At 52.7% G+C, this 57,671-nt stretch carries 46 protein-coding genes (1 of these 46 cut by a window edge); 14 read left to right on the plus strand and 32 right to left on the minus strand.

Annotated elements, in window-relative coordinates:
* The 5 genes from OSC10802_RS52815 to OSC10802_RS44245 form a co-directional block, all read right to left on the minus strand.
* Positions 1–217 (minus strand): hypothetical protein (locus OSC10802_RS52815; RefSeq protein ID WP_198525100.1); only part of this gene is annotated, 217 nt, incomplete at its 3' end.
* Positions 195–866 carry an Ig-like domain-containing protein gene (locus OSC10802_RS0111215; RefSeq protein ID WP_017716862.1) on the minus strand — a complete coding sequence of 224 codons (672 nt, stop codon included), beginning with the start codon at positions 864–866 and terminating at the stop codon, positions 195–197. The genes OSC10802_RS0111215 and OSC10802_RS52815, both read right to left, overlap by 23 nt.
* A gap of 390 nt (positions 867–1,256) precedes the next feature.
* The gene (locus OSC10802_RS0111220) at positions 1,257–2,456 is read right to left on the minus strand and encodes an aminotransferase class V-fold PLP-dependent enzyme (protein ID WP_017716863.1); all 1,200 of its coding nucleotides are present in this window, start codon (positions 2,454–2,456) and stop codon (positions 1,257–1,259) included.
* Positions 2,457–3,130: 674 nt separating this feature from the next.
* Entirely contained in the window at positions 3,131–3,682 is a 552-nt protein-coding gene (locus OSC10802_RS0111225; protein WP_017716864.1) for an NYN domain-containing protein, read from the minus strand.
* Between the two features lie 325 nt (positions 3,683–4,007).
* The gene (locus OSC10802_RS44245) at positions 4,008–5,492 is read right to left on the minus strand and encodes a WD40 repeat domain-containing protein (RefSeq protein ID WP_017716865.1); all 1,485 of its coding nucleotides are present in this window, start codon (positions 5,490–5,492) and stop codon (positions 4,008–4,010) included.
* Here OSC10802_RS44245 and OSC10802_RS0111235 point away from each other — a divergent pair.
* The gene (locus OSC10802_RS0111235; RefSeq protein WP_017716866.1) at positions 5,491–5,709 is read left to right on the plus strand and encodes a hypothetical protein; all 219 of its coding nucleotides are present in this window, start codon (positions 5,491–5,493) and stop codon (positions 5,707–5,709) included. The genes OSC10802_RS44245 and OSC10802_RS0111235 overlap by 2 nt on opposite strands.
* Positions 5,710–5,851: 142 nt before the next feature.
* On the opposite strand, the gene OSC10802_RS0111240 is transcribed toward OSC10802_RS0111235, so the two are convergent.
* From OSC10802_RS0111240 to OSC10802_RS0111260, 5 genes are all read right to left on the minus strand, one after another.
* Positions 5,852–6,193, minus strand: a complete 342-nt coding sequence (locus tag OSC10802_RS0111240; protein WP_017716867.1) for a hypothetical protein — start codon at positions 6,191–6,193, stop codon at positions 5,852–5,854.
* Between the two features lie 511 nt (positions 6,194–6,704).
* On the minus strand, positions 6,705–8,171 hold the full coding sequence (locus tag OSC10802_RS0111245) for a phenylacetate--CoA ligase family protein (protein WP_017716868.1): 1,467 nt from the start codon (positions 8,169–8,171) through the stop codon (positions 6,705–6,707).
* Between the two features lie 177 nt (positions 8,172–8,348).
* Positions 8,349–9,134, minus strand: coding sequence for a DUF4058 family protein (locus OSC10802_RS0111250; protein WP_017716869.1), 786 nt, complete (start codon positions 9,132–9,134; stop codon positions 8,349–8,351).
* Positions 9,135–9,353: 219 nt separating this feature from the next.
* Positions 9,354–10,304, minus strand: a complete 951-nt coding sequence (locus OSC10802_RS39685) for a bestrophin family protein (protein WP_044170072.1) — start codon at positions 10,302–10,304, stop codon at positions 9,354–9,356.
* A gap of 21 nt (positions 10,305–10,325) precedes the next feature.
* Positions 10,326–11,834 carry a UbiD family decarboxylase gene (locus OSC10802_RS0111260; RefSeq protein WP_017716871.1) on the minus strand — a complete coding sequence of 503 codons (1,509 nt, stop codon included), beginning with the start codon at positions 11,832–11,834 and terminating at the stop codon, positions 10,326–10,328.
* On the opposite strand from OSC10802_RS0111260, the gene OSC10802_RS49500 reads away from it, so the two are divergent.
* From OSC10802_RS49500 to OSC10802_RS0111280, 3 genes are all read left to right on the plus strand, one after another.
* Positions 11,834–12,001, plus strand: coding sequence for a hypothetical protein (locus OSC10802_RS49500; protein ID WP_017716872.1), 168 nt, complete (start codon positions 11,834–11,836; stop codon positions 11,999–12,001). The genes OSC10802_RS0111260 and OSC10802_RS49500 overlap by 1 nt on opposite strands.
* A gap of 8 nt (positions 12,002–12,009) precedes the next feature.
* The gene (locus tag OSC10802_RS39690; protein WP_017716873.1) at positions 12,010–13,239 is read left to right on the plus strand and encodes an IS1/IS1595 family N-terminal zinc-binding domain-containing protein; all 1,230 of its coding nucleotides are present in this window, start codon (positions 12,010–12,012) and stop codon (positions 13,237–13,239) included.
* A gap of 446 nt (positions 13,240–13,685) precedes the next feature.
* The gene (locus OSC10802_RS0111280; RefSeq protein WP_017716875.1) at positions 13,686–15,146 is read left to right on the plus strand and encodes a PIN domain-containing protein; all 1,461 of its coding nucleotides are present in this window, start codon (positions 13,686–13,688) and stop codon (positions 15,144–15,146) included.
* 61 nt (positions 15,147–15,207) lie between these two features.
* Here the strand turns inward: OSC10802_RS0111280 and pstB are convergent, their stop codons facing one another.
* The 4 genes from pstB to OSC10802_RS0111300 all read right to left on the minus strand — a co-directional run bounded on the left by pstB (position 15,208) and on the right by OSC10802_RS0111300 (position 19,110).
* A complete protein-coding gene (gene pstB, locus OSC10802_RS0111285; protein WP_017716876.1) occupies positions 15,208–16,017 on the minus strand; it encodes a phosphate ABC transporter ATP-binding protein PstB in 810 nt (269 codons plus the stop codon).
* The gene (pstA, locus tag OSC10802_RS0111290; RefSeq protein ID WP_017716877.1) at positions 16,011–16,934 is read right to left on the minus strand and encodes a phosphate ABC transporter permease PstA; all 924 of its coding nucleotides are present in this window, start codon (positions 16,932–16,934) and stop codon (positions 16,011–16,013) included. Before pstA ends, pstB begins: the two co-directional genes overlap by 7 nt.
* A gap of 1 nt (position 16,935) precedes the next feature.
* Entirely contained in the window at positions 16,936–17,865 is a 930-nt protein-coding gene (gene pstC / locus OSC10802_RS0111295) for a phosphate ABC transporter permease subunit PstC (RefSeq protein ID WP_017716878.1), read from the minus strand.
* A 240-nt stretch (positions 17,866–18,105) separates the two neighbouring features.
* Positions 18,106–19,110, minus strand: coding sequence for a PstS family phosphate ABC transporter substrate-binding protein (locus OSC10802_RS0111300; protein ID WP_017716879.1), 1,005 nt, complete (start codon positions 19,108–19,110; stop codon positions 18,106–18,108).
* 555 nt (positions 19,111–19,665) lie between these two features.
* Between OSC10802_RS0111300 and OSC10802_RS0111310 the strand changes: the two genes are divergently transcribed.
* A complete protein-coding gene (locus OSC10802_RS0111310) occupies positions 19,666–20,376 on the plus strand; it encodes an SDR family oxidoreductase (RefSeq protein WP_017716881.1) in 711 nt (236 codons plus the stop codon).
* Positions 20,377–20,600: 224 nt separating this feature from the next.
* On the opposite strand, the gene OSC10802_RS0111315 is transcribed toward OSC10802_RS0111310, so the two are convergent.
* Positions 20,601–20,828: a hypothetical protein gene (locus OSC10802_RS0111315; RefSeq protein ID WP_017716882.1), complete on the minus strand. Its 228-nt coding sequence runs from the start codon at positions 20,826–20,828 to the stop codon at positions 20,601–20,603.
* A 169-nt stretch (positions 20,829–20,997) separates the two neighbouring features.
* Between OSC10802_RS0111315 and hppD the strand changes: the two genes are divergently transcribed.
* On the plus strand, positions 20,998–22,101 hold the full coding sequence (gene hppD, locus OSC10802_RS0111320; protein WP_017716883.1) for a 4-hydroxyphenylpyruvate dioxygenase: 1,104 nt from the start codon (positions 20,998–21,000) through the stop codon (positions 22,099–22,101).
* A 200-nt stretch (positions 22,102–22,301) separates the two neighbouring features.
* Here the strand turns inward: hppD and OSC10802_RS0111325 are convergent, their stop codons facing one another.
* Both OSC10802_RS0111325 and pgeF read right to left on the minus strand, forming a co-directional pair.
* Positions 22,302–22,919, minus strand: coding sequence for a CPP1-like family protein (locus OSC10802_RS0111325; RefSeq protein WP_017716884.1), 618 nt, complete (start codon positions 22,917–22,919; stop codon positions 22,302–22,304).
* Positions 22,920–23,246: 327 nt separating this feature from the next.
* Positions 23,247–24,092, minus strand: a complete 846-nt coding sequence (pgeF, locus tag OSC10802_RS0111330) for a peptidoglycan editing factor PgeF (protein ID WP_026098378.1) — start codon at positions 24,090–24,092, stop codon at positions 23,247–23,249.
* A gap of 411 nt (positions 24,093–24,503) precedes the next feature.
* On the opposite strand from pgeF, the gene OSC10802_RS0111340 reads away from it, so the two are divergent.
* Together OSC10802_RS0111340 and OSC10802_RS54290 are read left to right on the plus strand one after the other, a co-directional pair.
* Entirely contained in the window at positions 24,504–25,331 is an 828-nt protein-coding gene (locus OSC10802_RS0111340; RefSeq protein ID WP_017716886.1) for a biotin--[acetyl-CoA-carboxylase] ligase, read from the plus strand.
* Between the two features lie 332 nt (positions 25,332–25,663).
* Positions 25,664–27,061 carry a M23 family metallopeptidase gene (locus tag OSC10802_RS54290; protein WP_017716887.1) on the plus strand — a complete coding sequence of 466 codons (1,398 nt, stop codon included), beginning with the start codon at positions 25,664–25,666 and terminating at the stop codon, positions 27,059–27,061.
* 535 nt (positions 27,062–27,596) lie between these two features.
* On the opposite strand, the gene OSC10802_RS0111350 is transcribed toward OSC10802_RS54290, so the two are convergent.
* The gene (locus OSC10802_RS0111350) at positions 27,597–28,280 is read right to left on the minus strand and encodes a riboflavin synthase (RefSeq protein WP_017716888.1); all 684 of its coding nucleotides are present in this window, start codon (positions 28,278–28,280) and stop codon (positions 27,597–27,599) included.
* A gap of 370 nt (positions 28,281–28,650) precedes the next feature.
* Here OSC10802_RS0111350 and OSC10802_RS0111355 point away from each other — a divergent pair, with 370 nt between their 5' ends.
* Together OSC10802_RS0111355 and OSC10802_RS0111360 are read left to right on the plus strand one after the other, a co-directional pair.
* Positions 28,651–29,154 carry a bifunctional nuclease family protein gene (locus tag OSC10802_RS0111355; RefSeq protein ID WP_017716889.1) on the plus strand — a complete coding sequence of 168 codons (504 nt, stop codon included), beginning with the start codon at positions 28,651–28,653 and terminating at the stop codon, positions 29,152–29,154.
* A 78-nt stretch (positions 29,155–29,232) separates the two neighbouring features.
* Positions 29,233–30,363, plus strand: coding sequence for an aldo/keto reductase (locus tag OSC10802_RS0111360; RefSeq protein ID WP_017716890.1), 1,131 nt, complete (start codon positions 29,233–29,235; stop codon positions 30,361–30,363).
* 412 nt (positions 30,364–30,775) lie between these two features.
* Here OSC10802_RS0111360 and OSC10802_RS39705 read toward each other — a convergent pair whose 3' ends face one another.
* Positions 30,776–31,630, minus strand: a complete 855-nt coding sequence (locus tag OSC10802_RS39705) for a tetrahydrofolate dehydrogenase/cyclohydrolase catalytic domain-containing protein (protein ID WP_017716891.1) — start codon at positions 31,628–31,630, stop codon at positions 30,776–30,778.
* A 5-nt stretch (positions 31,631–31,635) separates the two neighbouring features.
* Positions 31,636–32,121, minus strand: a complete 486-nt coding sequence (locus tag OSC10802_RS0111370) for a hypothetical protein (RefSeq protein WP_017716892.1) — start codon at positions 32,119–32,121, stop codon at positions 31,636–31,638.
* A 365-nt stretch (positions 32,122–32,486) separates the two neighbouring features.
* Between OSC10802_RS0111370 and OSC10802_RS49505 the strand changes: the two genes are divergently transcribed.
* Positions 32,487–32,861, plus strand: a complete 375-nt coding sequence (locus OSC10802_RS49505; RefSeq protein WP_155967575.1) for a hypothetical protein — start codon at positions 32,487–32,489, stop codon at positions 32,859–32,861.
* 537 nt (positions 32,862–33,398) lie between these two features.
* Here OSC10802_RS49505 and OSC10802_RS39710 read toward each other — a convergent pair.
* The 7 genes from OSC10802_RS39710 to OSC10802_RS44260 all read right to left on the minus strand — a co-directional run bounded on the left by OSC10802_RS39710 (position 33,399) and on the right by OSC10802_RS44260 (position 48,901).
* On the minus strand, positions 33,399–34,562 hold the full coding sequence (locus tag OSC10802_RS39710; RefSeq protein WP_017716894.1) for a hypothetical protein: 1,164 nt from the start codon (positions 34,560–34,562) through the stop codon (positions 33,399–33,401).
* 208 nt (positions 34,563–34,770) lie between these two features.
* Positions 34,771–36,090 (minus strand): MFS transporter, encoded by a 1,320-nt coding sequence (locus tag OSC10802_RS0111385; protein WP_369797071.1) that lies wholly within the window; start codon positions 36,088–36,090, stop codon positions 34,771–34,773.
* A 5-nt stretch (positions 36,091–36,095) separates the two neighbouring features.
* Positions 36,096–42,692 (minus strand): non-ribosomal peptide synthetase, encoded by a 6,597-nt coding sequence (locus tag OSC10802_RS39715; protein WP_017716896.1) that lies wholly within the window; start codon positions 42,690–42,692, stop codon positions 36,096–36,098.
* Between the two features lie 248 nt (positions 42,693–42,940).
* Positions 42,941–43,129, minus strand: a complete 189-nt coding sequence (locus OSC10802_RS49510) for a hypothetical protein (protein ID WP_017716897.1) — start codon at positions 43,127–43,129, stop codon at positions 42,941–42,943.
* A gap of 312 nt (positions 43,130–43,441) precedes the next feature.
* Positions 43,442–45,862: a Vps62-related protein gene (locus tag OSC10802_RS44255; RefSeq protein ID WP_017716898.1), complete on the minus strand. Its 2,421-nt coding sequence runs from the start codon at positions 45,860–45,862 to the stop codon at positions 43,442–43,444.
* A 612-nt stretch (positions 45,863–46,474) separates the two neighbouring features.
* Complete coding sequence (locus OSC10802_RS49515) at positions 46,475–46,750, minus strand: hypothetical protein (RefSeq protein WP_155967577.1); 276 nt, start codon at positions 46,748–46,750, stop codon at positions 46,475–46,477.
* Between the two features lie 186 nt (positions 46,751–46,936).
* Positions 46,937–48,901: an RNA polymerase sigma factor gene (locus tag OSC10802_RS44260; protein ID WP_017716900.1), complete on the minus strand. Its 1,965-nt coding sequence runs from the start codon at positions 48,899–48,901 to the stop codon at positions 46,937–46,939.
* Between the two features lie 1,123 nt (positions 48,902–50,024).
* Between OSC10802_RS44260 and OSC10802_RS49520 the strand changes: the two genes are divergently transcribed.
* Entirely contained in the window at positions 50,025–50,372 is a 348-nt protein-coding gene (locus OSC10802_RS49520) for a hypothetical protein (RefSeq protein WP_155967579.1), read from the plus strand.
* A gap of 29 nt (positions 50,373–50,401) precedes the next feature.
* Here OSC10802_RS49520 and OSC10802_RS44265 read toward each other — a convergent pair whose 3' ends face one another.
* Positions 50,402–51,655, minus strand: coding sequence for an RNA polymerase sigma factor (locus OSC10802_RS44265; protein WP_017716901.1), 1,254 nt, complete (start codon positions 51,653–51,655; stop codon positions 50,402–50,404).
* 1,036 nt (positions 51,656–52,691) lie between these two features.
* On the opposite strand from OSC10802_RS44265, the gene OSC10802_RS0111420 reads away from it, so the two are divergent.
* On the plus strand, positions 52,692–53,285 hold the full coding sequence (locus OSC10802_RS0111420) for a hypothetical protein (protein ID WP_017716902.1): 594 nt from the start codon (positions 52,692–52,694) through the stop codon (positions 53,283–53,285).
* A gap of 340 nt (positions 53,286–53,625) precedes the next feature.
* Here the strand turns inward: OSC10802_RS0111420 and OSC10802_RS0111425 are convergent, their stop codons facing one another.
* The 3 genes from OSC10802_RS0111425 to OSC10802_RS49525 all read right to left on the minus strand — a co-directional run bounded on the left by OSC10802_RS0111425 (position 53,626) and on the right by OSC10802_RS49525 (position 56,142).
* Positions 53,626–54,801 carry an extracellular solute-binding protein gene (locus tag OSC10802_RS0111425; protein WP_026098381.1) on the minus strand — a complete coding sequence of 392 codons (1,176 nt, stop codon included), beginning with the start codon at positions 54,799–54,801 and terminating at the stop codon, positions 53,626–53,628.
* A gap of 3 nt (positions 54,802–54,804) precedes the next feature.
* A complete protein-coding gene (locus OSC10802_RS0111430; protein ID WP_026098382.1) occupies positions 54,805–55,341 on the minus strand; it encodes a phycobiliprotein lyase in 537 nt (178 codons plus the stop codon).
* Between the two features lie 624 nt (positions 55,342–55,965).
* Positions 55,966–56,142, minus strand: coding sequence for a hypothetical protein (locus tag OSC10802_RS49525; protein WP_155967581.1), 177 nt, complete (start codon positions 56,140–56,142; stop codon positions 55,966–55,968).
* 98 nt (positions 56,143–56,240) lie between these two features.
* Here OSC10802_RS49525 and OSC10802_RS0111445 point away from each other — a divergent pair, with 98 nt between their 5' ends.
* Complete coding sequence (locus tag OSC10802_RS0111445) at positions 56,241–56,585, plus strand: hypothetical protein (RefSeq protein ID WP_232731664.1); 345 nt, start codon at positions 56,241–56,243, stop codon at positions 56,583–56,585.
* A 446-nt stretch (positions 56,586–57,031) separates the two neighbouring features.
* On the opposite strand, the gene cobT is transcribed toward OSC10802_RS0111445, so the two are convergent.
* Positions 57,032–57,671, minus strand: partial view of a nicotinate mononucleotide-dependent phosphoribosyltransferase CobT gene (cobT, locus tag OSC10802_RS0111455; protein ID WP_017716907.1) — the 3' portion only. 518 nt of this gene lie beyond the right edge of the window; 640 of the gene's 1,158 nt are visible here — the last part of the coding sequence; its start codon lies beyond the right edge, outside the window — the gene reads right to left on this strand; it ends in the stop codon at positions 57,032–57,034.

The raw sequence follows: 57,671 nt of genomic DNA on the forward strand, positions 1-57,671 counted from the left end.
AACTGTCTCGCTCATGCAGTATAATAGAGTTGGCGGTTTCTGCCGCCCAGCCGGTGCTGCCTTGTTTGCGGATTAAAAAGTTTTCTGTGACTGAGAAATCCACAGACTGTGAAGCCTGGTTGCCGGCTGTGTCAGTTGCAATCACCCCAATATTGTGGTCGCCTAGTCCTAACCCATTAGAAGCAATCGCGGCGTCAAACTGTCCCGCTGCACTCACCGGCACTGGGGGATGAACTACCGCCATCTAAGGAGTATTGAACATTGGGAACTCCCCCACCGGTATCGCCGGCTGAACCAATCAGCCGCGCTGTGGAACTGTGCGCCCAACCGGCAATCGGCGCTGTTAAGGAGAGAGAGGGTGCACTCGTGTCAATTGTAACAGTTAGTGGTGCGGAAGAAGCCAGCACACTGCCGGCAATATTTAAGGCCCTCGCCTGCAGAACATGTGGGCCATATGTCAGGGGAATTGAGGTAATTTGTGTGCTATTTCTTCTTGTTGTTTCCCCTACTAATTGCCCGTTTGCGTACAGCTGCACTTTCGCCACCCCCACAGGCGAACCCGTCAATAAGTCTGCCGCAAAGGTAGGCGTGCTGTCATTGGTTATATTGTCGGTGTTGCTGGCACCGCTGTCGCTGGATGGCAGTAAATCCAGACCTATAGATAGTAGAGGGGGAAGCCGGTATTGGGGGAGTGAGGGCTCTCTGAACTGGGGGGACAAGAAAGCCCCCTCATCGGCTTCAGGGAAGTTCAATAAATTGCTTGAATCGCTTTCAGTTCCCGATGGAATCCATTGAGAGCCAATCTCTAGATCCCCGGTGCCGCCTGACGGGAAGGCCAACAAATTTTCCCCGGTGTTTGGTTCCATGTGAAATGTCCCCCTGACTCCTCACTCAATGATGCCTGGTTTGTGCGGCTTTTCCCGCAGCGCCTACCCGACACTTGCTAGTTCGACTTGCCTTTTTGTGGCTCAACTTTTTTTACTATAACACCTTAACTTAGCTTTTGTTGGGAATTTCTGTTAATTTTTCTTACGGTTTTTAGGGCCGGGGAATTTCTCTCACTTCAGTTTTTGTTAAAGCTTGTGAAAAAATTGTGAGATGTATAGGGTTTGTCTGGGAGCTACAACCAGACAGTGGTAGAATCAAGGGTTCTCTCGTTCCCAGCCTCAGGCTGGGAACGAGGGATAGAGATGGATAGCAAAAATTAAATGCGCCACAGCTTAGCAAAAGCTCTCGCTCGAGTCCACCGGCAACAGTCAGGAATCCAGCAACTCCAAGAGCGCCTTGGCTAGATATTCATACTCCACCGGCGTATTGTAAATCTGTGCGGAAATGCGAATGAGTCGGTTGGGGGCAGCCGGCCAGGCAGTAAGCCACACTTCAATCCCAAACTGGTCCAGCAAAATATCGTGAAGCGCCTCAGTGGAACCGTCTGGCAGAGGTAGAGATGCCATCGAGCCAATCATCTCATCCGGACAGGGCACCGGCACGCCCAGCTTGTCGCAAAGCATCTGTCTCGCCGCTAGGGCCATCGAGCGGTTTCTCTCCATTAATTCTGGCCAGCCGCCGGCTAGCAGGGAGCCCATGAATTTGACAGCCACCGGCACGCACAGGCAAGCGGTGGGGTCTGGTGTCCCCATCCAGTCGAATTCCAGCTGGAAGCGCGACCGGTCAGTGCGGGGGGAGTTGGCCCCGTGGCTGACGGTCAGGGGACGGATGGCGGATTGCTTGTCGCGCCGCACATAGAGGAAGGCTGCCCCTTTGGGGGCGCAGAGCCATTTGTGGCAGTTGCCGGTGTAGTAAGTTGCGCCAATCTCGTGCAGGTTCAGGGGCAGCATTCCCGGCGTGTGGGCTCCGTCCACGAGGGTATCGACGCCCAGTCCTGCTAGCTGCTGGACAATCTGCCGGATGGGGAAAATCAGCGCCGTCTGGCTGACCACATGATCGAGCAAAACCAGCCGCGTTTTCGGGGAAACTCGCTCCATCACTGCCTGGACAATCTGAGCCGGCGATTCCAGGGGAAAGGGCACCGGCGCTGTGACGATGCGGGCACCGGCACACTCGGCCACAAAATTCAGGGCGTTGCGGCAGGCGTTGTACTCCTGGTTGGTGGTCAGGATCTCGTCCCCGGGCTGAAAGTGCCCGTAAGCGAGCAGGGAGCGCAAGACGGCATTGACGCCGGTTGTGGCGTTGGGGACAAAGGCCAGCTCGGCTGGGTCAGCGCCGGCAAAGCGGGCCAGCTCAGTGCGAGCTTCATCGAGCAGGGGCTCGAACTCCCGCCCAAAAAAGCGCACCGGCTCTCGTTCCAGCTGTTCCCGCAGGCGCTGCTGGGCTTCGAGCACCGGCTTTGGGCAGGCTCCAAATGAGCCGTGATTCAGATAAGTTACATTGCTGTCCAGCAACCAAAACTCAGCCCAGCTAGCTGGAGCGCTTTGCGAAAAGGCGTTTTGATACATTTACAGCACTAGCCAAATTGGTTAGGAAATGAGACATTAAGGCACGGCGAACGCCGTACCTACGGCGTAGGACAGGCGTCTCGCCTGTCCCAATCTCAGGAATCTAGACGATGGTTTTGATTTGGTCTTCAATCCAAAATCCAAAATCCACGCATCCAAAATCTTGCGATTTCAGATTAACCCTTCAATCCAAAATCCAAAATCCACGCATCCAAAATTTGTTAACTCCCCGGGCAAGATTCGAACTTGCGACCAATCGGTTACACCCTGTCCCAACGTTTCCGCTAGGGGTGGACTATCTCATCATCCCTTGTGGGATGTCGGGCGCTACTGGATTTATTGGATAGGCTCCTCATCCATAGTCTCTGCACCTTTCTGGCTACCTGTGGGTTAACCACTGCCTTTCGCCAGACTTGGCTCAGGGTTCCCGCCACCCGAAGTGCTGCGGCTTCCTTGAGTTCACCCGATTTTCCACTACCCGTTACCGAGTAGCGCTGCTTGGGGAAGTTGCAAGCTTTATGGCCTGCATTGGTCCCTGACAGCCGACCGCTCTACCACTGAGCTACCGAGGATTGTGATTCTTATAATAACTACCTGCGGAGGAGTTTGGCAAGCACTTTGGGAAAAATTTTTCAAAATTTTTTTTCGGCTCCTGAGAGGGCCATTTTGGGGCTTCACCAGGGCCGGTTCATCCGCATTTGGGCCAAGCGCTGCTGGGCTTTGGGATCGAGAGAGCTTGCTAAAAAGCGGCTGGGCGGTCGTTTGGAGGAGTTCTGTTTGCGCCTGACGCTGTGCCTGGTGGATTCTACCTCCGAGGCCAGCTGGTGTCCTGAGATCCATTCGGCTCCGTACCCGACGACGGTGAGTTGCTGGGCCCGGTCTGATGTGGCCACAATCAGCCGCTGTTGAGCGTGGGCCCGTTCGTAGCGAAAGGTGGCGCAGGTTTTTTCGATGTAGGTATCTGCGGTTTGGCCGAAGTCGGTGTAGTGGACGCTGAGGTGGCGGGTGATTTCTTCCTTGGTGCTGCGGGTGTCCTGATAGTGGGCGTCGAACACCAGGCGCGTGTCGTAGTCCTTAAAGGCGCTGTAGTTGACCAAAGCTTCGATCAGTTCCCGTCTGGAGGCTTCCAGGCCATCTCGGTCGCGGGTTTTTGTCAGGTATGGCCAGATTCCTATGATGTTGTAGCCGTCCACGAGGAGGACCGCCGGTGATGAGGGGCGTAACATATCGGTTTGAGCTGTAATATTTCTACATGAATTATTTATTTTTATACCCTACTCTTGACTTTTTTGCAGAAAATTTCTCAATCCACTGCCACAACGCCGCTGGCTGCTAGGAAATTTATATGAAATACGGCTGCTTAATTAATGAATGTAACGCCCGCCGCTCAGGGCTTATAACGATTTAGCAGACCCGTCACTGCGCAGCAAACCGACGTGCGGTGAAGAAACTAATTAAACGTAAATTTTAGATGGCTTCCAGCTGTTGCCCTCGGTGGGCCGGCGATGGCGGCAGCATTCACCGGCACGGATTGCGGGCTGGCGGCTGGCACTAGCTGGGCTCGACCCATCCGGGCGCAGGGTGACGGAGCAAACTCAGGTCAAGGGTTTGCCCGCTGGGGTTGGGAGTGAGGTTAATCAGCGGGTCTGTATGTCCGGTCAGGGTGCGGCGAAGCGCTCCTGTCTGCAAGTCCCACAGCTTGATCGTCCTCTCGGTACTGCCGCTGGCCAGGGTTTGGCCATCGTCTCCGATGGCCAGGGAGCGGACGGTGCCGGCATGTCCGGCGAAGATATTTCTGCGAAGGCCGGTGTCGAGGTGCCAAATCTCGATGGTGCCGTCCTGAGAGCCACTGGCGAGGATTTGCCCATCAGGGCTGATGGCGATGGCCACCACGGGGTCTGGATGCACCGGCAGGGTTCGCAGCAATTTGCCGGTGTTGGCATACCATATTTTCAGTGTTTTGTCAATACTGCCGCTGGCGAGAATCTGGCTGTCGGGGCTAATGGCGAGGGGGCGAACCATGCCGGCATGGGCGGCGATGCGGCGCTCTTTCTCGCCACCGCCGGGGTGCCAGATTTTAATTGTGCCGTCATAGCCGCCGCTGATCAGGATCTGCCCGTCGCAGCTAATGGCAATGGCGCTGACGCCGCTGGAATGACCGGCAAGGGTGCGGAGCAGCTCGCCGGTGCCGGAGTGGGACAGGTGGAGCTTTTTTTCTGTGCTGCCACTGGCGAGGGAGTGCCCGCCAGAGCCGGTGGCGGCGGGATACAGCGACCAGCAATGCCCCTTCAGCTGCTCGATCAGTTCGCTGCTGCCCAATTTCCAAAGTTTAATGCTGCCGTCATAACTGCTGCTGGCCAGGGTTTGGCCATCGGCGCTGAGCGCGGCGGGATAGAGATAGGTTGACCCGCAAGTGACGGTGCGCAACCACTCGCGGGAGATTTGCTGAGATTTCAGGGATTCCAAATAGCTGCGCAAACCGCCGGCATAGAGAAGGTCTGCGATTCCGAATGAGGCTATTGCGCTGCTCGAGGCTTCTACCTGAGAAGCCGGCAGGAAGCCCGCCAGTATGGCGCTGCACGCTTCTTGCGCTTCACTGATGTCTTCTGGGAGCAAAATGCAGACAACAGCGGCATTTTCCTTGAGTTGTGAGGGGTGAGCGCTCCACCGAACTGAATCAATGCTGCCGCGCGCGGTTTGGACTGCGATGCCGGCGGTTGCGTTTTCGCTGAGGGGAAAATCGACGCCGGTGTTGCTGTCAGGGCGGGTCACCAAAACGTCTAGGCAGCTGGCGAGCGCTTCTTCACCCAGCTGTTCGAGCAAGTGGTTGCGAATTATATCGCGGACTGGATCGGTTTGCTTCGCTTCGGTGAGATGCTGGCACTGGGAGCGAATTTGCTGCAACCGCTGACCTGAAATCACCATCAATTCACTGTGGCAACCGACGGTTTGACAGCGCAGCAGATTTGCCGCACCCGATTTGAGCCGTTTGATGAAGTCAGCTTGTTGAGATTTCAGTGGGGTTGTCCAGTCCATGCGCCGGTTGTGTGACTCTCCCCAAGATTTTACCTATATCGTACAAGCTCGGGCAGCCGGTTTTTTGGGGAGAGAGAAGGCACAGGCGTTCTGGCCTGCGCTGCGAGCTGCTGGCTCAAAGGGGGTGCCGGAAGCATTGGGCGCGCGCCGGCACGGATGCGGTCGGGACTTTGGCCGCAGGCGAGACTGCTGCCAGCTGCCGGTGGGGAAGGGGTAGATGTTTGCGGCTAAAAATTAGGGTTTAAGTCGTCCCTGATCTCTGCGTTTTGAGCTATCTGCAATGTTACTATTCTATCACACACTTGGGCTGGAATTCACTGCACTCGCACTTCCAGGCAGGGAGCCGGCACCGGCTGCAATTACTGAGAGGGGGAGCTGCGATCGCGCCCTTCCAGCTGTTTGATTTTCAGCCGCAAATCCAAGTCGTCACTGCCAACAATTGTTTCTAGGTTGGCGAGGCGCTGCTCAATCTGTTGCAGCTGACTGGCTTGCAGCTGAGTTTGGGATTTTTTGTCGCGCCAAACGACTGCGGTGCTGGCTGCTGCGCCTGTGACGACGGCGACCGGCAGTACCGGACCGCTGTTGGTAACAGCTGACAGCGGAATGCAGATTCCCAGCATGCCGGTGGCGAGTCCCCAGATTTTTGTAGTGGCGGCGACTCGGACATCTTTTTCTGGGTCTTTTTCTTCTGGGTGAGTCATATGTTTTGCTTTTCTTTATACCCGTTATTTCTATATTGCCACACTCACTTGGGTGATGGCTTCCGGCTAGCGGGTTACGGAATTTTACTTAAGTAGTCTTACTTAAGTAAGGGGGCGGGGGCGATGGCGCTTTAGCCCAAAAGTTTGTAGGGGCGGGTTGACTAACATGTGAACTTCGCAGAAACATTTTGGGTGAACCCGCCCTTACTTTAGCCCAAAGGTTCGTAGTTGGGCTTTAGCCCTACCGGGGGTATAGCAGTATGCACTTAGGTTAGTACATGGGCATCATCGCATCATCGCATCACGCAAAAGCTGGTAGGGGCGGGTTTACTAACATCTGGTAAAACCCAGAGACATTTTGGGTGAACCCGCCCCTACTTACCCCATGCGCATGAGCCCAATGCGCATGAGCCCCATAAGCCATGTCATTAATGTCTTAACTAATATGACTACTGCTATAAGTGGAAGCCGGCGGTTCCTGTGGAGGGTTGCGGTGCGCCCCGGCTTTCATCTATGACCTGACAATCCCTCTCTGTTTGATGGTTGTTTCCGTTGCCTGAGACAGACCTGGACAGGGCACGAAATTCATCCGGAAAATCCGCTTTTCTGGGTTGCTGTCAAAAGCGCTATAAACCGCTTTCCATTTATTCATAAATTCTGGATTTACCCTCCCTATAGACCGCACTAGAGAGTAATAAATGCGCTCAATTGTCGCTGTTTCGGGGGAGACACCTTCCCGGATTTCCAGGTCAAATTCAAGATACTGTCTTTCTTCTTCGTAAATAATCCGGGCGCGGTACAGTCCAGTGAGAATGTCCTGCAGTTCTTCGCATTTGACCGCCGCGTCCAGCATATATTCCATGAGATTAGCGCCACCAAAGATTAGGGAGCTGTCTCCCCGACCGGTAACAGCGAGCAGATCCGGAAGCCGGTCGCTGGCTGCTGAAAGAATGTTCACCAGATCTGCATCCTCAGAATTCAGCATATCCGAGGTAAGAATGGCGTGTTTCAATTGTTTCCAACTGTATAGAGCTACCCGATCGTAGAGCATGTAGCGCACTAAGGGAATTCCTTGCCAGCGGGTAACGCAAAGGTGCCGGTCAACAGTTTCCAGGTAAACGTCACTAACAAATAAATGAAAAAAGTGAGGGGTGGGAGATTCTATGCCCAGGAAATTAGCGAGAGCGCTGTTTCGATACAGTAATTTTCGCACGGTTACAGAAGCCAGGGATTCCGCTCCAAGTGTCCCCGTATCGGCGCTGGCGTAAAGGGAAAACATAAATCGTGCGCTCTCCCCTACCCCCGCACGGTTGTGGAGAGAAGCTCGCACGCTCTCTGGAAAAGGCTCACCCGTAACAATATACCTGATTTTACTGAAGGGAATAGCTTGCTTTAACTGATTTGCCTTGAGGTTTAGGTAAGAGATTGTTGAGGGAACGATAAACAGGATAAATTGCTCCACAAAGGGATTCATTTTGCACACAATTTCGAGAATTTCATCGGGATGGCTACCCGGAGAAATGACCCAAAATGGATAGGGCGTATCGAGCGCCAGATTCTTTAAATTCCAGGAAAAAAAATCTCCGCCGATCCAACTTCCCAGAGAGAGCCCCACAATCGCAAGTGTCTTTTTCTGGTGAACGGCGAACATGCCTTCGAGAAACGCCCTAAATGCTCTGGTTGAAGAGCCGCTGGCGGACTTTAGCTGGGGCCAATAAAAGCTCTTTCCAGATGACCCGGAGGAGCGAAAGATGGTAAATATTTCTTCAGAATTGTCCGCCTGCAGCTCTTCAAATGGGTAAGCTAGGAGGTAGGATTCTTTGTCCGACTGGGGGAGCCGGTCAAATGGCTCTCCCCCTTTCAATCCATGCTTTTCCAGAAAACGCTTGTAAGCCGGTACATTCCGCTGGGCGCGTTTGGCCACCTGTTCGGCTATCTCTTTCGCTCCCAGAGCGGTTTTCAAAAATGCTCTATTCATTCAGACACTCCTTTTGCAACTTGAGGGTTCCCACCGGCTGGACTGAGAAAACTCCGCCCCGCCTTACCAATTATACCTTTTTTAGGATATGCCGGCTGCAAGTCTTGTAAAATTATCTAGCACTCACCCTGCAGTTCTCCGCTCACGTTTGGCGCTACCAATCTCTTATAACTCAATTCACCGGCATCCTTGCTCCCGCAACAGGGCATCCGCCCAACCGGCATCCGCCTCTGAAAGCGCCGGCACCGGCTCGCTCCTGTAATCGATTCTCAAATCATAACTCCCCCTATCATACACCAAATCCAGAAGCGCCTTCAAATCCACCACCGGCTCCCTATCCCCCGCACGCAAAGGCAGCGGAAAACACGGAATTGCATCCCGGAGATTAAAAGCATACAAATCTGCTAGAGGCCGGCGATCGCCCCGACTCACTAATATGCGATAATCACTTTGGGTGTCATTATTCAAAACCGGCATTGGTTCCCCGGCACGCAGCAAATCTATTTCTACCAAATTCGTTAAACTTCCTAACACCCGCTGGCGCTTAAGCTCGTATTTTCGGCGTCCTTCCCCAGAGCGCTTATTCTTTGGAGAGAGGACTTCGAGCGCAGTTACTACCTCATTCGTCGCCACATCCCGTATCTGTAAATAGTCTTCCCTGACAGTCTCAGGTATGGGAATTGCGACCGTCACCGGCTGTGCTGGAGGTGCGGCGACAGCGACATTCGACACTGTTGGGTTCCGGGACGTTAGCGGACGCTGCACCGTTACATCAGGAATACCCACAAATATAGAATCTTCCCCACTGCTTTGATAAATTCGATCTTCGATATCTACTATATATTTAGGACGGAGTTGGGGAGCCAGCAAGTCCGCGAGCGCCACTATCAGCCGCTTGTGCACTTTTGGCCATACGGCTGGATGTTCTAAATAGGGATTCATTCCCGGAAATGGAGAGGGCATTGATGGAACTCCTTTACTCAGCACAGTTTTAGTATAGCACTGTTTCTGCCGGGGTCGGAAAGCACCCCACCCCCTAACCCCTGCCCCTTATCCCCAGAGGGGGCCTTAGGGGGTGGGGGGGAACCGCATCTAGCAGCAAAAGAATCCTCCCATAAAACTCTTAATACAACAAACGAAGTAGAGGGGAGGAATCGCCCCTCTCCCCTCTGCATTGGCACCTTACTGGCGGCGGTTCAATCCCTCACGCAAGTCAGCCGTGACATGCTCCAGTCGTGGATTTTTCCAATCCCTCACACTGGGAGCCAGCGAAATTAAATCTTCAACATTGCGGTGCATTGTATTGCAAATTGCATCCAAAGGCAAGTCATTAGGAGCCTTGCCAAAAGGATTTTCAAGTTGATTGCCAATCTCCTCAATCCCAAACAAAGTGAAACTGACTAAAACCACCATAGGCACCGTCAGCCAGTGCAATTGATCCACGATTTGCAAGGGCAAAAACAGGCAATAAACCAGCAGCAACTGTTTCAGGTGAAGGGCATAAGCCAGAGGCATTGGTGTTTTCTGAATGCGCTCGCAGCCTCCCAAACAGTCCACCATACTATTCAGCAACTGCTTCATAGCATTAAGCTGATAGCTGTTCAGGCAATTCCGTTCGTACTGTTCCTGCAAATAATCCCCAATCCAAAAGGCAACCTCTAGGGGTATATTATTTATGCGCTTTAGCTTTTTATAGCGTTCTGGCGACATCAATGCTTTTAACTCACTGCTAGTCCGCTCATACCTCAGGTGCATTTTAGTCGCCACCGCAAAAGCCACTAATAGCCGCACAGCAGCCACTTTTGCGTCTTTATCATTTGGCTCAATTTCTTCTATGGCCACCCACATTTCACGCGACAAGTTGCGCACATTATTGACAACAGTGCCCCAACATTTACGCCCCTCCCAAAACCTTTCGTAAGCTGTACTGGTTCGGAAACTCAATAACAGCCCCAAGAGGATATTGGGAATCATATTAATCAGTGGCCAGGATTCAAATAAGTTTAGCTCATGGATTATATCGACGAACAAGCTAAATACTCCGCACCAGATAACCTGGGGAAGAATGGTTCTTACGACTGAACCTTGATGCCATAAATTCACTGGAAAGCTGAAACCTTTTAAACTGTCCATTTAACACCTCACTGCTCGCATCTACCGCATGTCATACCCAAACAAATTCGGATTCACCTCCCCCAACTGCAAATCCGCCAGCCCATATTCCGCCCACCGGCGCTCCACCATAGCCGCCACATCCGCATCCGACTCCAAAGCCGCCCCCCACTCATGCTCGGTTTCCGGCGGAATCTTCGTCGTCGCATCAATCCCCATGCGCCCGCCCAGCCCAATCTTCTCACTGGCAAAATCCAAGCTGTCAAACGGCGTATTCGGCAGGATAAACACATCCCGCGACGGGTCAACCTTAGAGCTAATTGCCCACACCACTTGACGCGGGTCGCGAATGTTGATATCCTTATCCACAACAATCACAAACTTCGTGTAAGTAAACTGGGGCAAAGCGCTCCAAAATGCCAAAGCAGCCCGTCGCGCCTGTCCCGGATACGCCTTATCAATCGAGATAATCGCCGCCTTGTAACTGAGCGCCTCCATTGGCAGGAAGAAATCGGCAATTTCTGACACCTGCTGCCGCAAAATTGGCGTGTAAATGCGATTCAGGGCAATGGCCATCATCGCCTCTTCTTTGGGCGGACGCCCGCTAAATGTGGTGAGATAAATCGGATCTTGCCGGTGGGTCATGCAGTGGAAGCGAATTAGCGGCGAATCCTCGACGCCGCCGTAATAGCCCATGTGGTCGCCAAAAGGCCCGTCCGGCATCATTTCCCCCGGCGCGATCGTGCCTTCCAGCACAAATTCCGAGTCCGCCGGCACTTCCAAATCCACCGTCTTGCACTTCGCCAGACTCACCCCAGAACCGCCATACAGCCCAGCAAACAGCCATTCTGACAGATCCACCGGAATCGGCGTAGCAGCTGCCATAATAATCAGCGGGTCAACGCCGAGGGCGATCGCAACCTGCAATTTCTTCCCGCGCTCCGCAGCCTTGCGCAAGTGCCGCGCACCCCCCCGCACTGACAGCCAGTGTACCGTCATTGTGTTCCGCGATTGCAGCTGCAGCCGGTAAACACCCACATTTGGCGTTCCCGTCTCGCAATCCTTGGTAATCACCAAACCCAGGGTGACAATCTTGCCGGCATCCCCCGGATACGGGCGAATCATCGGGATTTTGTTCAAATCCAGCTCATCCCCTTCAATTACCACTTCCTGGCACGCCGGGAAAAAGTCGCGCCCCGGTTTCGCTTTGAGCACGTCAAACAGCACTTTGCCAAACTCTACCGCCTGGGAAACCTTCTTGGGCGGTTTGGGTTGCTGCAGCATCGCCAGCTTTTTGCCCAACTCCTCCAACTCTGCCGGCTTTGACCTATTCATCGCCCAGCACACCCGCTCCTCTGTGCCCATCAGGTTGATCGCCACGGGATATGCCGAACCTTTGACGTTCTCAAACAGCAGCGCCGGGCCCCCCGCTCCCAGCATGCGGTTGGAAATCTCGGCAATCTCCAAATCTGGATCAACCAGGGCTTTAATCCGCCGCAACTGTCCCCGTTCTTCCAGCAGTTTGATGAACCCCCGCAAGTCTCTGGCCATTGGATCAAGAATTATTAAGGATTATTTTATATTATTACATCAAAGGGCGAGCGGTTGACAAGGCGGGCGCACCCCCCCAAGAAGCCAAATTCCTCGCCAGTCATGCAGTGGCCTTTCCCACAGCCACAAACCCCGCTTTGGCCCAAGTTCCAGTTCAGTTGAGATAATTGCCAGCATGAAATGTCCCCAATGTCAGTCCCCTGAACTCCGCAAAAATGGCCGCCCGAAAGGCCAGCAGCGCTATCAGTGCAAAGCTTGTGGCAAGCAATTCCTCGCTCCCACCGCAGAGCCAACCTTAAGCGAAGCGCTTCCCACTGCCCTTGGCGATGCGGTACAGTTTGAGAGTAACGGACACGCTGAAGCCGCACCGGCGCTCAGCGCTCCAGAAGCGTCCGCGCCCTCTGCGCCGGGAATCGCTATTTTGCTGCTAGATGCAGAAAACCTGAAACTCGACATCAAACCTGAACAATTCCTAGCCAGTCTGTGCGCCTGTCCTTTGCAGGTGAAAATTGCCTTCGCCAACTGGAGAAACCCGAGCTTTAGCAAGCTGGATGCGGAACTTCACGAGCGCGGATATCAGATGGTTCATGTGCCGGAGGGCAAGAATAGTGCGGACGCCAAAATGATAGCTGTTGGCTCTTCTATTTTCTTCCACTACCCCAATGTGAAAGAGGTGTTTGTCTGCTCTTCCGATGGGCTGTTAAACCACCTCTGCACTCAGTTGCAAAACATGGGACTGACCGTCTATCGCGCCCGCACTAAAAATAAAACCCTGACGGTAGAAAATCTCTACAGCGGCGAGCTGAAACACTATTCCCTGAGAGTGGAAGCGGAAATTCCTTCTTTTGAAGGATTTGTTAAGCAAGTTGAGGAACTCATTCAGGCGGAACATAACTCGCTCACCCAGCGCACAGCGCAATTTTCTGCTATTTCCGCGCTTTTGCAAGAGCGGCGCAACCTGACACTGAGCGCCAGCCGGTCGAATGACTCGCCGGCACCCGTTCCAGAAGCAACATCACTCGCGCCTGCGCCCGAAGAAGAACCGGCACCACCGGCTCATAAGAGCGCCGATGTGGAATTGAATGTTTCTGCACCGGCACCACCGCTCCCCACAAGGAGTATTCAGTCCAAGGAAGAATTGGAGCGGGCGCTTCTCGAAATTATTGAGTTCCTGCAACTCAACAATCCGCTGGATAAAGTTTCTGTTGGCACTCTCAGCTCCGAGGTGCACAAACTCTGTGGTGAAACGGCTAATTCCATCGTCAAAAGATTAAAGCTAGGCGGGAATTTGACTAAATTTTTAAAGTCCTGTACTGCGATCTCACTCGTTCAGAATAGCACCCATTATACAGTGTCTGTCCCCACATCGCCTTCATCTGAAATTAGCACGCGAGAGGAACTGTAACAGGCGCTGGAATTGTCAGAACCTTATCCGCTGAATCTGCTGGCAGCTCTATTTCCCTTTCAAATCTAGCCTGGGAATTTCAAAAGGAATACGGCCAGCCCCTTATCAAAACAATGAAGCAATTGCACCTAGGAAGTCAATTCCCCCCATTTTTGCAGTCCTGCAGCGCTTTCAAGGTGCAGAAAAAAAGCAAGGGCTATCAAGTGGCGCTCGCCTGAGCGGGGGCGGCAGAGTGCGCCGCTCCCTCACCCCCGAATTGTTCAGAAAGGTTAAGAAATGTTGAAAAATGCCGTGCCGGTCTGCCAGTGCGCCCCTTTTGTGGTATAATGCATCTTGCCGGCGAGCCGAGCGCAACAGGGGCCGATCGCAGACCGGCAAACCCTTTGCCGGCTGCGATTGGGATTTGTGAATCATCATCTTTTATCATTAGCTACAGAGACCCTCTCATGCTGCACCCTATGCCAGATCGCCTGATTCCGACGTCCGCGAACGGTTCGGCCACGTTCGGCTCAATGAGCCGCTCTGTCTGCCAAACCATTCTTTCCACCCGCCAGCAACATCCAGAATGGCTGAAAGAAAAGGTCAGGAATTATTCCTGGCAAAGTGGCACGTTTCAATCTAAGTTAGCAGATAAGATAGCAGAAGAACTCAGCCACTGTCAAGATAGAGATGCTTTAATTCGGAAAGTCCTAAAAATCCTGCAATCTTTTCTGAAGCCGAGTTTCTTCGTGTCGGAAGAGTTCGAGCGCTTAACAGATAAACTGCGTCAAGTGACTCCCGAAGAAATCGAAACCTCGTGGCACAGCCGGCTCAATTATAAGATGCTGGCTCAGCCCGCCGGCAGCCTGACGCCCGAAGTCGCGCCCAATGGCTACTCCGCCAGCGCCGGCGAGCCAGTGGCCATTTTGCTGCTAGACGCCGAGAACTTGCAGCTCGATGCCAAAACCGAAAAATTCCTGGCGGGGATCTGCACCTATCCCATCCAAATCAAAATTGCTTTTGCGAATTGGCGCAGCATGGGCAAACAAGACGCAGAATTCCACCGGCGTCACTACGAACTGATCCACGTCCCCCCGGGAAAAGACAGCGCTGACGTAAAAATGGCGACTGTTGGCTCCTCCATCTTCGTGCACTACCCGACGGCGAAAGAAGTCTTAGTCTGCTCCTCCGACACTGTTCTCCTCCATCTTTGCACCACCTTGCAAACTCACGGATTAACGGTGTACCTAGTTCGCAAGCAGAGAGAAACCATAACCGTCTTAAACAGCAAAACCGGCAAAACACAGACCCACTCTCTCGTACCCGTACCGGAAACTCCCTCCATTGAGGAACTTATCATCCAGTTAAAGAACCTGATCAAAGCCGAGCAAAAACGCAGCCAAAATTCCTGGTTCAAGCTTTCTGAAATCTCCCAGATTTTTCAGGAAAAGTACCAGCTGAACCTCTCTCAAGTTGTGTCCGCTCACTGGCCCACTAAGAGAGCCAAAGATATCTTTACCGACAATCCAGCTGATTTTGTCGTGCATCAACCCGCCGGTAAATCCGACATCCTGTATGTGACGCTTTTTGAGATTCCCACTCCCCATAAAGGAAATCTAAATGATTCGCCCCAGCTGGCAAAGGCCAGCACTGAGGGCCAGCCCTCACCGGCCATTAGCTCCAAAGCCGAACTGGAGAAGGCGCTGGCCAAACTTGTGGTGTCCTTAACGGCCAAAACTCCTGAAAGGTACGTCTCCGTCTCCAAGCTTGGCAGTGAATTTAACAAAAAATTCGGCAAAACGCTTAAAGCCGTTCTCGCTGACTTGCAGTTAAACACTAAAGTCACCACTTTTTTGCAGTCCTCTAAAGCCTTCAACCTGAAACAAGTTGGGAACATGTTTTTAGTGGGGGTTGCCCAGGAAAGGTAGCGCTTCAGACCGGCTGAGCGCTTTCGCCTTCCTCTCGCTCTTCTAGACTGGCGCTGCCGGTCTATCCAATCAGTCCGCTCAAATAGTCTTGCGTTTGCTTCTTCACCGGCCCAGCAAAAAGAACCGTGGTACTGTTAAACTCCAGCATCTCGCCCAAATACATAAAAGCCGTGAAGTCAGAAAACCGCGCCGCCTGCTGCATGTTGTGAGTTACAATTAGAACCGTCACCTGTTTTTTCAGGTCGCTCATCAACTCTTCAATGCTCGCCGTCGCGATGGGGTCTAGGGCAGATGTCGGCTCATCAAACAGCATCAGCTCGGGCTCCGTTGCCAGAGCGCGGGCAATGCACAATCGCTGCTGCTGACCTCCCGAAAGATTAAACGCCAAATCATTCAAGCGATCCTTTACTTCCTCCCACAGCGCCGCCCCTTGCAGAGCTTTCTCCACCTTTTCATCAATCGCACTCCGCCTCGACATCCCCCGCACCCGCAACCCGTAAGCCACATTTTCATAAATTGACTTCGGAAAAGGATTCGGTTTCTGAAACACCATACCAATCCGCATGCGGACCTCTATAGCGTCAACCCGACGCCCCAAAATATCGAGCCGGTCGCGACCCGAATCCAACAAAATTGACCCTTCATAACGATTTCCAGGGTAGAGGTCGTGCATGCGATTGAAACACCGCAACAGAGTAGTTTTGCCGCACCCCGAAGGGCCAATCAGCGCCGTCACATGGTTTTCCGGCACTTTTAGGTTGATGTTCTTGAGCGCGTGAACCGAGCCGTAATAAAAGTTGAGATTCTTAACCTCAGTTTTGGGCTGGATTCCATTTGGATCGGACACTTGGTTTTGTGTGGCTTCTACCATTTTATCCCCCTGCGGAAACGATAGCGCAGATAAATTGCAATGCCATTCATAGCGAGAGTCATAACAGTCAGCACAATGCCGGCAGCCGCCGCATTCAGCTGAAATGCCGGTTCCGGACGGGACACCCAGTTGAACATCTGAATCGGCATCACCGTAAAAGGAGCCTGCAACCATGAAAACGAAATATAAGGAAACTCACTCTTAAAAGGAGAGTCCGGCAAAAAAGCGATGAAAGTCAGAGCGCCAATCGTGATGATGGGAGCCGTCTCCCCAATCGCCCGCGCCAAACCAATAATCACGCCCGTAATAATGCTGCCGGTGGAGTAAGGCAAAACGTGATCCCAAATCACCTGCCACTTGCTCGCCCCCACCGCGTAAGCAGCTTCGCGAATACTGCTCGGAATCGCCCGCACCGCCTCGCGAGTCGTAACAATCACTACCGGCAAAATCAGCAGCGCTAGGGTTAAACCGGCAGTCAGCACGCTCTCCCCCAAGTTTAACTTATACACAAACAAACCCAGCGCCAGCAGCCCGTACACAATTGAAGGGACTCCCGCTAAATTCGTAACATTCACCTCTATCAAATCGGCTATCCAGTTTTTCCGGGCGTACTCTTCCAGATAAACCCCTGAAGCCACTCCCAGAGGAATCGCCGCTAGCGCTGTTACCAGCATCACCAGCACTGTTCCCACCCAGGCGGAGAGAATTCCCGCCTCTGCCGGTCTGCGGGAGGGAAACGAAAAAAAGAACTCCCAAGAAAGGCGCTGCGAACCGTCAATCCCTAACTTCACGAGCAGCGCCAGCAGCACAACCAGCCCCACCAGCATCGACAGCAACCCGACAATCGCAAAAATTCTATCAGCCAGCTTGTTGCGAGCGATAATCTCTCTAATTTTCCGCATTTCTTTCCCTGACATATCAGTAAATTTCCCGATAGCGCTTGCTCAGAAAATGCCCGACAATATTTAAACCCAAAGTCATCAGCACCAGCGTCAGACCCGCCGCAAAAATCGTTTGGTATTCCAGGCTGCCGTGCGGCAAGTCGCCCAAACTCACCTGCACAATATACGCTGCAATTGTAGCCGCCGGCTCCAGCGGGTTCCAAGTCAGATTTGGCTGCAGTCCCGCCGCAATCGCCACCACCATTGTTTCGCCCACCGCGCGGGAAATCCCCAAAATGTATGCGGCTGTGATTCCCGAAATCGCAGACGGAAACACCACTCGGACAGCAGTCTGCAAGCGCGTCGCCCCCATCGCGTAAGAACCCTCCCGCAGAGACACGGGAACCGCCCGCATCGCGTCCTCACTGATAGAGCTGATGAAGGGAATAATCATGATTCCTATCACTATCCCCGCACTCAGCATATTAAACCCGGGCAAGTCGGGGATAACTTTCTGCAACAGCGGCGTCACGAATAACAGCGCGAAATAGCCATAAACTACAGTAGGAACGCCTGCCAGCAATTCTAAGCAGGGTTTGACGACCTCTCGCAGCTGGGGCGTTGCAAATTCACTCAGGTAAATGGCAGAAATTGTGCCCAGCGGTAACGCTACCGCGAGAGCAACTGCTGTCGTCACCAAGGTTCCTGACACTAAGGGCAAAATTCCGTAGTGAGCCTCGGCAAACAGGGGCGTCCACTGCGTGTCTGTCAGGAAGTCTAGCAGGGAGACTTTCTCGAAAAAAGCCAGGGATTCGTAAATCAATATGGCCACGATTGCCACCGTCGTCGCTACTGACGAACAAGCCGCCAGAAATAGCAGGAACTCAATCGCCCGCTCCCGCAAATCGCGCCCTAGCTTGGCGAAGAAGCGCTCCCGTTTTGATAGTTGCAGTAGTTTTTCTGTCATAAATCCGTTTGAGTTCCCCTCCTTAGGGGGGCTTCTGATTGCCAGGGCGGCTTTTTCCTAATACCCAGTTGGGATAGATAGTATTTCCCTCTGGGTCTGGAAAGGCTTTCCTGCCGCCTTTTTCAATCCCAAATCACAAATCCCAAATCCCAAATTGGTAGAAGAGGCAGCAGCCCGCTCGATTAGCGCTCCCAGGTGGTAAGGGCACCCACAAGGGGTGCCCAGAACGAGGAAAGGGTATTACTGACTGGCCTCGCGCTGCAGCAGTTCTTGAATCTCTAACCCTATCGCTTCTTTCCCGCCAAAGACAGTACCCAATTTGCCATTCTTGAAATGCCCGCTCGCAATTGTGTAAGCTTGACCTGGCAGCGGAACGTACTTTACTTCGCTCGCCAATTTACTGGCATTGCTCAGGTAATAGTTCACAAACTCCTTCACCTCGGGCCGGCTGGCCGCCTTGCTGCTCACATAGATAAACAGAGGGCGGGACAGGGGTTGGTAAGTGCCGTTTTCAACGGTCTGTTTTGACGGCAGCACCCCATTAATCGCCACTGCTTTCAGTTTGTCCTTGTTGGCTTGGTAATAGGCATAGCCAAAATAGCCCAGAGCGTTTTTATCCCGGCTCACACCCTGTACAAGTACGTTGTCATCCTCACTGGCGGTGAAATCACCCCGGCTGGATTTGGATTTGCCGGTAACTGCTTCGGTAAAGTAGTCAAACGTCCCCGAATCCGCACCCGGACCAAACAGTTTTAGAGCCGCATCTGGCCATCCCTGGCGCACTTGATTCCACTTGGTAACTTTGCCCTGCGCCCCCGGCTCCCACATTTTCTTCAGATCGGCAACCGTCATGCTGCTCGCCCAGTTATTTTGCGGGTTGACCACTACTGTTATAGCATCATAAGCCACTGGCAGTTCATAATACTGAATCCCCGCCGCTTTGCAGGCTGCCATCTCTTCAGCTTTGATCGGTCGGGAGGCGTCAGAAATGTCTGTCTCGCCACGGCAGAACTTTTTGAAGCCGCCCCCAGTTCCGGAAATGCCAACCGTCACCCTCACCGCTCCGCCTTTCGCTTTCTGGAACTCTTCCGCTACTGCCTCAGTAATCGGAAAAACGGTGCTGGAACCGTCAATCTTAATTGTGCTCGCACCTTGGGACTTCACCGCCGGCACTGACAGCCCAACTGTCGCCGCTACCGCTGCCAGCGCACTGATTAATGTCAAGCGCTTTACCTTAAATTTCATCCTCATTACCACCATAGGATTGGCTCAAAGACGCTAAATATCGTCTGAACCTGACTGAGTACAGAATACCTGTTTCCGGCTAACTTACCTCTAAAAAAAATCTTAATTTATTGGGGCTATTTCTTATGAATATGCTATCTTTAGTTTAAGGATAGGTTAAATAGATTCGTCTCAACTTTTTGGTTATGAATGTATTATACTTACTTTAAGTCTAGGTTAAATAGAACCCTGACTCAACCTCGCGCGGCGCTGCAGAATTAAGCCACGAGAAACCGGCTAACTTCGGCGAAACCCGGTTTTTGGCCCCATTCAGGCTGAACAACCACTTGATACATCAGCTCTTCCGCTATTGGCCCTCTCTCGCTGTCCTCTCCAACAGGTGAAATAGCTCTTAAGCCATTCGTTCCCTCTCCCCCTGCCATCTCTAATCGGTGAAATATTTCCGCACCCACGTTGCCGGTCAGCCCTCAGAACCGCTGAAACCTAGCCAGCATATTGTGTCCGGCTTCCCATCGCGAGTATGATAGATAAAGATGTAAAGAAATGTAAAGAGGCATGCAGGACAAAGTGGTTGTGGTGGTTGGTGCCACCGGCGGCATTGGCCAAGCGCTGGCGCGCAAGCTCGCCGCTGCGGGGGCGAATCTGGTACTCGCCGCCAGAGACAGCAGGCGGCTAGACGCCCTAGCCGCTGAATTTCTCGCACCGGCACAGGTCTTGCCGGTGCCTTGCGACATCACCGACCCCCAGCAGGTGGATATACTGATGAAAAAAGCCACCGGCCAATTTGGCCAGATTGACGCCTTGGTCAACGCTGCCGGTGCCGGCATCCTCAAGCAGTACAGCAAACTCACGCCAGCTGACTTGGACGCCATGCTGGATGTCAACCTCAAGGGCAGCTTCTACACCACTCAAGCTGCAGCGGAGGTGATGAAAGAGCGCAAAACCGGCCACATCTGCAATGTGGTGGGGATTCTCGGCAAGCACTCAATGGCAATGGCGGCGGCGTACTGCGCCTCGAAGTTTGGCGTCGTCGGTTTCAGCAAGTGCGTGGCGGACGAGGTGCGCCGGTACGGCATCAAAGTCACCCTGTTCTATTTTGGCGGCGTCGATTCCCCCTTCTGGGATACCGTCAGCTTAAAGGTAGACCGGTCGAAGATGCTCAGCTGCGAAACAGCTGCCGGTGCCATTCTGTATGCCCTCTGTGCTGAACCGCAAGCCGTGCCAATGGAAATCAACATTCAGCCCGAAAGTCACCTATTTTTCTAAGCGTTGCACAATAGAAGGATGATTTCAATTTTTTCCACTCCTGGACAACCGGTTCTTACTCCCCCTCCCCGCAAGCGGGGAAGGTGGGGCCCCCTCTGGGGATAAGGGGCTGGGGTTGGGGGGTGGGGTTCCTCCGAAGCTTGGGTGCGACGCCTTTTTTCTAAGCTTCATCCCTCAGAAACCAAAAACCCGGTTTTTTTGGAAAAACCGGGTTTCTCCCCTAGCTAGGACCTGCGGCTCGCACTCACGGCACTCACAACCAGAAAAGCCACACCCAAACCAATGGCAATCTCCTCACTCCAAGGCAAAAAAGACCACTTCACCCAATGGGAAAAACTTTCAGCAATCCGGGCGAATGCGTACAGCGCTTGAGCGAGTAGCTGAAACAGAACATAAGCAATCGCGGCGAGGCCAGCCGCTTTGATAAAGGCATTGTTAAATAAATTACCCATGACATTACTCCCAAAAACTTTCTGTGAGAAACCGGGTTTCTTTAAGAAACCCGGTTTCGGGCCTTTCCGAAACCTGGTTTCTGGCAGTCGATCACGCTCTTTATGCCAAAAACTTGCTAAAATTATCTCTCAAGTTTGTCTGACAGTCAAGCAAATTTAACTTATCTTCATGGAGATTGACCTGGTTCACTTCTGCGTTGAAGACGCAACGGCTTGCCGCGACTGGTTTGCAAGTCAGATGGGCTTTCAAGCAATTGCCGGTGCGGCCAGCAATCACACCCGCACGGAAATCGTCAAAAGTGGGCCGGTCTGTTTTGTCCTGTCTTCGCCCCTGACACCGGCTAGCCCCGCTCACCGGTTTCTGGCGCGGCACCCTGCCGGTGTGGCAGACGTGGCTTTTCGCGTCGCAGATATTGAGTCTGTGATGGCAAAAGCTGCCGGTGCCGGTGCCAAAATATTGCAGCCGGTGCGGCAGCAGCAAACTCCTGGCGGACGCCTGAAATGGGGCAAAATTGCCGGCTGGGGAGACTTGAGCCACACCATAATCGAGCGCACCGGCATCACCCCCCTGCTGCCACCGGCCACCGATTTTCCCTTTCCCAACCTTCCTTTTTTAAAAGAGGGCAGCGAGGGATCTGTTGAAGGAGTTCCAGTGACGAATGACTCCCCCTTCACCGGCACCGATCATGCAGTGCTGAATGTGGCAGCCGGTGAGTTAGAGCAAGCGGTGACTTGGTATGAAAAGACCTTGGGGTTCCAGCGACTGCAGCGGTTTGACATTCAAACCAAGAGATCGGGACTGAGCTCTCTGGTAATGGCTCACCCCTCGGGTGGGGCGCAGATGCCGGTGAATGAACCGGCATCGGCGAATTCTCAAATTCAGGAATTTCTCGATGTGAATCGCGGACCTGGAGTGCAGCACATTGCCTTGCGCACCGGCAATATTGTGCGGCTGCTCGATCTCCTGCGCCGGTGGGGTGTTTCCTTTATCGAGGTCCCTCCCACCTACTACACCCAGCTGCAGCAGCGGCACCGAGGCCAGCTGCCGGCAGCCCTGTGCCAGGAAATAGAGCGCGCGCAAGTTTTAGTAGACTGGCAGGAGCAAGCTCCTGACGCCTTGCTGCTGCAGACGTTCACGCAGCCAATTTTTGGCCAGCCGACTTTCTTTTTTGAGCTGATTGAGCGCCGGTCAGGTGCCCGAGGTTTTGGTGAGGGCAACTTTCGGGCTCTGTTTGAAGCGATAGAGAGCGAGCAGCTGAAACGGGGGAGATGAGAGAGAATTAACCGCCCCCGTGAAGGGACGCCAAGAATAGATGCTGCCGGCTCCTCAGGGGCGCTCGCTAGCCAGCGCCGCCCCAGCTGCCGGTTAAGGATGGATATTATAGCACTAAAAACCAAGATTAGGGGAATTTGTAATCAAAATTTACATTTTCCCCCTCACCCTGCCAGGTGGGCCCAACCGAGGGCTGAGAGCTAGCGCAAGAAGCTGCTAACCAGCCAGAGGACGAGAAAAGTCACCAAGGTGATGAATTTCTCCGGCGTCAAACCGCTCTGGCCAATTTGGGAGAGCAGCGCCCCCAGAATTAATCCTGCGATCAAGCCTGTTAGCGTCAGCACCACAGCGCGACCGAAACGGTTTTCCTTGCGATTGAGGAAATAAAGGGTGGCTCCCACGCCGAGGGCCAGAGCCATCTGCAGCAGGGACTCACCGGCACTGCCGGCTGCGGTAGTGACGCTGAGGACGCTCAACCCGGAAAACACGCCAGCCGGCCACAAAATGTCTGGCGGACTGGGGGTGTCGATCAGCTTTTGCAGCCAAGGCGGAGCCTGCTTAGCGGGAGCGGGAGCCACAGAAGGCGGCGCAGCGGCTATCTTTTCCGGGAACCTAATCCGTTCCGGCACCTTAATTTTCCCCTCCTGGCGCTGGCGCAAGCGATCCATCAGGATGGCGTCGTAAGCGGCTTCAATTGCTTCCAAACGCCGGCGCTCGCCACTGTGCTGCTGCGCCAAGCGATTCCGCGCATCCTGGATTTCCTCAAAGGAAGCGCTTTCCGTTAGTCCGAGCTGTTCGTAGGGACTTTGCTCACTCATAGTCCTATGTTAAACCTCCCCTTCAAGTTAGCTTAGCCTGATATTTGCCTACAAGCGCGGCTTCTAAAACCAGTTTGTTAATCAACCCGCTCACACGGTTGCTGAACTTTAACACAGATTGGCTTAATTATCTATTCTCAACTGTCCGGCCCGGAATTCCCGCAGAGCGGGGGAATTGCTCACTCCAAGGCAAAACCGGCACCCCAGCCGCACCCCAAGCCGACACACTTTTCGCCGGTCTTGCCGGAAGGTAAACTCCTCTGTTTCCCCCCCTCCGGTGCGTGCGGGGAGGGGGTAGGGGGGGATTCTTCTCCCCCGGCAAGCGTGTCAAATGCTAACAATACCTGACCACTGGACTTTTTTCTGGCTGTCCCGCCGGTAGGAAAAAAAGTATTCCGGCGACTGGTAAGTGCAGTGGGGGGCGCAGGCAATTTGCTCAGGGGCAATACCGAGCTGTTCCAGCTGCAGGGCAATCGCCCGCCGCACATCCAAGCGCACCCGTCCCGGTTCTGGATCTGCCAGCACCGGCGGCGCGGGCAGCTTCTGCAGGATGTCCAAAATGGCAGCCGCGTCACCGGCCTGACCCTTGGGGACAGCAGTGGCTCCCACCTCAGCCGCCACCTCCAATGAGACTTGGTAAACCTCACCGGCAATTGCTGGGCCCATCGCCACGCGCAGATTTTCCAGCTTGCTGCCTTGCTGTTGCAGTTTTGCAATCGCTTCCGGGACAATTTGACGCGCCGTGCCGCGCCAGCCGGAATGAACCGCCGCCACCTGTCCCGTCTCGGAGTCAGCAATCAGCACCGGCGTGCAATCCGCACTCGCCACCCACACCGCCTCCAATGCCTTCTGTGTGTGCAGCCCGTCCGCATGTAAAAAAGGTTCTCGATCGGGGGTATTCTGGTTATTCTGTGCGCTCGCCTCGGTCAAGTCGCTTTCGGGGCTCTCAAGCGCCCCCTCGGACACCGGCGTCAGCGTGCCGGTCGGGAGAACCGTGTTGCCGTGCACCTGTTTCACCCGGTACACCCGGGCGGTGGGGCGCAGCGCCCCCACCAATTCCTGCGGCGAGCGCGGCCAGAACTGATTTGTAAAAAAGCCGTGCGGCCACTGTTCTAACAGGCTGCAGGTTAGATAGGGCAGTCCGTTCCAAGTCTGCCAGTGCCAAGTGTGCATAAGAAATTCTAGGGAGTTTTGATTGGAAATTTTCGATTTTCGATTTTCAAGTTGGGAATTCAGCGCCGCCACACTAGAAACAAGATTGAACCTTTTTCCATGAGAGCGAAACCTCCCTCTCACTCCCCCTCCGATGCACGCGGGGAGGGGGTTGGGGGTGGGGTTATTCGTCTTTTGTAATGTGCGGCGTCGGGAATTCATCCAAAATTCGGACATTCCGGCATTGGCTGGCTGATGGCTTCTTTATGCTAGCTTATTCCCGGAGAGTTTGTGCTGCAGCAGAGCAGCATCCGCATCCGGCTGCCCGGCCTTGGCGGCAAGCCAGATTTTGCCCCCCAGCGCTGACTCTCAATCGCAAAACCGCTCAAGTTTTGCTGTATAATTATGGGTTGATTTAGCAAAATAACGACCGTGGCATTGAGTCAAGAAGGCTTGGAGGCTGCCCTCCTGTCAGCTAAGGAATCGATAGCAGGCGAGACTCCCGGGCAATTTTCCATCCATATTTTCCACCGGCTCGCCTCGACGAACCAGACCCTGTGGGGGCTGATCGACGCCGGTGCGGGTGCGGGAACAGTTTGCATCGCCCTGGAGCAAACAGCTGGGCGAGGTCAGTGGGGGCGCACATGGCAGTCGGGTGCCGGCGGACTCTACCTGTCCCTGGCCATTGAGCCCGACCTGCCCCTGTCCGATAGCGCACAGCTAACTCTGTGCGGCGCGCTGGGAATTGCCCGAGGTTTGCGCAACTGCGGCATTCCTGCCGGCCTGAAGTGGCCCAATGACATCGTGCTGGCCGGTGGCAAATTAGGGGGCATCCTCACCGAAACCAGAGCCCGCAGCGGCTTCATCACCAAGGCTGTGGTGGGTGCCGGCATCAACTGGGCCAACGAGGTCCCTCCCACCGGCATCAATCTGCAATCCTTCCAAGCCAACCTCCTCCCACCACCCATCCCCTCTTTGGAAATGCTGGCTGCGGTGACGCTGCTGGGGTTAGCCTCCGGATACCGGCAAGCCGCACGCGAAGGGATAGCAGGCTTGCTGCCGTCCTACCTAGAACTGCTGACAAATATCGGCCAGCCCGCTGTCGTGGACGGGCGTGCCGGGACAGTCACCGGCGTCTCTCCCACCTTAGAGCTGATCGTCCGCTTCCCCCCCGACTCGGCGGAGTCGGGCCAGCTGCCTGGGCCAGCCGGTGAAATTCGCCTCAAACCCGGTACAATCAGTCTTGGCTACAATCGTTAGGGTTGGGTGAGCGCAGGGCCTTCAATCCAGTGAGGCGCAGTTGGGTGCGACGAGTGCGGGAGAGAGGGAGTCAGAATAAAAAGTTACGCGCCCCGGCCCTGGAGAACGCTTTTGAATTCCCCGCATTCTAAATCAATTATATGTTAAGAAGCTATTAGCACCAAGCTCGCTCTATCACCCAGGAAATTTTGGATTGGGAGTTCTGGGATTGGGGATTCCCGTGAAATCTCAAATCGGAATCTAAAATCTAAAATCTACCGTGAGAAGGTAGCAGAGCAGTGAAACGATTTCAGAACACAAGCAGTGTTTCCTTTCATTAGTGTGGGGATGTTATGCAGCAACGTTCAGGAAAGCCTGGTTCTAATTACAGCCCACTGGTGCGGGGACTGGGTTGGATTGGCAGTATCGGGATGCTCAGCAGCGGGATGGTTTGGGCTCAAAGCCAGTCTTTACCAGAGGGGGCTCTCGATCCCACAGCCTACCAGCAGCCAGTGAGTCTGGAACCAGTGCCAGAAGAAGTGCCAGCCGCACCGGCTTTAGCCCCGCCACCTGTGGCCAGTGACCCCCTGCCAGAACCGCCCGCACCGGCTTTAGCCCCGCCACCTGTGGCCAGCGACCCCCTCCCAGAGCCGCCGGCACCCCCAGCAGCACCGGAGTGGTGGGAGCCGAACCCTGTGGCCACAGAAGAAGTCCCAGCGGCAGAGTATCCGGCACAACCTCCAGCAGAAGCATCCGCGCCCGAAGCGGGGCCAGAGGAGGGGGCTCCGCCAGCGCCCAACGCCTCGGCACCCATAGACTACAGCAATATCTACATAGACTCCACCAGCCTCAGCACTGGTGCGGGGAGAAATTACGAAGCCCCAAATTCGGTGGTGCTGACTGAACGGGGCGGCGGGAAGCCGCAGCCGGCAGATCCCACTCTGGTTCCCCCTCCTGCCGAAACAGCCGCTGGTCTGGATCTGCCTTCGCTGCCAGAATTGCCCCTCGCCGAACCTTACTCAACGCCGGCATACGCCCAACCTTACGCTGAGCCGGCATACGCCCAACCTTACTACGAGCCGGCATACGCCCAACCTTACTACGAGCCGGCATACGCCCAAACTTACGCTGAGCCGGTGGCGGAGATTTCCTCGGTTAATGTTGGCCCGCTTAGCGTTAGCTCCACCGGCATTGGTGTCGCCCCTCCGCCCCCTCCAAAACCTGGATACTACTACCAAAATTCCAGAGAGTTTCCTGCCATAATGCCAGGAAATGGCAATACCAGATTGCTTTTCCCGCTGTCGATTCCGGCGGCGATCTCCTCCGTGTTTGGCTGGCGGACTCACCCGATTTCCGGTCTGAGCAGCTTCCACGACGGCACAGACTTGGCGGCTCCTCTGGGAGTGCCGGTGCTTGCGGCTTATGATGGCAAGGTGGCGGTGGCAGACTTTCTCGGCGGCTACGGTTTGACCGTTGTCTTGGAACACAACAGCGGCACTCAAGAAACTCTCTACGGCCACCTCTCAGAGCTGTTGGTCAAGCCGGGCGATACAGTGGTTCAGGGAGCCGCGATCGGGCGCGTTGGCAGCACCGGCAATTCCACCGGCCCCCACCTCCACTTTGAACTGCGCCAGCTCACGGAAAATGGCTGGGTGACGGTAGATCCAGGCGAGCAGCTGAATTCTGCCCTCGCCAGTCTGACGAAAATGCTGCAAAAAACCGCCCTGGCAACTCCAAAGCCCAAGAGTTAGAGGTTAGGGGTTAGGGCTGACGTGTTAGGCCCCACCCCCACGCCCGGCACCCCACGCCCCAATTGCCCCTCTTTTCTGTTATCCGAAAGAATGGTTTTTACAAAACCCCGACTTTAGACCTGTTTTGTATATATGCTTTCTTCCGGATATCAGAAATGTTTGGCAGTTGGGGCTTGGGTTTAGGGGTTGGGTTTAGGGGTTAAGGGTTAGGGGCTAAGGGTTAGGAGTTAAGTTTCAGGTTTTCCCCCATGTCCAGCGAGCCATCCCCCCCCGCCACTGGCCCTCCGCACCGGCTCCCGGCGGCCATTACTGCACCTATATTTACAGATATCCGAAAGAATGGTTTTTACAAAAGCCCGAGTTTAGACCTGTTTTGTATATATGCTTTCTTCCGGAAATAAGGAAAGGTGAGGGGTGAGGGGTGAGGTGTTAGGGCTTAGCTGTTAGGGGTTAGGTGTTAGAGGAAAGCCAATGCCCCATGCCCCATGCCCCATGCCCCATGCCCCATGCCCCATGCCCCATGCCCCATGCCCACCTAAACAAACCCATGTTCTGCTAAAAAAGCCGGTGTGATCTCATCGCCCCACGGTGCCGGTGTCTCTGTTCCGCGAGGTAGCGCGCCGAAGTGCAGGAACTTTTCCACGTATTTGCCGAGGATATCGCCCTCCAGGTTGACCGAGCTGTCTGGTTGCAGGTACTGCAGGTTAGTCTGGAGGTAGGTGTGGGGGATGACTGCCACTTTAAACCGGCTGCCGGCTGGATCGCACTCCGCCACGGTTAAGCTGACGCCGTTGATGGCGATACTGCCTTTGGGGACGATATAGCGGGCAATCTCTGCCGGTGCGGTAAAGGTCATCTCCCAAGAACTGCCGGTCTGCACCGACTCCTGCAGGCAACCCGTGCCATCCACATGGCCAGTGACGAAATGGCCACCCAGCTTGCTGCCGGCACGCAGCGAGGTTTCTAAATTCACCGGGGCGCTAGAAGCCAGCCGGTGCCTCAGGGTGGTGCGGCGCAGCGTTTCCGGGGAAGCCGTCGCCACAAAACCCTGGCTGAGTATCTCCACCACCGTCAGACAGATGCCATCCACGGCTACGCTGTCTCCCAGGGCTAAATCGTGCAAAATCGCGTCACAGTCAGCTGAGGCGCACAAAACTTCTAATTGGTCTGTTCCTGCGGGCTTAATTGTGCCCAGTGCTTGAATTAATCCTGTAAACACGGCTTGTTTGTGATATAATATAGAATTTGGCAATCTGGTTTAACCGCTGGGCCGCCTGCTGGCAACCGTTCTCCGAGTGGCACCGTCAACTTTTTTGTCAAATTCCGGGAGCGGGCGTTGTCGATTGTGGTAAAAATCAAGGCATACTGGAGGTTAGGGGGGGTCTATGGAACGGCTAAATGGCTCAGGTGGCTCCTATCTCGCTGAGGCGGTTGGACACATGTACCTTATTTACTCTATCGATAAAAAGTAATTTAGCTGTTATTCTTGATTTGTCGTTCAAGCGATTCGCTGACTGGCAGCCATAGCCATTTATCTATGTCCAGATGTTTCCCATCCTTTGCCGACAGTGTTCTAAGAGGCTGAACCAATGATTGAAATGAAAGTCGCTGGAATTGCACTGGATGCAGCAACGCGGAGCCCGATTGTACTGCTCAGAGATGCTGCAGAACGACGTGCCCTGCCAATTTATATTGGTCAGGATCAGGCAAAGGCAATTATCAGCGCTCTGGAAAACCACACCCCTCCCCGCCCCCTCACCCATGACCTGATGGTTAATATCCTGCAGGAATGGAATATGACCTTGGAGAGGATAATTATCCATTCTTTGCAGGACAATACTTTCTATGCGGTGCTGACGGTACGCCAGGGGGAGGTCAAGAAAGATATTGACGCCCGCCCCAGCGATGCGATAGCGCTCGCCCTGCGCACCAACAGCCCTATCTGGGTGATGGAAGAGGTGATTGCGGACGCCTCGATTCCTGTGGATCGAGACGCTGACGAAGCTGAGCGGCGAGCTTTCCGGGAGTTTATTGCCAAGCTCAGACCGGAGGATTTTACCCAGAGAAAACCGTTTCCCGGCGAAAATTCCTAATTTTGGATTGGGACGTTTGGAGGGCTACTGGTGGCGAGAATCTAGAATCTAAAATCCAAAATCTAAAATCCCTAAAACATGCGCTACCGCCGGTTTGGCAAAACGAATTTGCACCTGTCGGTGTTTTCCCTGGGAAGCATGCGTTACCTGGCATCGGAACACAACGCGATTCTGACGGTGCGGCAAGCCGTTTCTATGGGAATTAATCACCTGGAAACGGCTAGGGGCTACGGGAAGAGCGAGCAGTATCTGGGTGCGGCTCTGTCCGCTGGGCTGCCGGTGCCGCGAGAGCATCTGTATATCACCACTAAAATCCCTCCGGTGGCAGATGCCGGTGAGATGGAGCGGTGCTTGGATGAGTCCCTAGACCGGCTGGGGTTGGACTGTGCCGACTGTCTGGCCATCCACGGGGTCAATACCCGGGAGCACTTGGACTTGCTGCTGTCCCCGAGGGGCTGCATGCGAGCTGTGCGGCAGGCTGTCGCTGATGGGCGGGTGAGACATGTGGGCTTTTCGACCCACGGACCGTTGGATGTGATTCTGGCAGCTATTAATACAGATTTCTTTGAATTTGTCAATCTGCATTATTACTACTTTTTCCAGCGCAACGCACCGGCAGTTGAGCTGGCCCGCCAAAAGGACATGGGGGTGTTTATTATCTCACCGGCAGACAAGGGCGGACAGCTGTACACGCCACCGGCAGCCCTGGAGGGGCTGTGCCACCCGTTTTCGCCCCTGGAGTTGAATTACAGGTTTTTGCTGAGCGATTCCCGGATCGGCACTCTCAGCTTGGGGGCGGCGAATCCGGGGGAACTGGAATGGCCCTTGAGTGTGGCTGACCGCGATGGCCCGCTGGTGCCGGCGGAAGCGGAAGTGTTTGAGCGTTTGGAAGGGCACGCCGCAGCGGTTTTGGGCGCGGACAAATGCAGTCAGTGTTATGAGTGCTTGCCGTGTCCTGAGAGGATTAATATACCAGAAGTTTTGCGGCTGCGCAATATGGCAGTTGCTTATGAGATGACGGAGTTTGGCAAATACCGCTACCGGATGTTTGAAAATGCCGGTCACTGGTTTGCGGGGGTGAAGGGGAGCCGGTGTACTGAGTGTGGAGACTGTTTGCCCAGGTGTCCGGAACAGTTGGATATTCCAGCTTTGGTGAAAGACACTCACGAGCGGCTGAAAGGGCCAGAAGGTCGCCGGCTTTGGGGGTAGTTGATGCCCCAAGGTTTGTAGTTGGGCTTTAGCCCAAAAGTTGTGCAGTTGGGCTTTAGCCCAAAGGTTTGTAGTTGGGCTTTAGCCCAAAAGTTCGTAGTTGGGCTTTAGCCCAAAGGTTTGTAGTTGGGCTTTAGCCCAAAAGTTCGTAGTTGGGCTTTAGCCCAAAAGTTCGTAGTTGGGCTTTAGCCCAAAAATTCGTAGTTGGGCTTTAGCCCCAAAGTTTGTAGTTGGGCTTTAGCCCCAAAGTTTGTAGTTGGGCTTTAGCCCTAGTTTGCAGTAGGGTTGTATAAGTTGTGAGGCTTTTAACCTGCTTTTCCGTTGAAAGGAGGCAGAGCCTCCAGATTGCGTTCCCAGGCTCTGCCTGGGAACGAGAGACGAGAGATCGGGAACTGGACAAAGGCACAATTGTCTAGTAAGTTTGATTTGGATAGCTCCATTTTTCTATGGTTATACCCGTTACTGCTGTGACTAGCCTCTCCAGTAAAGTAGCCATTTGTAGCGGTCCCACACCCCCCGGTACTGGCGTGATGTTTTGGGGGATCTCATAGGCGGAGCGCTTGACATCGCCAAGGACGTTATTCTGAATGGGAACAAAGCCGGCATCAATGACCAGCCGGTGATAGGGTCTGAAATGTCTCTCATCGAGCAGTTCGGGCTGTCCGGTGGCTGAAACGACAATATCGGCTTCCAGGGTTCTTGTGAGGTCGTCTCCGATATCCAACGTCAAACAATTGATGCCATTTTGTTCTAGCAATCGGACAGCGCCGCGACCTACAAAACCCCGTCCGCCTACAACTGCTACGAGGCTATTTTCGTCTGTAAAAGACTGAACTAGACGGGCGATAGCCTCTGAAGTAGCCGAAGCTGTGAACAGCGGGTGATTTTCTTGAAGAGAGTCAAGGTCTTTCTCTGGTGACAGCACATCTAGCTCAGGTATGAGTAGCCTGGGGATAGGATTCTGCACGATCGCCCCAACCGTATTTGTGTCAGAGTTAGCGCTGCTTATAATTTCTCGAAATTCTGGCGGGGTCGTGTTTTCAGATAGGAGACGGTAGTCCACCTCGCAGTTAAGAAAAGAAAAGGTCTTGACCTTCTCGACGGCTGAGACTTCCGCAGCGCGATACTTGGCTCTTTGGATGTCATTGAGATCGGGGGGCGGTGAGAATCGGATGATGAGAAGGCTTTTCCCGGCGAATGTTTCTCGAAAGGGCGCACACCTCTGTTTGACTTCAAGCAGTATGTCTCTACCCCTGAGCTGAGCCATAGGGTTCAATGACCTCTAAGTTCTGCCACAACCCGCTCGACAGGAGGGAGGGTTATTCCGCCAAGTATCTCCTGGATTTGTGCGGTTCTCAATACAGTCCAAGAACCTTCTCCCTCTGCATTGTCGGTTCCCGACTCTGGGAAATCTACCACAGAGAATTCATCGGGAAACCCTAAATTTTCATAGGAGCGAGGTTGTGAGAAATCCCCACAGTGCACAATCCAGGTGATTTGCGAGCGAGGGACGCCCAGTTCTGCTCCTAGGGCGCGGGCTACGGCGCTCGCAAGTCCTTTGAAGTCGCGGGTGATTGGTGTGTTGTGCCGGTTGCTGTCCAACTCTGAGGCAATGACTGCGGCGCGTCCCAAGTTCTCGTCAATATAGATGCGGAGCAAGCAATGGCTGTCGCGCCCTTCTTTTGACTGCCAGTGAAAAATGCTCTGGATGGTTTTAAGGCCATCTCCTGTGGTGGTGACTGCTGTGTTGGTTTGCATGGGATAGTGGTTCGCGCTCTAGGGAAAGTCCTGGAAAACTCGCGACTAGGTATCGGTGCTGCGGTTGTGGGAAGGCCGCACTCTCTCAGTATAGTTGATCTTGATTCGGGAGATGGGGAATCTCCTGGCGCTCTCGCGCCGGTCATCTGGCCAGGGTGTGAGGGAACTGATGGCTAACCCCAGACCTGTCTGCTGACCGGCTTGCTGGGTGAAGCCGGTTCGGCCTGGGATTTTTTAGGATAGAATAGTTTTTGTACAACCTAGGGTTTTAGTTCTTATGGTGGGAAATCGACTGCGGTAATCACTCTAGTTTTACTGCTTAACCGGCTTCTTTTTCCTGACAGCATTGAAGAACAGAGTCAGCCGTGATAGCTGGGGGCGGAACATTTTGGCGAATCCACACCGGCAATTGGAAATTGCGGGGCAAATATATGCCGGTGATTGCACGTCGCATCTCTAATATATCCCGGCGATTGGAAATCGCAGCTATACAAACAAAGTCCGCCTACGCGGACTTTAGAGAGCGTGGCAAAGTAGACACCGGCGATTGGAAATTCACGCTCGATTTACATTTCGTCCGCCGGCGCGGACTTGGGAGGAAGCAAGGGCGTGTTATACTTAAAGTGGGGCCGGCTGAGTCACCGGCAGCAGTCGCAAATTTGAAAATTCAGACAGCCGGTGTTTCGTCTAATGCCTCAGCACCGGCTCCCCCTGCAAGGTCGATGGCTGCAGTTGATTAGTTTAATCCAGGACTTCAATTGCCTAGCTGCACGCATTGGAATGCACCCCCGGAAAAATACCGGCACCGCTGCCGGCGGCAGCCGGTTTAATCCCTAACAGTTCTGCCGGAATAGCTGAGGCTTTCCCAGATACCCTGAGAAAGAGAGCGCATCAATGCCAGCTGTTTTAAGCTTCATACAAAAGCTCTTTAGGAGCTACATAGTTCCCACGAATAGATATCGCAGGACAGCCGGAATACCTGTCCCAATATCTGGAAGTGCGTGCTTCGTGTAATGTAAACCCAGCGCTCCTGCGGAAGTCCATGACTGAGCTGTCTATTGCTAGACTTCCTCGAAAAAGAGCTGCGGCACTGCGAGCGAGTGGTGGTTGCAACTGACGCGCTCGATCTGTGATGAGGTGGAGGCTATCAAAGCAGTGCAAAAGCAGGAATGCCGGTGCTATCGCTCCTGGAACTTGAATTATCAAAGCACATGGCTAGGAGTGACAGCAGCCCCCGCAGGGCGACTGCTATCATATTTCCAATTAGCAGGAGACTGCTATTCGTCCAACTCATCTTCTTCCAGAGGGTCAGAAAAGCCGTAGTCTTCTAGTTGACCCTCGCGCCGCACGTCACAGGTGACGCAGTGAAACGAGCCGCCGAAAGTGTAGACGTGGCGGAAGTCAACCGGAATGACTGTGAAGCCTAAATCTTTGAGAAGGCTCTGCATCGGTTCTTCCTGCTTTTCCACAACTACTGTTTCGGGGTCTAAACTCAAGATATTCATGCACACCCAACTGCTGCACATATACATAGGCCAATTTTCGGGGAGGGTGGAGGGAGCAGCCTCGATTAAATCCCATCCGGCTTTTTTGAAAAGCTCCTTTTCAATGCAAGGTCTAGCGGGATTAATTAAAGCTAATCCGGGGCGGAGGGGGACTAGAGAGGCGTCAATATGCATGGGGTTGAAGTCGGGGAAATTGATCACATGTACCCGAAATTTGTCGCCCAGATGCCGTTTGAGCCAGGTTATTCCTATTTTGTTCGTGACGTGGCTGCGCTGCACGAAAAAATCTCGCCCAAAGCGGACAATATCAGCGGCGTCGAAGCAAGGTTCAGTCTCTCGGGTTACAAAGTGCCCTTTTTCAGTGAGGGCGTAGCGCTCTTGAACGGGTTTTTCGGCAAATTCAGCATCATAGAATTTGTCAGACATGGAAGGCTTGGGAGCCACTGTCCACTTCGCTCCCCGCCGCAAGTATTCCACCATCAAAGAACGGTAAGCGCGGTATTCAAAGTAGCGCGAGCGCCATGCCATTGGGGCTTCAATAATTTCGTTGCCGGCGACGATGAGGACATCGCGAGGCATGGCGGCATAGAAACCGCTGGCTTCAAAATCAGGAGTTTTGTAAGGTTGGGTAAAGTCGATGATGCTGGGGCGTCGCACGGTGACACCTTCGGCTTCTAAAATTCGACAAAAGTCGTTTAATTCTTTGGCAGCTGCTCCTACGAGTTCGTGAGGAAAAGGTTGACCGGCATACTTTTGGAAAAACCACAAGTTGCTGGGGTAAGAGTTAGTGAGTAGTGCCGGTTCTAATGGAGGAACCGCCGCGCCCTCTATGCGACCGACGATGACTTCTTGGAGAGGGTCCCATTCGTTGTAGCTGTTAACGACTGGAAGTTGCCGGTGAGAGGCTGTATTAGGGGCTTGTTGCAACTGCGACACTTTTTTGGCTCCTGAAGTAAGTTAAAAAATTATTGACTGCATCATATGATTTAACTCGATTTTCTGGCTGTACGACTCGCGAAAGCAGGAAACATCGCAATGGACAGCTCAGGAATGGACTTCCGCCGGAATGCTGCGCTTACAAAGCCGTTGCACGAAGGAAGAACTTCTGGATATTGGGACAGGCATTTCCTGTCCTGCGATATACCTAAATTGCATCGGGCAGTTCGTCTTCTATAAACCGCAAGCGAGGATATCGATAGGCGGCAAAAGTTATCAGTATGGCTAGCACTTCCATCGTAATAAATAGCAGGCCAATGCCACGACCTGGCCCCACGCCAATGATTTGTCCGACGCTTCCTGCCAAGAAACCGTCAGCTGCCATTAAAGGTTCAAAGATTCGGTCTGCTAGAGGGCCGGCTACAACATAAGCGAGGGGGATGCACGAAAAACAAATCATTTGGATTGTGGCAAAGACCCGGCCTTGAATATCGGGAGGAACTTTTCGGAGTAAAATCCCATGAGAACAGCCATTGACGAGCGGCAGGCTGAAGAAAAAGATGAAGTTAGCCAGGGAAAAAAGGGCGGCGTCAGTGCGTAAGCCCAATGACAATATGCACAAATGACAGAGAAAATCGAAAGCAAATACGCCACTAATTAAAGGTCTAGATCCTCCCCACAAACTCATAGAAAAACTGCCCAACAGCATCCCGGCACCACCGATGGATTGAATGGTTCCGAGAACGGTAATAGAAGCGAATGATAGGACCAGAGGTGTGAGCAAAACCTCAACCAGTCCAAAAACAAAGTTATCCACTGCAAATATAATCAGCAGCATTAACAGTCCGGGTCGAATAGCAATGTAAGTCCAGCCGTAAGTTACTTCTTGCCAGAAAGAAGTTGTCCCCTCTTTTGGAACAGCAGAAGTTTTAGCGTCAGGAAAACGAACGAGCAACAGGGTTGTTACGGCAAACAGGAAAGTGGCAAAGTCAATAAAAATGACACCTTGAAGCTGGACAATTCCAAGCAAAACTCCAGCCAGCAGTGGAGAGATTAGCTGGGCGCACGCTTCTCCTGACTGAACCATGCCGCTGGCGCGAGGTAGGTGTTCTTTCGGCACCAATAAAGAGGTCGAAGCCGTGTAAGCGGGCAACTGAAAGGCTTTGCAGACAGAACTCAGACTGACGGTGAGGTAAATATGCCAGATTTGAAGGCTGCCGGTGGCGAGTAATAAAGCGATCGCCACCGTAGTTAAGCCCGCCCCGGAGTCAGACAGAATCATGCACCATCGCCGGTTCCATCGGTCAACTATTGCGCCGGCTACCGGGGAAATCAGGATACTGGGCAGCATGGCAAATAGCAAAATCAGGGAGAATTGGGTGACTGAACCTGTACGCTGGTACACCCACACTCCTAATGCGAAGTTAGTCAGACCCGACCCAATCAGGGATATCAGTTGTCCGAACCAGACGAGAAGAAAAACACCCATTCCACCTGTAAAGGATCGAAAATTCTTAAGACTGCGCATGATACCTAATTTTTGCTATTTTGCGGGTGGTTTGGATCTAATTGCAACACATAGCCCTCACAATGCAGGTCGGCTGCCTGAAAGCCCAACCGTTCTAAACCTTGATAATGCTGCACGCAATTTTCCAGATTGGGCAATCCTACAGTCGGCTCCATATCCTCAAAACGAGAAGAGAGGAGACTGGACATGACGCATCCCATGATGTTCAGAGGATTGACAGGCTCAAAATAGGCTGACCATGAATCTTCGTCCATGTTATTTTTTATCGATTCGGGCACGTAAATGACCGTTTCTATCGGGTCAGGTGCGTGAAGCGCTCCACCTTCGGTGAACAGAATATCTTTCTGTTTCTCAAAGCGCTTAATCGCCTGTTCTGGAGAAAAGCAGTGTGGGCCAGAATCATCGACAATTAAAGTGCCCGGTTTCACTCGCTCGATGTCGAGAATATCTGGTACGTTGGTAGCGCCAATTATTAAGGTAGCGTCGTAGATTTCCGGCGGCAGTTCAGATGAAGATGAAGAGGTCGCTATTTGGAGGGAACCTCGAAACCCTAAATCACCGCTCAGTTCCCGTTGAAGATTTTGGAGTGATTCCAGTTTACTGTAAATATCGCAGAGGATAATTGATTTGGGATGTGGCAAGCATTTTAACATCAGGCGCAGGCTATTAATCCCAATCGAACCCAAACCGATGAAAGCTACTTTCTCTCGCTCTAGAGAACGGTTGCTAACCTGTAAAATTTTCTTAATCGTTAGGACAACAGTAGAGCAGGTTGTAGCGTGTCCCGTAGTGATTGCCGGTAAGTCGTTACGCCCCTCAATAGCTTTGGCAATCGCACGACCGTAATCCGTTGCCGAGGGAATCAACCCCGTTAAGGAAACAGTTTTAGCACCGAGTCGCCCTGCCATTTCCAAAGCTTCAACAACCCCTCGCAAGAGTTTCTGCGGATCGCTGTACAGTTCATCCTCAAATATAGGGAGGGTTAGTCCCGCTATTCGACCCCATTTAGTCTGCATAACAGCATCCCACATGGGAAGGCTGCCAAACCAATTTTGAAGAATTTCCTGGCGAGGCAAGCTGGTTGCTTTTAGGAAGGAGAGGGGAATATAACCCAGAGCGGCTGAATCAACGGGTGCTATCTTGCCTACAGCAAACAAGGAGAGCAAGGAGCGCTGCTCTCGCTTAAAAAATGGAGAGGAGTCTGTGGTTTGGGGCAAAGAGGCGGTCATGGGTTTTTCAACTTTGGGTTGAAGGGTTTCTCGATTGACAGATGGATCTGTGGCGAGCAGGGGCTCGATGGCTTCGGCTAATTCAGCTATAGTGGGGTGCTGAAATAGAAGCTTGACTGAAAATTTAAGGTTCATCTCTACTGACAGCTTAGATACCAGGGCCGCTGCTTGCAGGGAATGTCCTCCCATTTCAAAGAAATTATCATTGATGCCCACCCTTTCTAATCCCAGGACTTCAGCCCAGACAGCAGCCAGTTTCGCTTCAGTCGGTGTGCGAGGGGCGACAAATTTGTCTTCCAGTTGGTTGTGGAAGCTATCTGCTGCCGGTAGGGCGCGGCGGTCTACCTTTCCGTTAGGTGTCAGCGGCAGCGCTTTCATCAGCACAAAAGCGCTGGGAACCATATAGTCTGGCAGTTTTTGTTTCAGGTAATCGCGCAGGGAACTACTCAGCGTGCGCTGCAAAGTTTTCCACAACTCTTGAGTGTCCAACTGATAGGCTACGCTTTGGTCAACTAATGCCTGTTCGGCAGGTGTAAGATTAAAGTGAACCCCAGCCTGTGGTGGGTGCGACCAGGCGACTGTCCCAGAAAGCCAGTGCGGTTCTGCCTCCCCAGGCAGTTGCAAGTGCAAGCGGACGCGGCTACCTTTATCAAGAGCTGGCACGCCCACCAGAGCAACGCCGCCGGTGGAGATATCCTCTGTATGGAGGTAGATGGTGTTATCGTCTACTTCTAGTTGGCATTCACTGTGATAAGGGATGCGCTCTGGGATGAGGTTGGAGACGACATAAGCTACGAGGCGTTTGAGGCCAGGTGTGTCTTCTCGGCAAATAACTGCCACTTCTCGCACGTCAGGATGTTGGACTAATGCCGCTTCAATTTCGCCCAGTTCGACGCGGAATCCGCGTATTTTTACCTGGCTGTCAATGCGACCGAGGTATTCGATGTTGCCGTCTGGTAGATAGCGGGCTAGGTCGCCGGTTTTGTAAAGGCGAGAACCAGGTTCATTGCTGAAGGGATTGGAAATAAATTTTGCTTCAGTCAAATCGGGACGGTTGAGATAGCCTTTGGCCAAACCAACGCCACCGATATGGAGTTCTCCTGGCACTCCAATCGGAACGGGTTGGTTGTGAGTGTCGAGAATATAAACTTGGGTGTTAGCGATGGGACGTCCTATGGGCGGTTTCTGATTTCCGTCATTGCAAAGGGCAACGGTGGCGGAGACAGTGGCTTCTGTTGGCCCGTAAGCGTTGAAAAACAGGCGCTCCCCAGCCCAACGCGCCACGAGGTCAGGAGGACAGGCTTCTCCGCCGACGATAACTGTCTGCAATGCCGGCAACTCAAGGGCAGGCAGAACCGCCAAAACTGAGGGGGGTAGGATGACAGTCGTGATGGCACAATCGCGCAACAGCTCCATCAAAGCAGGCCCCGGCATTAAGGAATCTCGCTTGGCCAGTACCAGTGTCGCTCCAGGCACAATAGCCATGAAAATTTCCCAAACCGATGCATCGAAGCTAAAAGAAGCGAACTGAAGAATGCGACTGTCTGGCTGTACGCCGAATAACTGAATCGTTGATGTGGCCAGGTTACACAGCCCCCGGTGCGCCAATAAGACGCCCTTGGGCTTGCCTGTAGACCCTGACGTGTAGATAAGGTAGGCGGGGTTATCTGGGATGACAGAGCTGCTGGGGTTATCCGAGCTGTGGACAGCAATTTTTTCTATGTCCCCATCCAGACAGACAACACACGCAGAGTTTGGGGGAAGTAATTCGACCAGTTGCGTCTCGGTGAGCAGCACCGGCACAGAGGAGTCCTCCAGCATGAAGGCCAAGCGCTCCTGCGGGTAAGCAGGGTCTAGCGGAACGTAAGCTCCACCGGCTTTCAGGACGCCCAAGATTCCGACAATCATCTCAAAGGAACGCCCCACACACAGACCGACCAATACTTCTGGCCCCACACCCAAGCTTTGCAGGTAGTGGGCGAGTTGATTGGCACGCCGGTTTAATTCCCGATAGGTGAGCTGTTCCCCTTCAAACACTAGGGCCACAGCATCGGGCGCTCGCTCAACTTGCTCCTCAAATAGCTGATGGACACACTTATCCTGGGGATACTCAGCCCAAGTGTTGTTCCACTCGATTAATAGCTGCTGTCGCTCTGCTGGTGTCAGCAGGGGCAATTCAGAAATTTTATGTTTTGGATTGGCTGCGATTGCTTCCAGCAAGGTCTGGAAATGTCCCGCCATCCGAGCGATGGTGGCCTCATCAAAGATGTCAGTATTGTATTCCCACACTCCCATCAATCCAGAAGCCGTATTCTCCATTGATAGGGTCAGGTCGAATTTCGCCGTGCCGGTTTCCACGGCTTGTGGACTTACAGTTAAGTCAGGTAACTCCACAGAAGGCACCAAAGCATCGTCGAGCGCAAACATCACCTGGAACAGAGGCGTGTGGCTTAAGTCTCGCGTTGGCTGCAATGCCTCTACTAGCTGCTCAAAAGGCAGGTCTTGATGCGCGTATGCGCCGAGCGCCACTTCCCGGACTCTGCCAAGCAACTCTTCAAAAGTGGGATTTCCGCCGAGGTCTGTCCGCAGCACTAAGGTATTGACAAAAAAGCCAATTAGCCCTTCGATTTCTGCGAGGTGGCGGTTAGCAATCGGCGAACCCACCAGAATATCATCTTGCCCGGATAAGCGGGAGAGGAGCGTTTGAAAAGCTGCCAGAAGCGTCATAAACAGAGTGGCGCTTTGGCGATGTGAGAGGGCAAGGAGTGCTTTTGATAAAGGCCTGGGTAATGAAAATGGCTGAATAGCACCTCGGAAAGTCTGCTCGGATGGACGCAGACGATCGGTTGGCAGATTCAGCACAGCTGGCGCTCCTGCTAATTGCTGCTTCCAGTAAGCCAGCTGGCCATCTATTGTTTCACCCAACAGCCACTGCTGCTGCCAAACGGCAAAGTCTGCATATTGTACGGGCAGTTCTTTTAGCGGCGAGGTAGCACCGGCGCTAAAAGCTTCGTAGAGTGCTGTCAGTTCGCGGAAAAATACACCTATTGACCACCCATCAGTGATAATGTGATGCATCGCCACCAGGAATATGTATTCCTCTTCGTTGAGTTGGAAAAGTTGGCACCGCAATAATGGCCCAACTTCCAGGTGGAAAGGCTCCCCAGCTGCCTCAGTTACCAACTTCAGCGCTTTGGCTTCTCGTTCGCCTTCAGGAAGCTCTCGCAAGTCTACCACCGGCAGGGTGAAATTGGCTTTCGGCGCGATTGCCAAGACGGGGAACCCGTCTGCCACAGTAAATGTCGTGCGGAAAATTTCGTGCCGCTTGACAAGAACGTCCAAGCTCCGCTCCAAAGCAGCTACGTTGAGGTTTCCACTCAAGCGAAAAGCTTCGGGAACATTGTATAAAGAGCTGTTGGGCACCAACCGGTCTAGGAACCACAAGCGCTGCTGGGCAAAGGACAGGGGCAAATCTTGATTGCGAGAAACGGATTGGATGGGGGGAACCTGCAAGCCAAGTGCTTCTCGACGCGCTGACTCCAAGCTCAATGCCAAGCCGGCAATCGTAGGAGATGCGAACAGAGAGCGCAGAGGCAACTCCACCTGAAAAGTCTGGCGCACTCGCGAGATGACTTGAGTCGCTTTCAAGGAATGTCCCCCTAACTCGAAGAAGTTGTCGAAGATACCAACCCGCTGCAGTCCCAGCACTTGAGCCCAGATTCCTGCAAGAATTTCTTCGATGGGGGTGCGAGATGCGACAAAATTATTTTGCAGTTGAAATTGAATTGGGTCGGGTGCGGGTAGGGCGCGGCGATCTACCTTGCCGTTGGGTGTCAGAGGCAGTGCATCCAGCATCACAAAAGCACCCGGCACCATGTAATCTGGCAGTTGGTCTTTAAGAAAACGGCGCAGGTCACTGATTGCGGGTGCCGGTTGCTGATGTGGGACAACGTAAGCCACCAGTTGCTTGTCGCCTGTAACGAAATCTCTGGCGATGACCGCAGTCTCTCTGACACCAGGATGCTGGCTCAGTACCGCTTCAATTTCGCCGGGTTCGATGCGGAATCCGCGAATTTTCACCTGGTCATCTATCCGACCGAGGTATTCGATATTGCCGTCGGGCAGGTAGCGAACTAAGTCCCCTGTTTTGTAGAGGCGCTCAGAGGGAGAATCACTAAAGGGGTTACAAAGGAATCGCTCAGCGGTTAAATCCGGACGGTTGAGATAGCCCCGAGCTAAACCAGCGCCTCCGATGTGCAACTCACCCGCAACGCCGATGGGTACAGGCTGCCCATTTCGATACAGGATGTAGGTTTCGACATTAGCAATCGGACGCCCAATCGGCAACTCCTTCAATGTGGCCTCGGCTGCTGATAGCTCGCAGATCGTTGTCCCGACAGTGGCTTCTGTAGGGCCGTAAACATTTACCAGACGCACTTGTTGCCCCACACGCTCAATCCAGCTTTTCAATTTTTCGGAAAGCGCTTTTTCTCCCCCAATGCTAACCAAGCGAATTGACGGTGGGAATACGAATTGTTCTTGGCTTAATATGGCGGACAGTTCGTGCCAGTAAGCTGTTGGCAGCGCCAGTATAGTTATTTTAAAATCGCTACACTTTTGCAAAAATACACCAACTGAATCCAGCAGGGAGTCGGTTCGCAATACGAGTGTCGCACCCGAAGTCAGGCCGGTGTAGATTTCTTCGGCACTGGCATCGAAACTAATAGAGGCAAACTGCAAAACGCGATCGCACTCCTCTATTCCATATTCAGCACTCACAGCCGTCGTGTAATTGACTAGCGATCTGTGTTCAATTAAAACGCCTTTGGGTTTTCCTGTAGACCCTGAGGTGTAGATAACGTAGGCCAAGTTTTCTGGCTTTACTCCGCTCGAAGAGTTATTTGAGCTGTGAAAAGCAATTTCTTCCCAATCTGAGTCTAAGCAGATAACACGTGCGGAGTGTGTGGGGAGTTTCTCCACTAGCTTTTCTTGGGTCAGCAGCACCGGCACAGAAGAATCTTCCAGCATGAAGGCCAAGCGCTCTTTAGGATATGTGGGGTCAAGCGGAACGTAAGCGCCACCGGCTTTCAGGACGCCCAAAATTCCCACAATCATCTCAAAGGAACGCTCTACGCAGATGCCCACCAATACTTCTGGCCCTACACCCAAGCTGTGCAGGTAGTGGGCGAGTTGATTGGCACGGCGGTTTAATTCCCGATAGGTGAGCTGTTCCCCTTCAAATACTACCGCCACAGCGTCGGGCGCTCGCTCAACTTGCTCTTCAAATAACTGGTGAATGCAGCGATCGTGGGGATATTGTGTGGTTGTATTATTCCACTCGTTTAATATTTTATGCCGTTCGGCTTCTGTCAAATGCCGGTGGCCAGAAAGTTGAGTTTCTGGATTAATGGCTGAATTTTAACGGTTTATAATTTGGTCATTCATAAAATAACGCTGGAGTATATTTCTGGAAATATTTAAGAGTTTTTAGCTCAAGAAATTGACATTTTATTGGCTGTAATTACCATCAAATAAAAAAGCTGTTTGATTCGAGGGCGGGCTTCTAGCTGTTCCTGAATATTTTTAAAACGTTTTCCTTCGCAACTATTATAAATAATAATTTAGGATAATCGGATGGCGTCCACAATCTTTTGCCATCCCCGTTGCCAAGCTGTAATGTCTATGTCTGAGCGAATTATCGCTGTCTTAAAAATGTTGTAAGCAACGCTTCCGGGTTCGATCTGGTAGAGAAACCATAAAGCTTGCTGGCCTGATGAGCTAGGGGTGATGGCATCATTCGGAAGTGGCATATTTTGTTTGGAAGGTATTCTGGGGTTATAGGTAAAGTGATAAATGTTGCTTTCTGGGTGTTTTAAATACGGTAGCTTAACCCAACCAACGAGCGATAAAACTAAGGGTGCGACCGCACTCTCTACTTCTTCAAAATTGTATCAATTTTAAAAAAGATAGAGGGCGACCGCGCTTGAGGAATGTGCCAAGGGAGGTAAACTCAAGACTTATTTAAGCGCACTACCTCTTAATTTAGAGAAGCCGTTGCTGAATATAACCACGGCTTCTCTGGATAATTCCAGCGTACTTTACAAAAACGCTATAGCTGTAGGCTAGGTGATATACTGGGTGGTTCCACTTGCCCAGTAGGGTTTGCCATCTTTATCGTAAGCCACCAAGTTTCCATCATCCTGCATGATTAGTTGGCTTCCTTGGTATTGAGATTCGTACTTTCCAATTGCCCAAATAGCATGGTCGTTACGGTCATAAATTACCAAATTACCATCATCTTGGAAGCGAGTCTGCCCTACAGGTTTACCATTGGTACCTGTTGCCCATAAAGGAGTCTCTAATTTGTAAACGACTAAGTTGCCATCTTTCTGATATTCTAGCCGAAATATTCGGTTGCTTGATGTCAGCTTCTCACCCGGATTTAAGCTTCCTCCAGCAGATAATTGGTCTTTCTCTCCTCTCTCTCGGTTAACGATTACCACGTCTTTTTTGAGGCAGTAAGCTTCTGGATTTTGTGGACGGTTATCGCTTTTAGCAGGTTCCCCGTAGAAAGTTCCCGCATCGATAACTGAATTTACATCCCCAGGCTTAGGCTTAATAGCCCAAAGACTACAATCCTTTGATGCCGTGGTTCCCTTATCATCCCAGAGCGAGTATGTTGCGAGAGCAGCACGAGAAACCAAGTCACTCTTCACGCAGACCAACCCGCTAATTTCATTCCCAGAAGGCTCATTATAGTTATCTTTCTGCAAACGCATGATGTGACCCAATGCAACATAACCTACAGGCGGAATTGGTTTCCAGCAGGAGTAATCTTTTGAGTTACCAGAACCTTTGTCAGTCCAAATCTGCTCAAAACGAGTTGGCGGTTTCACTGCATCAGGTTTAAGAGGTTTCACGATAATTGTTTGTCCGGTAGGTTTATTGTGATCGCCCTGAGCATATTGACCTACCCAGTACCACCCAGAATCAACACTCGGTTTGTAAACTGTCAAATCCCGGCTTGCTTTACTACCAGTGTCATCACCGTCTTTCACCAAATGCTCAGGTCCCACATACATAACTTCGAGCCAAGGAGTGGGAATAGAAAGGATTTCCTCGCATTTCTGTTTCAGTGTCTTGTCCAGAAAATCGGTAATCGGCTTCAAGTCTTCATACCCGACTATCTGCCACTTATCGACAGTTAGCGAGCTGAGCCATTTTGCGCCATCGTTAATTAGCGCTTCGTCTCCCCCTTTCAACTGCTTTATAACTTGGCTGTAACTCTCAATGCTCTTCTCTGAATTTTTATTTTCGCTCTCACTCTTGTAACCACCACTTGCGCTTGCGGTAAATCCTGCCTTATTCAAATCCGCACTAAAACCCGCTCCGAAAGAATTCACCTCAGCCGTTATATCCGCCTGCCCCGAAAAGGTTTCCGACTTTTCGGCTATGATTTTGCCGCCGATGATATACGTGGTTGGAACAAAGTAGCCGTATTCTTGAAATACTTGCCGCAATGAAGCAAGGTCTTGGGCGCGTTCTACGCGCTCTTTAAACTCATCGGTTATCTGTATAGTATCCTTTTTGAGAATCACTTTCGTCTTCTGTACGAGACGCTGTGCCACCAGAAACAAGTGAGTATTTTTGCTGAGCGTAGAGGATGCTGAGCTGGTTCCGTAACTAGCACTTAAGCCCAGCGATGCACTCAACTGAGGAATAGGAATTCCAATAGAGGCACTGACACTCTTAGAGAGCTGCTTATAAGCTTGTTTTTCCCATTCAGTGTAGTAAGCCTCACTTTGGTCACTGATTTGAACTTCATTCTCTACATCTTCTTCGGATATAGGTTGAGTTAGCTTAACACCAGCTCGGTTAACAGGCTCTAGACCTTCTGAAGTAACCTTCAAAGCTTTAGGCCATTTAAAAGTATCCAACACTGGTTTTAACTCCTTCCACCCCAGCTTAGAATAAATTCCCTTCTCGCCTGTTTCATAGCTGTCACCTTTGTCGAGAGACAAAGGGGTAGGTGCTTTCTCTTTTTCCCAGTTGGGCTTTTCATCAGGGTTAATATTTGCTTTGGGAACTTCCAGTTCCTTTTGAGCAGCTTTGGCTGCTTCCATAGACTCTTTTGCTTTCGCCTTTTGCTCTTCGGAGGTCTTCTTTTGCTCTTCTGCCTTCTGTTGCTCTTTTTCTTTCCTTTGTTCTTCGGCGAGCTTCTGTTGCTCTTCTGCCTTCTGTTGCTTTTCTGCCTTTTCCTGCTCTTCTTTTGCCTTCTGTTGCTTTTCCGTGTTGTCAGGTAAGACTACTACCTCTATGGCCCCGTCCTTTTGAAAGGTTGATAGTTTATATTCAGATTCATCTCCTGGCTCTATCTCAGCTCCGTTTTTGAGGAAGTGGAAGTGACTACCTGCCGCATCCCACTGCTTTTCTTTGATTTTTTTTCGGAGATCGTCAAGTGTTGCTGTTGCTTCTTGTTCTTCCTGAATCAAGAAAATTCTCGATTTACCATTTTCAATGGTAACTTTGATTTCGGCTGACATGAGTTCAATCTCTCAAAATTTATTCGCTTTTTTTCTGGCTTCTATTCAAAAGGAAATTGATTAGATACAATCAATTCCTTCTTAAAGGTTACTTGGCTGATTTAACAGAGCGAGCTTTGGGGTAATAGAAGAAGCATTATCCCTGATATACCAACTATATCAGCCTCCATGCTTCCTCTATCTCAAACATCAAGTTTTATCCCTTATTTGATCCCTTATTTGGATTAGCTCCTTGTGCCGAAGGGGAAGAATTTTCGGTGCTTTTGTTTTTTTTACCCTGGTCGGTTTCCCCCCCATCGGCATGGGTATCTTTAGGGTCTGAGGGGCCGTCGGCGGGTCTATTTTTTTCGTGCATTCGTCTGTCCTCTTGATCCTTTATTTGGAAATTTTCCTACTTTAAAGACGGAACTAAACAGGAATTGCTGAATAAATTTTTATGTTTAGTTAATTTTTGAGACCTTGAGCAAAACAAGTCATTTTTTACCACAAACAAGAAAAGCGCTCGCCCCCTCATCCCAAACTTTACCAACCGCGATCACACCTCTTCATCTCCAACTCAACCAAAAAGCGAGCGCATCCCACAAAAAAGAGACGCGATCACTTATTCTCGATTTACTGGAAATATACACTCACTGTATATGTTGCTGGAAGGGTTGTGGTTAGTCGTACTGTGTAACTCCCTCCTGCATTTTGCAATCCCTGCTTGTAGCCGTTTGCTTGCGATAATGTAAAACTATTCATGCTCCCTACCTGCGGAGTAATGTCTACAATGACACTTTGTGGTTTCGTTGATCCCGTTCCAACTAGATTGGCATACAATGTATATAAACCAATCTTTTCTACAACTCCGATCTGCACTGCGTTGCTTAGTTCTATACTCTCTGCCATGATACTCTTCCTTTCTCGTTAAATATCTTACTTACCATATTAAGGACGCTTCCTGAAAGCCATTTCTGACATTTTAGATTTGGAATTTTTTCCTCATTCTCAACTCTCCTAACCGCGATCGCACCCGTTAGTCTCAAATTCAACCAAAAAAAGCAATTTCTTGAGCTTCTACTTCCTTAACACTCATCAAAAGCGCTTATAGAGAACAATACCAAGGAAGAGAGCGCAATAATCGCACATTCTCCCGCAACGTTCCCACCGGCACCCATTGTCGCCCCACACCACCGGCTCAACCCACCGGCACCACTCACCCCTGACTTCCAACACCAATTCCCTTATACCATAAAACAGCTGCGAACCACCGAAACAGTGCAGCCACCGAGAGAATGGCCCTACTACCGGCTTCCCGATAAAACTAAATTCGGATAACCTCCCCCCAGAACTCCCCGCCACAGAATCCGACTCAGAATCCCCCACAGATACCGCAACCACCGGCAACTCCTCACCGGCAACACACTCCACCTCCGCCACCGCAAGAGATAGAGTCACCGGCACCCCCACAACCGGCTCAACTCCCCCATTCCCCTGGGACATTTCCTCAATTCCCAACTCGGGAACCACCGGCATCACCGCCAATTCCATTATTGTCCCATCCTCCCCTTCCAGAATTGCCGGCACTTCACAGATGCGCTCTCCCACATTCTGGCCAGAAATCTCTTGCGGTTCCCCCATCTCTTGATGAGACAGCTCTTCAGATTCCTCCAACTGTTCCAATAATATCACAGTCTCAGGCAGAATCGGTTCAACTTGAGCAGCCTTCTGAGCCGCCTTCTTGGACTTAGCTCGTTTTGCCGGCACCTTGGCTGTAGCCGGTTCCGTTCCCTCCTCCCCGATAAAATATCCCCGCAACTTCTTTGCCAGAATGGCCCGCGCCTGGGAAATGCGCTTGCAGACATTCTGGTAGGGAACCTCTTGCCTTTCGACTATCTCTTGATGAGACAGTCCTTCATAAAAATTTAGCATAAAAGTCTCGCCCCTCGTGGCCGGCAAATCATCAATAGCGCGGCGAATCACCATTTTATCTTCCCGATCCAAGGTCGCCGCCACAGAATCCGACTCAGAATCCCCCACAGATACCGCAACCACCGGCAACTCCTCACCGGCAACACACTCCACCTCCGCCACCGCAACAGATAGAATCACCGGCACCCCCACAACCGGCGCAACTCCCGCATTCCCCTGGGACATTTCCTCAATTGCCGGCTCTCTTCCCACCGGCATCACCGCCAATTCCATTATTGTCCCATCCTCCCCTTCCAGAATTGCCGGCACTTCACAGATGCGCTCTCCCACATTCTGGCCAAAAATCTCTTGCCGGTTCCCCATCTCTTGATGAGACAGCTCTTCAGATTCCTCCAACTGTTCCAATAATATCACAGTCTCAGGCAGAATCGGTTCAACTTGAGCAGCCTTCTGAGCCGCCTTCTTGGACTTAGCTGGTTTTGCCGGCACCTTGGCTGTAGCTGGTTCCGTTCCATCCTCCCCGATAAAATATCCCCGCAACTTCTTTGCCAGAATGGCCCGCGCCTGCGAGATGCGCTTGCAGACAGTCTGGTAGGAAATCTCTTGCCTTTCGGCTATCTCTTGATGAGACAGCTCTTCATAAAAATGTAGCATAAAAGTATCGCGCATCAAGGCCGGCAACTCATCAATAGCGCGGCGAATCACCATCTTTTGATCTTCCCGCTCCAAGGCGCTTGCCGGTGTGTCGTCAACAGAAACCAGTCCTAGCTCCTCTCGCTCCGCATACACTTCTATATCCTCAACTTGGTTCGCACAAGGGCGACGCTGCATATCGAGCCAGAAATTACGAACCAGCACCGTCACCCAAGATTTGAAGTTAGCTATTTTTCCCGCGAACTTTTGCATCTTTTCCCAAGCTTTAAGCGCCGCCTGACTCAGCAGGTCTTCCGCTTCCGTTTTGTTGCCGTTCTTCCAACGGAGACAGCAACGAAACAGGTAGTCTCGGTACTTTTGCCAGAGTGGCCAGAAGGCACGGATGTCACCGGCAGCCAGCCGCTGTAACAGTTGCTGCTCTTCGTCAGGATTGTCTTGCAGATAGGTATTTTTCTTAAAGCTAGTCACGGCCATAATCCGGGAAATAGATAACTTCTGCGGTCAATTGGCTGGCGTTATGATAAGCGCTCACCCCTGCTCGCCGGCGAGCGAGCCGGTGCTGTGCGCTTCCATTAGCTAGACGTTTCTGTCAGGCAATTTGTGAATTCAGCATTTGCTAGAGCACGGGCCAAATCGTTTCGGACATTAGACATTGAGGCCATAGAGAGCATCCCACTTTTGTATTCCGGCTGAAAGAGTGTCGGCTAGAGAGATTTTATCCGCCTCTTCCCAGGAGGTCGAGAGGGGATACAGGTTCTTTTAGCCCGCGCAGGCGGGCTTTGTTTGTATAGCCGCGATTTCAAGATACTGTTGGCGAATTGATGTAGGGTAAGACCCCACACCCAAATTTCCTCGTTCCCAGCTCAAGCTTGCAGGAGGAAAAACTGCGCAGATTGTGAGAGGATCGATCTACTCTTAGCCCGCGAAGGCGGGCTTCGTCTGTATAGCCGCGATTTCCAATCGCCAGGAACCTGGGCTAATCGCCGACGAACTAGCCAGAGGTCTAACCCCTCACGAATTCGCCAACACCATCTTTCAATCGCCAGGGTGTATCTGCAAAAACGGGATGCTCCCGAGGCCATACCTCGCCTGACATCAAGCCTGTCCCCATCTCCGCAAGTGCGTGCTGAGGGCACCGGCTTATGTTACGCTGCGAGATTCCCTGTCCATTCCTGACGGCCATAATCCGGAAAATAGATAACTTCTCCGGTCAATTGGCCGACGTTACGATAAACGCTCGCCCCCGCTACAGCTAGAGCTATAGCCGGTGCTGTGCGCTTCTATTAGTTAGACGGTTGGCTCAGGCAATTTGTGAATTCAGCAGTTGCTAGAGCGCTAGCCAAATCGTTTTGGACATTAGACATGGTGGCCATTCATCGACAGACATTTTGCCTGTACCCATCTCCGGTGTGCCTACCGAGCGGGCTTATGTTCTGCTGCGACATTCCCTGTCCATTCCTGACGGCCATCATCCGGGAAATAGATAACTTCTCCGGTCAATTGACCGGCGTTACGAGAAACGCTCCCCCCCGCTACAGCCTGAGCTATAGCCGGTGCTTCACGCTTCTATTAGCTAGACGTTTTTGTCAGGCAATTTGTGAATTCGCCACTTGCTATAGGACTAGCCAAAGGGTTTCCGACATTAGACATGGAGGCCATACCTCGCAGTCACCGGCATCACGCCTGTCCCCATCTCCGCAAGTGCCTGCTGAGCCCACCGGCTTATGTTATGCTGCGAGATTCCCTGTCCATTCCTGAACTCTCCATTGCTAGAGCAATAGACAGCTCAGTAATGGACAAGGCATCTCACTTGCTAGTAGGGATAGTGACAGGCGAGACGCCTGTCCTACGTCCGTGTTCTAAGCGATCGCGCATTTTTTCGCATGCCAAATCCCGCGATTTGCACTCCAACAAAAGCGCTCGCGCCACCAATGCTAAACACTGATTCAAAGCCAATTTTTCCCCACCTATTGTTCAGATGGAAGACAGCCAACACCCCCCACTGTCCGCCCAAACCCTCCAGCACAGTCCAAAAAGCCACCGTATCTCCCGCACACCGGCGTGTGGCTGTTTCTGGCCCAGGTGCCCATCTGAGATAGATGCGCCAACGTCTGGACTATGGACCGGCGTCCCCCCTGTCCCCATATCTCGGCGTAGGACCGGCGTCCCCCCTGTCCTCCCCCCTGTCCCCATCTCTCGGCGTAGGACCGGCCTCCCGCCTGTCCTCCCCCCTGTCCCACAACCGGCGAGAAGGTGTGGGTGCCGGGCTGCGAGGATTGTCCACCCCAAAAGAGGTTCCCCACCGGCAGCAATCCCCAACTCCAAATCTAAACAAGTCTCCCCTGGAGCAGGCACCACCGGCACAGCAGAAAGCCCAGCCATTGGTTCCCCACCGGCAACAATCCCTAATGGCTCCTCTTCCAACGCCTCAAAAGAAGCCGGTGCAACAGAAACCGCCGCCCCCACAGGTTGCGAATCGGCAACAATACCCAACTCCTTATCTGCACAAGCCTGCTCAGAAGCCTCCGCACCCACCGGCTCCCCACTTCCAACCGGCAGCATCCAGGGCAAACTTTCCCCAACAGCCGGTGCTCGCAGCGAGCGCTTCTTGGACTTCCCCCGTTTTCGAGGTTCCGGACGAAGCCCATCTTCCTCCCCCACAAACTCCCTCAACTTCTCTTTCAAAATTGCCCGCGCCTGCGACATGCGCTTGCGCACATTCTTGTAGCTAATCCCAAGCTCAAGGGCAATTTCTAGATAAGACTTCTCCTGAGAGTAGTGCAACCGAATCGGCTCGCGCAGCCCCGGAGGCAACTCATCAATTGCCCCCCCCAAAATTTTATCGCGAGCCTGCCGCTTAGCGGCAGGCTCTAATTCTTCATCCTGGCTGACTAGAACTTCATCCCCAAGACAGGGTAAGGCGTCTAGGCTCTGAGTTCTCTTCGCCTCCCTTCCCAGAGAGCGCAAGATATCTGTACCGTGGTTACGAGTCAGCGTTCTGACCCAAGCTTTAAAGTTCGCAATCCGATCGGCACCGGCCTGTACCTTTTCCCTAGCTTTCAGCATCGCCTGACTTAGGGCATCCTCAGCCAAGGTTAGGTTGTTCCCCATCTGCATAAGACAGCAGCGGTAAAGAGATTCCCACTCTTGCTGCCACAGCTCCCAAAAATTATCTTTTATATCTTCTATCCTACCGCTTTCGGATAACAGGATGGGTGTTTCTGACACCTATTTCCTCCTTTTTATTCCTGGCCACTTCCGGGTAGCGCTTGCATGCGAAACACACTTTTAGCTATTCTCCCCTTCCTCTTGCTGAACTTGTCTGGTTCTCACACATCCTCTACCCTAACCACCCCCGATCTTGATGTCAATCCCCTTTACAGAAACTTTATAGTTTCTTGACCTTGCCGCTGACAAGTCTGGCCGTCTGGCGTATTCCCTGACTGTTAAAGTAAAGGAGCGAGGTGAATTTGCGACTGGCTCTCCAAGCCCTAAACAAGGCCAATTGACTCACGGGAAAACCAAGCCATCCGAGATTTATCAAGGACAGCCTTTTGTTTCAACACACCCCTAACATGGCTCCTGGTAAACAAGAGCCACTAGCTCTAAATACTCAAGCGGATTACAGTTGCATGAGTGCCACCGGCAGGCAGTGCTGCGCGATGCCAACTCTATAAATGCATCCCCAATTTAAGGCACAATCTCAAACAAGACTGCCAAACCGGCAGTACGGCGGACTGCCGGCCAAAAGGGCGGCAGCGATCAGACTGCAGACGCTTTTCGCCAGTGGGTTCGCCAACGGGCCAACATTTGTGTTTCTGGCCTTTCCGAACTGCCACACACTTCCCTGTAGCACCGGCAACCCCCTTGACAGAAGTTCGATGGGTGTGGTTAGGGCCTTGAACCCGTTAACTCTGTGTCATCTATCTTGCCACATATTTAGTCTACTTCTCAGGGTAGATATCTGTCAACGGTCACTATTTAAAGTTTATGTAAAGAAAGGGCGCTCGGCAATGGGCATTGGCCACTTGGGCGCTGGGCACGCACGCACGCACGCTCGCACTGCTGATTTCTCGCGCAGGCGCTTTGCGCCGTGCGCTTTGAGCGCAAGTGTAAATCTTCCCCATGCCCCATGCCCCATGCCCCATGCCCCATGCCCCATGCGCCATGCCCCACAGTCAAGCTTGTGGCTGTTGGCCGGCAGCCGTGGCAAGATGGTACTGGAAGCCGCCCCCTGCCAACAGATTTGAGAGTTTAGATTGCTGTGAAAACTGCCAAGCCAAAGTCCAGACGCCAAAATTGGCCGGCACCTCTATGGCCACTGTGCCTCAGCTCGCTCGTCTTGGCGGTTGGGCTGCCACAGCAATCCGCCACCGGCATTGAGCCGGAATCTCTGGCGCAAACCGTCGAGAATATGTGCCTTGCGCCCCTCCCCAGCACCGCTCCCTTGGATTTAACCGCTTTAGATCCAAAAGCCCCCTCACCGCCACCAGGCGTGATAACCGCCGAGACGATTTCCGAGCGGGGGCTGACTGTGCCCAGTCTCTGGTGGGCAAAAGACCAGTTTGCAGGCAAGCTGCTGCAGAACTGGCTGGCGTATCCAGGTGCCGGTGAGGCGCGGGGGCGCGTGGACCTGATCGTCAACCGGCAATTCTGGAGCTTGCTCAACTATCTGGAGCGCTACCGATTTGTCAACGAGTTCGGTTTAGTCTCCCGAGATTACCGCTACAACGTCAGGGTTTTCCACAAGCGCGGAACATTCCTAGCCGCATACACCTGCACCGGCTCCTCTGGCGAACCCGTTTGCCGCATCTGTCTGGAATCCGCCGGCAGTGCCGGTTTTTCAGGGAATCCGTAAAAACCCTTCTTCAAAAGGGGCCAGGTTTACGCTGTCAGGCTATAGCGTTTTCATATAAGTGAGGCGATCTCCGGAGGTTTACGCTCCTCACTCATATAAAATCGCTATAAAGCCCAACTACTAACCTTTGGGCTAAAGCCCAACTACGAACTTTTGGGCTAAAGCCCAACTACGAACTTTTGGGCTAAAGCCCAACTACGAACTTTTGGGCTAAAGCCCAACTACGAACTTTTGGGCTAAAGCCCAACTACGAACTTTTGGGCTAAAGCCCAACTACAAACCTTTCTTCTTCCTTCTCTTGGCGTCCTTGGCTCAGGAGCGGTTTATTCCCATCAATCAATCAACTCAAACGGATTTCCCTCCACAGCGAGCGGTACTGCTCAACCGCCGCATCGGGCAGATTGTGCAGGAATTCACTCTTGTCGAGAATTTTGGCATCGGGTACAAGCAGCTCGTTCTTTTGTAACTGTTTCGGCAACTCAGCTGCAGTTGTGCCGGCAAACACCGGCGAGGCGGCGAAGCTTTGCAAAGACAGCAGTGCCGCAATTTTTTCCTCCCAGCAGAATTCTATCCACTTGTGCGGCAACGCGCCGGTGGAACTCTCACCGGCACGATTGGGCGCGACCCACAAATCCGCCCACAGCGATGTCCCAGACTGCGGCACCGCCACCGCTATTGTCGGTTCCTGCGGCAACACCGGCAGCAAATCGCTCGACCAGCCAACGGCTAGCCAAGTATCTCCCAAAATCAGGGGTTGCAAATAAGCGTCAGAGCTGTATAATTTCACTTGCCGGTGCAAGCTGAGGAGTTCTTTTTTCAGCTCAGGAACTTTATCCAGTTCTGTGGTATTATAAGATTTGCCAAGTTTTTTTAACGTCAGTCCAATGACTTCCCGGGGCTGGTCGGGCAGAGAAATTAGCCTCGCCAGTTCCGGACGCCAGAGATCGTCCCAGTCTTGGGGGGGTTGCAAACCGGCAGACTTGAACTTGTCGCGGCGATACGCAATCATCACAGTGCCCCAGCGGTAGGGTGCCGCCCAGACTTGGCCATTTTTGTCGATTTGACCAGAGTCGTTGCGCCTCACCAGCATCTGCCACCGGCTCGGCAACCTCTCCCACCCTGGCAGCTGTGCCGGTGTCAGGGGCTGAATCAGTTTCTGCTCAATTGCCTTCGCTAGCCAGTAATCCCCCAGAGTCACCAAGTCAGGAATCCCGGTGCTAGCAGCCGCCGTCCAGGGAATCTGGAAGGGCCAGCTGGATTTCGGCAACGCACCGGCCTTGGGCTGCCGGTGCATAGCTTGCAGCTGAGCGAACAAATCTTTCAACTGCGGCTCGGCTTTGAAGTCCAAAGCTGCCGGTTGCCCCAGCTGTTTGCGAAATTTACTCAATACAAGGGAGGGCACTGAACCTTTTAGCAGCCGCACGCTCAGTGCCGGTTGGTTTTGGCCACCACACCCTGCCAGCAGCTGCCCCAGAGCTACGGTGCCGGCTCCCACTAGAAAAGACCGTCGGTACACGTTTTACTTAATGCGTTTTTCCAGATACTGACCGATCATCAGCTGTTCGCCCGCCCGAGACACGATCGTTTGTCGCGTGCGGTAATTGCAGCCAATGTGTTTGATTTCTTCCTCAAACACAGAGCCATTGTACTCTGTCCGCAAGCACAAGGTCTGGGGATTGGACATGTAAAACCGAGCCTGTACCGGGTTTTTGGTGGCAAAACCGCGATCGCGATACATTATATTGCCCATCACCCCAAATAGAGTTGAACCGGCAGACTGCTGGCGATTGGACACTGCACTGGTGCTGTCCCAGCTGACAAGCGCACCGCAGGTGAGGGTTTGCTCTTCAATCTCGTGGAGCTTCACAAGCTGCACGAGTTCCGGACTTCCCGCTTCCAGAAACTGGATGGTGAGCAATGTGACCACTTCCTGGATTTCTCCATCTGGCAGCGTGTAGTAGCGTCGCTCTGAGCGCCAGCGCCCCTCGGAAAGCTGCAGCCACTTTGTAATTTGGAATTCAGCGGCGGACTGGGACAGTTGTATCAGTGATGTCATCTCTGCCATTCTCCGTTGTCAAATGGTTGCTACAGCCTACCAAGGCGTCGCCCGGGTTTGATGTCAACTTTGTTACTTTTCTTAATATATCTGCAGGATCGAGAAATTGCCAAAGCAGCTCCAGCTCAACAGTTGAGGCTGGAGGTGGCTGTTGCGCCTGAACCCTAGCCGGTCGGAGGTGCGCAGCACTGACAGTAGAGGCTGGCAGCAGCAAGCGATTTGCCACCATATGCTGATCTATGCTATACTTTGCTCAAAACTGCCACCCCGACCCGAAAACCAAAGGCGGGTGGTTGCTCTGAAAAGTCCAAAACAGCTATCTAAACCCGATTTCCAAAAGTAGGTGGCTGTGTCTAAATCGCCTGAAAGCCCGAACCCCAAAGGCAAATGGCCTTTAGACTTGATTGAGACAGCTTCTTTCTCAAAGGAAGTCACTCTGTCTGGAGTTTGCAGGTTGTGCTCGCGGGTTCCCTGCGGGCATTGGTTGATACGCCTTGGCTATCGAGCTAGCCTCCTGTGCTTATGTATTTGCTATCAATTGACAGCAATTGATAGCAAAAATGTATCGGAAAAGCTCATTGCAGTGGTGGAATCAGCCATTTCAATCCCGTTGGCGGGATTCACCTAAAAGAGATATCCCCGCCGCCGCTGGAATGGACTGTGCCCGAAACCGACCGCAGCGACTCCCAAAGGAAGCCCCCCGCTGCTAAGAGCCCGCACGCCTGACCGGCCTCGGGCTCCCAGCTTTCCTCCGGGATTGAGGCAGACATCGGAAATGCTCTCAAAGGTTAAATAATCCATAAATTAGTCCGGCTAGCGCCCGCACCTTCCTAAGATGGAGAAGAAAGGAGTTCTGCAAAGAGGGGCTAATGATGGAATCGCTGCAAACGCAAGTAAGCATGTTGAGTCACAAGCTCGATGCGCTGTACCAAATCATTGAGGATCTCAGTAACAAGATAGCCGAAGTCCTGTCCGAACGCAAGTTAGCTACCAGCCAGAACGGTATGTCTCAGGTTGGGTTGAGTGTCGGGCGATATCACCATCCAAACCACAACGGGCTCGATATGCTCCTGGAACATAAAGATGTGCTGGTTGATACAACCCGCTATGAAATGACCGCTCACAGTGCTGAGCAAGAGTTAACGCCAGAAATTCAAATCCAGCGGCTGACCGCACAGCTAACTGCCGCCTACAACCGGATTGCAGCGCTCGAAGAACAGTTACTCTCTCGCAGAATTCACTGAAACAGTGAGCAGCGAGCGGTGTTAAGTGCTGAGTTTTGAATTAAGCAGATGTGCCTAAGAGCGTTTTTATAAAGTAATTGTTAAGCCCGACTGGGGGCCAGAAACCGGAACTCTTGCGGCAGGAGGGCGCTCGTTCTTCCGGCTCCCCCACCATAAGAAACCCGGTTGGCTGTGGCTTCACTTTTTCTTTATAAATGCCCTCTCCATAAACTTCACACAGCGCACCGGCAGATATCTCGGAGAAGCCCGCCCTCATAAGGATTGTTATGCAAAATTGATGCAAGCGGAGGTGAAGGTAGCAGTAGCCACTTAGGGCACGGACGTAGGAATTGCGTTCCCTCCGACCCTATCCCTACTAGCAAGTGAGATGCCTTGTCCATTACTGAGCTGTCTGTTGCTATACTTATTCACTCATCGCTCCGGAGCTACGCCAAAGCGCTGCTCGCTTACGAGCGAGCCGCAACGCTTGCGACTAGCGCTTCAATAGCGTGCAGGAGTGTGGATTGGTTCCAACCCCGGTAGAGACTCGCCGCGATCGCCAGCCCGCCGGCACCCACGCCTTCCTTGACATATCCGCGCTCGTATGCTATAAGCTGCGAGTAGCGAGACTCGGCAAAACTCAGCCCGGTAGCCATGAGGGGCACCGGTCCGAGCTCTTCCGCCAGTCCAGCCGTGTCGCCGGTGGGGTCTTCCGCCACCCAGCGAGTGGTTCCCACCACAATTTCTTCCCGACGCCAGGGCAGGGAATACCGGCAGGCTATAGATTCAATTAACGCATAAACCGCCAGCATTTGCGTGCCGCCGGCGAGCAAAACGCCGCCGGTGCGGCTAGCTGCGATCGCCATCCCCGCCGCTGCCACTTGCATCGGATCTCCCACCGCCGCCACCAGCTGCAGGGGATCGGGGGATTTTGGATTTTGGATTTTGGATTTTGGATTTTCAGCAGCTTCCTCACCGGCATCTCTCACCGCCAAATCGAGCCAACCGGCACGCTGCAAACCCGAACGCACGACATCCCACTTCTGTGCGTGATTGCAGCTCGGGTGACTGCTGTTCACCTTACCGGCTGCCCGCACGCCCAAGCCG

The sequence above is a fragment of the Kamptonema formosum PCC 10802 genome, from assembly GCF_000332335.1.
Lineage (GTDB): Bacteria > Cyanobacteriota > Cyanobacteriia > Cyanobacteriales > Oscillatoriaceae > Oscillatoria.

Coding starts and splice junctions, on each gene's coding strand:
- OSC10802_RS49510 (WP_017716897.1), bottom strand. CDS start 43,129: ATGCCACTTCCGAATGATGCCATCACCCCTAGCTCATCAGGCCAGCAA.
- OSC10802_RS54290 (WP_017716887.1), top strand. CDS start 25,664: ATGCAGCAACGTTCAGGAAAGCCTGGTTCTAATTACAGCCCACTGGTG.
- hppD (WP_017716883.1), top strand. CDS start 20,998: ATGGAGATTGACCTGGTTCACTTCTGCGTTGAAGACGCAACGGCTTGC.
- OSC10802_RS0111430 (WP_026098382.1), bottom strand. CDS start 55,341: ATGACATCACTGATACAACTGTCCCAGTCCGCCGCTGAATTCCAAATT.
- OSC10802_RS49515 (WP_155967577.1), bottom strand. CDS start 46,750: ATGGCAGAGAGTATAGAACTAAGCAACGCAGTGCAGATCGGAGTTGTA.
- OSC10802_RS0111250 (WP_017716869.1), bottom strand. CDS start 9,134: ATGCCCTCTCCATTTCCGGGAATGAATCCCTATTTAGAACATCCAGCC.
- OSC10802_RS0111280 (WP_017716875.1), top strand. CDS start 13,686: ATGCTGCACCCTATGCCAGATCGCCTGATTCCGACGTCCGCGAACGGT.
- OSC10802_RS39690 (WP_017716873.1), top strand. CDS start 12,010: ATGAAATGTCCCCAATGTCAGTCCCCTGAACTCCGCAAAAATGGCCGC.
- OSC10802_RS0111445 (WP_232731664.1), top strand. CDS start 56,241: ATGTTGAGTCACAAGCTCGATGCGCTGTACCAAATCATTGAGGATCTC.
- pstC (WP_017716878.1), bottom strand. CDS start 17,865: ATGACAGAAAAACTACTGCAACTATCAAAACGGGAGCGCTTCTTCGCC.
- OSC10802_RS0111260 (WP_017716871.1), bottom strand. CDS start 11,834: ATGGCCAGAGACTTGCGGGGGTTCATCAAACTGCTGGAAGAACGGGGA.
- OSC10802_RS44255 (WP_017716898.1), bottom strand. CDS start 45,862: ATGTCAGCCGAAATCAAAGTTACCATTGAAAATGGTAAATCGAGAATT.
- OSC10802_RS0111370 (WP_017716892.1), bottom strand. CDS start 32,121: ATGCAAACCAACACAGCAGTCACCACCACAGGAGATGGCCTTAAAACC.
- pstA (WP_017716877.1), bottom strand. CDS start 16,934: ATGTCAGGGAAAGAAATGCGGAAAATTAGAGAGATTATCGCTCGCAAC.
- OSC10802_RS44260 (WP_017716900.1), bottom strand. CDS start 48,901: ATGGCCGTGACTAGCTTTAAGAAAAATACCTATCTGCAAGACAATCCT.
- OSC10802_RS0111310 (WP_017716881.1), top strand. CDS start 19,666: ATGCAGGACAAAGTGGTTGTGGTGGTTGGTGCCACCGGCGGCATTGGC.
- OSC10802_RS0111325 (WP_017716884.1), bottom strand. CDS start 22,919: ATGAGTGAGCAAAGTCCCTACGAACAGCTCGGACTAACGGAAAGCGCT.
- OSC10802_RS0111360 (WP_017716890.1), top strand. CDS start 29,233: ATGCGCTACCGCCGGTTTGGCAAAACGAATTTGCACCTGTCGGTGTTT.
- OSC10802_RS39685 (WP_044170072.1), bottom strand. CDS start 10,304: ATGGACAGTTTAAAAGGTTTCAGCTTTCCAGTGAATTTATGGCATCAA.
- OSC10802_RS49525 (WP_155967581.1), bottom strand. CDS start 56,142: ATGGATTATTTAACCTTTGAGAGCATTTCCGATGTCTGCCTCAATCCC.
- OSC10802_RS0111355 (WP_017716889.1), top strand. CDS start 28,651: ATGATTGAAATGAAAGTCGCTGGAATTGCACTGGATGCAGCAACGCGG.
- OSC10802_RS0111315 (WP_017716882.1), bottom strand. CDS start 20,828: ATGGGTAATTTATTTAACAATGCCTTTATCAAAGCGGCTGGCCTCGCC.
- OSC10802_RS0111300 (WP_017716879.1), bottom strand. CDS start 19,110: ATGAAATTTAAGGTAAAGCGCTTGACATTAATCAGTGCGCTGGCAGCG.
- OSC10802_RS0111235 (WP_017716866.1), top strand. CDS start 5,491: ATGCGCCGGTTGTGTGACTCTCCCCAAGATTTTACCTATATCGTACAA.
- OSC10802_RS0111225 (WP_017716864.1), bottom strand. CDS start 3,682: ATGTTACGCCCCTCATCACCGGCGGTCCTCCTCGTGGACGGCTACAAC.
- OSC10802_RS0111385 (WP_369797071.1), bottom strand. CDS start 36,090: ATGCGCAGTCTTAAGAATTTTCGATCCTTTACAGGTGGAATGGGTGTT.
- OSC10802_RS0111215 (WP_017716862.1), bottom strand. CDS start 866: ATGGAACCAAACACCGGGGAAAATTTGTTGGCCTTCCCGTCAGGCGGC.
- OSC10802_RS0111245 (WP_017716868.1), bottom strand. CDS start 8,171: ATGAATAGAGCATTTTTGAAAACCGCTCTGGGAGCGAAAGAGATAGCC.
- OSC10802_RS39705 (WP_017716891.1), bottom strand. CDS start 31,630: ATGGCTCAGCTCAGGGGTAGAGACATACTGCTTGAAGTCAAACAGAGG.
- pgeF (WP_026098378.1), bottom strand. CDS start 24,092: ATGCACACTTGGCACTGGCAGACTTGGAACGGACTGCCCTATCTAACC.
- OSC10802_RS0111220 (WP_017716863.1), bottom strand. CDS start 2,456: ATGTATCAAAACGCCTTTTCGCAAAGCGCTCCAGCTAGCTGGGCTGAG.
- OSC10802_RS0111240 (WP_017716867.1), bottom strand. CDS start 6,193: ATGACTCACCCAGAAGAAAAAGACCCAGAAAAAGATGTCCGAGTCGCC.
- pstB (WP_017716876.1), bottom strand. CDS start 16,017: ATGGTAGAAGCCACACAAAACCAAGTGTCCGATCCAAATGGAATCCAG.
- OSC10802_RS44245 (WP_017716865.1), bottom strand. CDS start 5,492: ATGGACTGGACAACCCCACTGAAATCTCAACAAGCTGACTTCATCAAA.